Source organism: Yoonia sp. SS1-5 (genome assembly GCF_038443705.2).
Taxonomy (GTDB): Bacteria; Pseudomonadota; Alphaproteobacteria; order Rhodobacterales; family Rhodobacteraceae; genus Yoonia; species Yoonia rhodophyticola.
Map to the genome: position 1 here is coordinate 2462843 of NZ_CP151767.2, position 57671 is coordinate 2520513.

Annotated in this window: 52 protein-coding genes (2 of these 52 running past the window's edge); 25 read left to right on the plus strand and 27 right to left on the minus strand. The window is 58.1% G+C overall.

The annotated features are described in order from the left end of the window. A protein-coding gene (locus AABB31_RS13655; RefSeq protein ID WP_373634875.1) for a YjbH domain-containing protein crosses the window boundary here: on the minus strand, window positions 1–1308 show its 5' portion. The gene continues 873 nt to the left of window position 1, outside the view; 1308 of the gene's 2181 nt are visible here — the first part of the coding sequence; the start codon lies at window positions 1306–1308; its stop codon lies off the left edge, out of view. Window positions 1309–1456: 148 nt separating this feature from the next. Here AABB31_RS13655 and AABB31_RS13660 point away from each other — a divergent pair, with 148 nt between their 5' ends. Beyond that, a complete protein-coding gene (locus tag AABB31_RS13660; RefSeq protein WP_342077609.1) occupies window positions 1457–2224 on the plus strand; it encodes a metallophosphoesterase in 768 nt (255 codons plus the stop codon). On the opposite strand, the gene AABB31_RS13665 is transcribed toward AABB31_RS13660, so the two are convergent. Next, window positions 2221–4074, minus strand: coding sequence for a nucleoside-diphosphate sugar epimerase/dehydratase (locus AABB31_RS13665; RefSeq protein ID WP_342077608.1), 1854 nt, complete (start codon window positions 4072–4074; stop codon window positions 2221–2223). The genes AABB31_RS13660 and AABB31_RS13665 overlap by 4 nt on opposite strands. Window positions 4075–4285: 211 nt before the next feature. Between AABB31_RS13665 and AABB31_RS13670 the strand changes: the two genes are divergently transcribed. Next, window positions 4286–6415, plus strand: a complete 2130-nt coding sequence (locus AABB31_RS13670; RefSeq protein ID WP_342077607.1) for a polysaccharide biosynthesis tyrosine autokinase — start codon at window positions 4286–4288, stop codon at window positions 6413–6415. On the opposite strand, the gene AABB31_RS13675 is transcribed toward AABB31_RS13670, so the two are convergent. Genes AABB31_RS13675 through AABB31_RS13685 form a run of 3 tightly spaced genes read right to left on the minus strand, consistent with a single transcriptional unit; the run spans window position 6412 to window position 9748 of the window. Continuing rightward, entirely contained in the window at window positions 6412–7458 is a 1047-nt protein-coding gene (locus tag AABB31_RS13675; protein ID WP_342077606.1) for a lyase family protein, read from the minus strand. The two genes, AABB31_RS13670 and AABB31_RS13675, sit on opposite strands and share 4 nt — an antisense overlap. Before the next feature lie 29 nt (window positions 7459–7487). Next, a complete protein-coding gene (gene ppsR / locus AABB31_RS13680) occupies window positions 7488–8915 on the minus strand; it encodes a transcriptional regulator PpsR (RefSeq protein ID WP_342077605.1) in 1428 nt (475 codons plus the stop codon). Window positions 8916–8950: 35 nt separating this feature from the next. Continuing rightward, window positions 8951–9748 carry a cobalamin B12-binding domain-containing protein gene (locus AABB31_RS13685; RefSeq protein WP_342077604.1) on the minus strand — a complete coding sequence of 266 codons (798 nt, stop codon included), beginning with the start codon at window positions 9746–9748 and terminating at the stop codon, window positions 8951–8953. Between the two features lie 276 nt (window positions 9749–10024). On the opposite strand from AABB31_RS13685, the gene bchF reads away from it, so the two are divergent. From bchF to AABB31_RS13760, 15 genes are all read left to right on the plus strand, one after another. Further along, window positions 10025–10537, plus strand: coding sequence for a 2-vinyl bacteriochlorophyllide hydratase (bchF, locus tag AABB31_RS13690; RefSeq protein ID WP_342077603.1), 513 nt, complete (start codon window positions 10025–10027; stop codon window positions 10535–10537). Next, a complete protein-coding gene (locus AABB31_RS13695; RefSeq protein ID WP_342077602.1) occupies window positions 10534–11817 on the plus strand; it encodes a ferredoxin:protochlorophyllide reductase (ATP-dependent) subunit N in 1284 nt (427 codons plus the stop codon). The genes bchF and AABB31_RS13695 overlap by 4 nt, the downstream gene beginning before the upstream one ends. Beyond that, the gene (gene bchB, locus AABB31_RS13700) at window positions 11814–13352 is read left to right on the plus strand and encodes a ferredoxin:protochlorophyllide reductase (ATP-dependent) subunit B (RefSeq protein ID WP_342077601.1); all 1539 of its coding nucleotides are present in this window, start codon (window positions 11814–11816) and stop codon (window positions 13350–13352) included. Before AABB31_RS13695 ends, bchB begins: the two co-directional genes overlap by 4 nt. Continuing rightward, window positions 13342–16887, plus strand: a complete 3546-nt coding sequence (locus tag AABB31_RS13705) for a magnesium chelatase subunit H (RefSeq protein ID WP_373634878.1) — start codon at window positions 13342–13344, stop codon at window positions 16885–16887. Before bchB ends, AABB31_RS13705 begins: the two co-directional genes overlap by 11 nt. A gap of 37 nt (window positions 16888–16924) precedes the next feature. After that, window positions 16925–17821 (plus strand): ferredoxin:protochlorophyllide reductase (ATP-dependent) iron-sulfur ATP-binding protein, encoded by an 897-nt coding sequence (gene bchL, locus AABB31_RS13710; protein WP_373634879.1) that lies wholly within the window; start codon window positions 16925–16927, stop codon window positions 17819–17821. Continuing rightward, window positions 17821–18510 carry a magnesium protoporphyrin IX methyltransferase gene (gene bchM, locus AABB31_RS13715; protein ID WP_342077600.1) on the plus strand — a complete coding sequence of 230 codons (690 nt, stop codon included), beginning with the start codon at window positions 17821–17823 and terminating at the stop codon, window positions 18508–18510. Before bchL ends, bchM begins: the two co-directional genes overlap by 1 nt. Further along, entirely contained in the window at window positions 18507–19937 is a 1431-nt protein-coding gene (locus tag AABB31_RS13720; RefSeq protein ID WP_373634880.1) for a PucC family protein, read from the plus strand. The genes bchM and AABB31_RS13720 overlap by 4 nt, the downstream gene beginning before the upstream one ends. A gap of 19 nt (window positions 19938–19956) precedes the next feature. Beyond that, window positions 19957–20739: a photosynthetic reaction center subunit H gene (puhA, locus tag AABB31_RS13725; RefSeq protein ID WP_342077599.1), complete on the plus strand. Its 783-nt coding sequence runs from the start codon at window positions 19957–19959 to the stop codon at window positions 20737–20739. Window positions 20740–20799: 60 nt separating this feature from the next. Continuing rightward, the gene (gene puhB, locus AABB31_RS13730; protein ID WP_342077598.1) at window positions 20800–21438 is read left to right on the plus strand and encodes a photosynthetic complex putative assembly protein PuhB; all 639 of its coding nucleotides are present in this window, start codon (window positions 20800–20802) and stop codon (window positions 21436–21438) included. A 5-nt stretch (window positions 21439–21443) separates the two neighbouring features. Next, on the plus strand, window positions 21444–21902 hold the full coding sequence (gene puhC / locus AABB31_RS13735) for a photosynthetic complex assembly protein PuhC (protein WP_342077597.1): 459 nt from the start codon (window positions 21444–21446) through the stop codon (window positions 21900–21902). A gap of 52 nt (window positions 21903–21954) precedes the next feature. Beyond that, the gene (locus tag AABB31_RS13740; RefSeq protein ID WP_342077596.1) at window positions 21955–22251 is read left to right on the plus strand and encodes a hypothetical protein; all 297 of its coding nucleotides are present in this window, start codon (window positions 21955–21957) and stop codon (window positions 22249–22251) included. Continuing rightward, the gene (gene acsF / locus AABB31_RS13745) at window positions 22248–23366 is read left to right on the plus strand and encodes a magnesium-protoporphyrin IX monomethyl ester (oxidative) cyclase (RefSeq protein ID WP_342077595.1); all 1119 of its coding nucleotides are present in this window, start codon (window positions 22248–22250) and stop codon (window positions 23364–23366) included. The genes AABB31_RS13740 and acsF overlap by 4 nt, the downstream gene beginning before the upstream one ends. Beyond that, window positions 23366–24151 (plus strand): putative photosynthetic complex assembly protein PuhE, encoded by a 786-nt coding sequence (gene puhE, locus AABB31_RS13750; protein WP_342077594.1) that lies wholly within the window; start codon window positions 23366–23368, stop codon window positions 24149–24151. The genes acsF and puhE overlap by 1 nt, the downstream gene beginning before the upstream one ends. A 3-nt stretch (window positions 24152–24154) precedes the next feature. Next, window positions 24155–25369, plus strand: coding sequence for a 5-aminolevulinate synthase (gene hemA, locus AABB31_RS13755; RefSeq protein WP_373634882.1), 1215 nt, complete (start codon window positions 24155–24157; stop codon window positions 25367–25369). Window positions 25370–25483: 114 nt separating this feature from the next. Continuing rightward, complete coding sequence (locus tag AABB31_RS13760) at window positions 25484–25927, plus strand: c-type cytochrome (protein ID WP_342077593.1); 444 nt, start codon at window positions 25484–25486, stop codon at window positions 25925–25927. A gap of 68 nt (window positions 25928–25995) precedes the next feature. On the opposite strand, the gene AABB31_RS13765 is transcribed toward AABB31_RS13760, so the two are convergent. From AABB31_RS13765 to AABB31_RS13775, 3 genes are all read right to left on the minus strand, one after another. Next, entirely contained in the window at window positions 25996–27207 is a 1212-nt protein-coding gene (locus tag AABB31_RS13765; protein WP_342077592.1) for an FAD-binding oxidoreductase, read from the minus strand. 393 nt (window positions 27208–27600) lie between these two features. Continuing rightward, complete coding sequence (locus tag AABB31_RS13770) at window positions 27601–27930, minus strand: hypothetical protein (RefSeq protein WP_342076628.1); 330 nt, start codon at window positions 27928–27930, stop codon at window positions 27601–27603. A gap of 98 nt (window positions 27931–28028) precedes the next feature. Then, the gene (locus tag AABB31_RS13775; RefSeq protein ID WP_342076627.1) at window positions 28029–28358 is read right to left on the minus strand and encodes a hypothetical protein; all 330 of its coding nucleotides are present in this window, start codon (window positions 28356–28358) and stop codon (window positions 28029–28031) included. A 461-nt stretch (window positions 28359–28819) separates the two neighbouring features. Between AABB31_RS13775 and AABB31_RS13780 the strand changes: the two genes are divergently transcribed. Genes AABB31_RS13780 through AABB31_RS13795 form a run of 4 tightly spaced genes read left to right on the plus strand, consistent with a single transcriptional unit; the run spans window position 28820 to window position 32039 of the window. Beyond that, window positions 28820–29464, plus strand: a complete 645-nt coding sequence (locus tag AABB31_RS13780; RefSeq protein WP_342077591.1) for a histidine phosphatase family protein — start codon at window positions 28820–28822, stop codon at window positions 29462–29464. A gap of 9 nt (window positions 29465–29473) precedes the next feature. After that, the gene (locus AABB31_RS13785; RefSeq protein WP_342077590.1) at window positions 29474–30079 is read left to right on the plus strand and encodes a glutathione S-transferase; all 606 of its coding nucleotides are present in this window, start codon (window positions 29474–29476) and stop codon (window positions 30077–30079) included. Beyond that, window positions 30076–31125, plus strand: coding sequence for a saccharopine dehydrogenase (locus AABB31_RS13790; protein ID WP_373634884.1), 1050 nt, complete (start codon window positions 30076–30078; stop codon window positions 31123–31125). The genes AABB31_RS13785 and AABB31_RS13790 overlap by 4 nt, the downstream gene beginning before the upstream one ends. After that, window positions 31125–32039: a glutathione S-transferase C-terminal domain-containing protein gene (locus AABB31_RS13795; RefSeq protein ID WP_342077588.1), complete on the plus strand. Its 915-nt coding sequence runs from the start codon at window positions 31125–31127 to the stop codon at window positions 32037–32039. Before AABB31_RS13790 ends, AABB31_RS13795 begins: the two co-directional genes overlap by 1 nt. A gap of 108 nt (window positions 32040–32147) precedes the next feature. On the opposite strand, the gene AABB31_RS13800 is transcribed toward AABB31_RS13795, so the two are convergent. From AABB31_RS13800 to AABB31_RS13820, 5 genes are read right to left on the minus strand one after another with little or no spacing between them, the layout of a single operon-like run. After that, complete coding sequence (locus AABB31_RS13800; protein ID WP_342077587.1) at window positions 32148–32885, minus strand: SDR family NAD(P)-dependent oxidoreductase; 738 nt, start codon at window positions 32883–32885, stop codon at window positions 32148–32150. Window positions 32886–32887: 2 nt separating this feature from the next. Next, a complete protein-coding gene (locus tag AABB31_RS13805; RefSeq protein WP_342077586.1) occupies window positions 32888–33460 on the minus strand; it encodes a DUF3833 family protein in 573 nt (190 codons plus the stop codon). A 3-nt stretch (window positions 33461–33463) separates the two neighbouring features. After that, the gene (locus AABB31_RS13810; protein ID WP_342077585.1) at window positions 33464–34690 is read right to left on the minus strand and encodes an MFS transporter; all 1227 of its coding nucleotides are present in this window, start codon (window positions 34688–34690) and stop codon (window positions 33464–33466) included. After that, window positions 34687–35445, minus strand: coding sequence for a DUF1365 domain-containing protein (locus AABB31_RS13815; protein WP_342077584.1), 759 nt, complete (start codon window positions 35443–35445; stop codon window positions 34687–34689). Before AABB31_RS13815 ends, AABB31_RS13810 begins: the two co-directional genes overlap by 4 nt. After that, window positions 35442–36740, minus strand: coding sequence for an FAD-dependent oxidoreductase (locus AABB31_RS13820; RefSeq protein WP_342077583.1), 1299 nt, complete (start codon window positions 36738–36740; stop codon window positions 35442–35444). Before AABB31_RS13820 ends, AABB31_RS13815 begins: the two co-directional genes overlap by 4 nt. Window positions 36741–36830: 90 nt before the next feature. Between AABB31_RS13820 and AABB31_RS13825 the strand changes: the two genes are divergently transcribed. The 3 genes from AABB31_RS13825 to AABB31_RS13835 all read left to right on the plus strand — a co-directional run bounded on the left by AABB31_RS13825 (window position 36831) and on the right by AABB31_RS13835 (window position 39503). Continuing rightward, window positions 36831–37523, plus strand: coding sequence for a sigma-70 family RNA polymerase sigma factor (locus AABB31_RS13825; RefSeq protein WP_342077582.1), 693 nt, complete (start codon window positions 36831–36833; stop codon window positions 37521–37523). 8 nt (window positions 37524–37531) lie between these two features. Beyond that, the gene (locus AABB31_RS13830) at window positions 37532–38182 is read left to right on the plus strand and encodes a ChrR family anti-sigma-E factor (protein ID WP_342077581.1); all 651 of its coding nucleotides are present in this window, start codon (window positions 37532–37534) and stop codon (window positions 38180–38182) included. A gap of 982 nt (window positions 38183–39164) precedes the next feature. Then, on the plus strand, window positions 39165–39503 hold the full coding sequence (locus AABB31_RS13835; protein WP_342077580.1) for a hypothetical protein: 339 nt from the start codon (window positions 39165–39167) through the stop codon (window positions 39501–39503). 183 nt (window positions 39504–39686) lie between these two features. Here AABB31_RS13835 and AABB31_RS13840 read toward each other — a convergent pair whose 3' ends face one another. The 3 genes from AABB31_RS13840 to AABB31_RS13850 all read right to left on the minus strand — a co-directional run bounded on the left by AABB31_RS13840 (window position 39687) and on the right by AABB31_RS13850 (window position 41846). After that, a complete protein-coding gene (locus AABB31_RS13840; protein WP_373634885.1) occupies window positions 39687–40244 on the minus strand; it encodes a transposase in 558 nt (185 codons plus the stop codon). A gap of 129 nt (window positions 40245–40373) precedes the next feature. Continuing rightward, a complete protein-coding gene (locus tag AABB31_RS13845) occupies window positions 40374–40823 on the minus strand; it encodes a transposase (RefSeq protein WP_373635808.1) in 450 nt (149 codons plus the stop codon). Window positions 40824–40883: 60 nt separating this feature from the next. Beyond that, on the minus strand, window positions 40884–41846 hold the full coding sequence (locus tag AABB31_RS13850) for an AraC family transcriptional regulator (protein WP_342077579.1): 963 nt from the start codon (window positions 41844–41846) through the stop codon (window positions 40884–40886). Between the two features lie 186 nt (window positions 41847–42032). Between AABB31_RS13850 and AABB31_RS13855 the strand changes: the two genes are divergently transcribed. Then, on the plus strand, window positions 42033–43046 hold the full coding sequence (locus tag AABB31_RS13855) for an alpha/beta hydrolase family protein (protein ID WP_373634886.1): 1014 nt from the start codon (window positions 42033–42035) through the stop codon (window positions 43044–43046). A gap of 641 nt (window positions 43047–43687) precedes the next feature. On the opposite strand, the gene AABB31_RS13860 is transcribed toward AABB31_RS13855, so the two are convergent. The 11 genes from AABB31_RS13860 to AABB31_RS13910 form a co-directional block, all read right to left on the minus strand. Continuing rightward, window positions 43688–44161 carry a hypothetical protein gene (locus AABB31_RS13860; RefSeq protein ID WP_373634887.1) on the minus strand — a complete coding sequence of 158 codons (474 nt, stop codon included), beginning with the start codon at window positions 44159–44161 and terminating at the stop codon, window positions 43688–43690. A 365-nt stretch (window positions 44162–44526) separates the two neighbouring features. Then, complete coding sequence (locus tag AABB31_RS13865; RefSeq protein WP_373634888.1) at window positions 44527–45435, minus strand: hypothetical protein; 909 nt, start codon at window positions 45433–45435, stop codon at window positions 44527–44529. Between the two features lie 115 nt (window positions 45436–45550). Continuing rightward, the gene (locus AABB31_RS13870) at window positions 45551–46936 is read right to left on the minus strand and encodes a DUF3179 domain-containing (seleno)protein (protein ID WP_342077574.1); all 1386 of its coding nucleotides are present in this window, start codon (window positions 46934–46936) and stop codon (window positions 45551–45553) included. A 209-nt stretch (window positions 46937–47145) separates the two neighbouring features. Continuing rightward, window positions 47146–48954 carry an EAL domain-containing protein gene (locus AABB31_RS13875; protein ID WP_342077573.1) on the minus strand — a complete coding sequence of 603 codons (1809 nt, stop codon included), beginning with the start codon at window positions 48952–48954 and terminating at the stop codon, window positions 47146–47148. Window positions 48955–49048: 94 nt separating this feature from the next. Further along, window positions 49049–49891, minus strand: a complete 843-nt coding sequence (locus AABB31_RS13880) for an NAD(P)-dependent oxidoreductase (protein ID WP_342077572.1) — start codon at window positions 49889–49891, stop codon at window positions 49049–49051. Between the two features lie 34 nt (window positions 49892–49925). Beyond that, window positions 49926–50699, minus strand: coding sequence for an HpcH/HpaI aldolase/citrate lyase family protein (locus AABB31_RS13885; protein ID WP_342077571.1), 774 nt, complete (start codon window positions 50697–50699; stop codon window positions 49926–49928). After that, window positions 50699–51910 (minus strand): FAD-binding oxidoreductase, encoded by a 1212-nt coding sequence (locus AABB31_RS13890; RefSeq protein ID WP_342077570.1) that lies wholly within the window; start codon window positions 51908–51910, stop codon window positions 50699–50701. The genes AABB31_RS13885 and AABB31_RS13890 overlap by 1 nt, the downstream gene beginning before the upstream one ends. After that, complete coding sequence (locus AABB31_RS13895) at window positions 51907–53616, minus strand: hydantoinase B/oxoprolinase family protein (protein ID WP_342077569.1); 1710 nt, start codon at window positions 53614–53616, stop codon at window positions 51907–51909. Before AABB31_RS13895 ends, AABB31_RS13890 begins: the two co-directional genes overlap by 4 nt. Window positions 53617–53620: 4 nt before the next feature. Beyond that, complete coding sequence (locus AABB31_RS13900) at window positions 53621–55699, minus strand: hydantoinase/oxoprolinase family protein (protein ID WP_342077568.1); 2079 nt, start codon at window positions 55697–55699, stop codon at window positions 53621–53623. A 114-nt stretch (window positions 55700–55813) separates the two neighbouring features. Next, on the minus strand, window positions 55814–56719 hold the full coding sequence (locus tag AABB31_RS13905) for a LysR family transcriptional regulator (protein ID WP_342077567.1): 906 nt from the start codon (window positions 56717–56719) through the stop codon (window positions 55814–55816). 9 nt (window positions 56720–56728) lie between these two features. Beyond that, a protein-coding gene (locus AABB31_RS13910) for a glycosyltransferase family 4 protein (protein WP_342077566.1) crosses the window boundary here: on the minus strand, window positions 56729–57671 show its 3' portion. It continues 101 nt past the right edge of the window; the window shows 943 of its 1044 coding nt (coding positions 102–1044); its start codon lies beyond the right edge, outside the window; the stop codon is at window positions 56729–56731.

A 57671-nucleotide genomic window follows, 5' to 3' on the forward strand; every position in this document is an offset into this window, starting at 1 on the left:
GCCAATCTGCGAGGCATCAGCAATCCGGGCTCTGTTATATATCTGTCGGCTATTATCCGGCGCGAACTCCAACGCTTCGATATCCGACCGGCGCAAGCTGATCGCAGCTGTGCGTAACCCCCCCTCCATCGGGACGATGGTGAATTGTTCAACCGATGCGGGCATCACGCGGGTCAGAATGCGCGCTGTTCGCCCGACGGCTTCTGCCGGGGCGATATATGTCGTGTTGCGGATCAGAACCGTTGTTGCGGTTGGGTTGATTTCGATTGCTTCAAGCTGCATGCCTTCGAGCTTAAGCAGGCGTTCCATGCTTTCGCGCAGAATGTCCGGCGCATCCGCCTGGGCCCTCCAGCTTAGGTCGGCAGCAGCACCGGGCGCGCGCGGGGCAACGGGTGACGGCCGTTGTCCGGTGCCGCCGTCGACAATGGGCGTCTTGGGATTAATATCAAAGGTGACAGCAACACCGGCTTCGGTGCCGTAGAGATAATAGGCTTGTGCCACTGCCGCGTCAGACAACGCATAGCTCAGGCCCACATTCCAGGGCGACGCGCGATCAAACAGGTCCCTGCCGGCGTCATTCTCGCGCAGATATGTGTCAGATGAGTATTCCGCCTTGAATGTCAGCCTGTCATTGGCCTGCCATGCGACCCCGCCGAACAGGGCCGCATCACCACGGAACCACCGGGCGCGTTCCAGCTGACCACCGCTACCTGCAAAACCGGACGGACGCGTTTCAAGGCTCTCGTCCAGCGCACCAAGCGGATTGGCAAAACTTTGATAAGACCCAAGGCGCCCCCACCCGATCCCGCCAGTGACCTGAACGCTTGGCACAACCTCTTTGGTGGCGACGATATATTCGCCCGAATAGATGCCGGTCCCTACAAAATCCTGCAATCCGACCGCCACCGCAGGCCGATACCGGCCTTCGTCCACAAACCGGTAGCGCAGATCAAAAGACCGATCAAACGTCTCATCGCCGCCGCGCGGTCGGAGGAAATTGTCGATCCGTGAATAGCGGAAGCTACCCATCAGGCGGGGGGTCATCTGAAAACTGAGTGTTGTGCGCGTGCTGCCCCCAAAATGCCCAAAGGTCAGGGCCAGCTCGGCATCTTCGGCGCTTTGGGCTGTTGGCATGTCGATCAGACCCGGCAGTCCATAGAGCGAATAGGTGTAGTCCTGCGCCTGTGCAAAGCCGGACGTCAGCACAGCAAGTGCTGTTGCGACATACCACCGCCCATTGCAGCGCCTCTGCCCACCGTGATCCATGTTGCCCCCAACCTTGACGTGGGGGGACCGTATCTTTGCCATCCGGGCAGTTCAATGCCACGTTACGATTTGGCAAACTTCGGCAAATAGACGTCATGCATCGGCTGTCTGACCTGGTAAGATCATTGATTTATTGTCTTGCCTATGATGAAAGGCACCGACGCGGGGGCGCGAATAGGGATTTGATCGAGTGCGGCAGCTTCTAAAGGCCTTTGGTCGTCCACGGCGTGGAACGAATAGCGCTGAACACCTTGTCAATACGATCCGGCCAGACACGCCATTTACGGCCATTGGCGACATTCATGGCCGGGCTGATCTGCTTGATGACCTGCTGGCGCGTCTGAACGCCCCCTCCGATCAACCTCTGATTTTTGTCGGCGACTATGTCGACCGCGGACCGGAAAGTGCGGCCGTCCTGGCGCGCCTGTTTGAAATGCAGCAAGCCGGCGGTGATCAGGTTGTCTGCCTGATGGGGAACCACGAAAAGATGCTGTGCGAGTTCGTTGACGACCCGCTTGGCAAGGGCGCGCGCTGGTTGGTCAATGGCGGTCTGGATACCCTGCAAAGCTTTGGGGTCAGTGGGCTTTCGCGGCGCCCGGACCCAGATGACGCGATGCGTGCCTGCGAAGCGCTTGAACAGGCGATGCCGGACGGCATGCTGTCATGGCTTCGGAATTTGCCGCTAAGCTGGCAATCGGGGAATGTCTGGTGCGTTCATGCCGCAATGGATGTCGAGAAAGACCCCGAGGCGCAGCGTTCGCGGACCTTGCTGTGGGGGCATGAGAGCTTTCTGGAGCATTCTCGCAATGATGATATTTGCGTGGTGCACGGCCATACGATCGTGGATGCACCATTCAACGGGAACAGCCGCATTTCGATTGATACCGGGGCCTATTTCACCGGAAATTTGACCGCCGCACAGATCAGCGACGGCCAGTGCGTCTTTGTAACCACTTAGGCCCGTATCGTTTCTAGGTCTTGCTGGTGATAGCCATCAACCCGATCCGCAATAACACGGCGCAGCGCCGCACGGTCGCCTGCTGAAATTGCCACTTGGGTGTTTTTCAGCATTGATGCGACTGCAATTTCACTTAATGGCATCTCTTCCGCACGCAGGATTTTCGGATGCGGTGTCTTTGACAGGGTGTCGTCTACCAGCAGTTCTTCATACAGTTTTTCACCCGGACGAAGACCGGTAATTTCGATCTCGATATCGCCCAGACCGCTGTCAGGGTCTTTCACAGTCCGCCCGGAAAGCTGGATCATGCGATGCGCAATATCAATGATGCGCTGCGGCTTGCCCATATCCAGCACAAAGACATCCCCACCCTCGGCATAGGCGCCTGCCAACAGGACCAGCCTTGCTGCCTCGGGGATGGTCATGAAGAACCGGGTGACGTCCGGATGGGTCACCGTGACCGGCCCGCCCTGTTCGATCTGCCGGGCGAAAAGGGGCAAGACGGATCCGGACGACCCCAGCACATTGCCAAAGCGGACCATGGCATATTTCGTGCGCGCCGCCCGGGTCTGGACATCCTGAACGACAAGTTCAGCCATCCGCTTGGTAGCGCCCATAATATTTGTCGGGCGCACGGCCTTGTCCGTAGATACCAGTATGAACCGTTCAATACCTTGGGCATCCGCGACATCAGCAACCGTTTTGGTGCCAATCACATTATTTGTCGCGCCCTCGATCTCGTTTTCTTCAACCAGCGGCACGTGTTTGTAGGCCGCCGCATGAAGAATGATCTCGACACCTTCTTCCACGACAACATCCGTGACCCGTTGCTTGTTGGTCACCGACCCCAGCCGGGGCACGACGCTTATGTTACGCCCTTTGATACGCGGCGTCAGATCCTGATCAATGGCATACAAGGCGTATTCGGACTGTTCGAACAAGACGATCCGCGCCGGACTACAATTGATCAATTGGCGGCAAAGCTCTGACCCGATAGACCCACCCGCACCGGTGACCATCACAACACGGCCCGCATAGGCCTTGGCGATCTCGGGAATTTCCAGATCAACCTTGTCGCGCCCCAAAAGCTCATCCGGTGAGACCGAGCGCAAGCTGGTCTCCAGCCCCCGCCCCGCCATGAGCTCGATGAACGATGGCAGCACCTGAATTTCAACCGGCAAGTCACCGAGTGTTTTGATCACCGCCTCGCGTCGCTTTTCGTCCAGCGACGGAATAGCCAGAAGGACCCGCGCCACATTGTATTTCGGGATCAGGCTGGACAGTTGGGCCGGCGAATAGACATTCAGCCCCGCGATCATCACATTATGCAGGTTGGGGTTGTCATCAACAAACAGCACCGGGCGGGTTTCCACCGATTGCCGCAGGGCAGACGCAAGCTGAATTCCGGCGGCGCCCGCACCATAAATAATCACCGGCAGACGATCTTGCGCCCCATCATTGAACAATTGCAGGACGCGCAGCCCCACAACACGCACCGTAACGGAGGCCACGAAAAACACCGCGCCAAAGATCAACGGCACCGACCGGGGCGTTGGCAAGTCCAGAAGGAACACAACCGCAATCGCGGAAAACGTCAGCAACGCGGCCGCGAGTGCAATCCGCAATACCGCATCGTTTTCAATCGCATGCAGTTTGACCCGCTGAATGCCCAGCGCAGACACGACAAACGGTGCGACAACTGCCATGATCGGAAAAAGCACGCCGAAAGTCGCAAAATACGACAGCGGCATCAGATAGCCAAAGCGCAGGATAACGGCCAGATAGAGGCTGACAAGTACCAGGCAGGTGTCTGTCGCAAGAAATACCAGCCGCTTTCGCGCACGCGGCATTCTGAGCAAAGTCTGTATCAAGCTGATTCCACCCAAGAATTCTTGTTACGCTACAAATGCGCAATTTTATGGTGAATGTAAATACGACCCCCGATGCACCCTATGGTAGTGCGCCCTCATGCCGAAAGGGCGGGCCTTTCTAGGCGTGACATTGCCTTTGGGCCGTGATTATGGGATGCACGACACGCATGAGGGGCTGTGGTAACAGTAAATGAACGATCTGCTTAAAGACTTGTCGCGGCCGCAAAGCGCCGTGTCTGCTCCTGAACGTGACGAGATTGACCTGCGCAATCTGGTGGCTGTGCTGTGGCGCGGAAAGTTCTGGATCATCCTTTGTGCATTCCTGGCGACATGCGTTGGCGGCTACTACGCATTTGCTGTGGCGGTGCCGGTCTATTCGGCCAATGCAACCGTTGTGCTTGAAAACCGGCAGGATCAGGTGATTGATCTTGAAAGCGTGGTCTCGGGATTGCCCGGTGACCAGGTAACAATCAACACCGAGGTCGAGGTGCTGCGATCAAGACGGCTGGTGGAGAAGCTGGTGGTCGGCCTGAACCTGACGGATGACCCTGAATTCAACGCCCGACTGCGTCCGCAATCCAGTTTGTCGATCCAGGGCGTTGTCAGCCTGATCAGGCAGAACATCTTTGGACAGCCCGCCCCAACGACAGCGCCGACACCCCGCGCGGTTCTTGACGCGGTTATTGACGAAGTTCTCAGGAAAATTACCGTCACCAATGTCCGGCAAAGCTATGTGTTCAGGGTCGCTGCCGTTACTGAAAGCCCCGAAAAGTCTGCACTGATCGCCAACCGGCTTGCGCAGCTCTACATCGACGACCAGATCGACGTGAAATTCGAGCGCACCGAAGAGGCAACCGAATGGCTGAGTGCCCGGGTCGGCGACCTGCAGATCGAGCTGGAAAATGCCGAGGCCCAGCTGAAGGATTACAGCAGCAATACCGACCTGATCAGCCCCGAAGGCCTGGTTGCCCTGAACCGACAGCTGAAAGAATTGCGCGACAGGCGTGAAGGGCTGGCGGGCAATGTGACAACCACTGCCGGGCGGTTGGATATTCTACAGCAAGCCAAGGCGACGGGCGACATCACGCAAATGGCGGATGCGGCAAATGATCGTGGATTGGATCAGCTTCTGGCCGGTGCAGAAGGGACAGCATCGGGCGAAGCCTTCCGCCGTAGTTTCGAGCAGATCCTTGCCCGTGCCGAACTGGCCGCCACACGTGCCAGAACGCAACTTGCGGCGATTGATGTGTCAATCGCCGAGATAACACAGCGCATCGCGACGCAATCGGACGAATTGGTCCGGTTGCAGCAACTGCAGCGCGAGGCCGAAGCCAGCGGCCTGATCTATGAATATTTTCTCAGCCGCCTGAAAGAGACATCCGTCCAACAAGGCATCCAACAGGCTGATAGCCGCGTCCTGTCACAGGCCGTGGTCCCGATAAACCCGTCAGCCCCGCGCAAGTCGCTGGTTCTGGCCATGTCGCTTATCCTTGGGACGATGCTGGGGGCAGCTTTGGTGCTGTTGCGGGAATTGTCGCAAAACACCTTCCGGATCGCCGAGGATCTGGAGGCCAGAACAGGTTATCCGGTTATCGGGCAGATTCCGGTCGTCCCGGCCCGCAAGCGCCGCAAGCTACTGCAATACCTGCAGGACAAACCCAATTCTGCCGCCGCCGAGGCTGTTCGCAACTTGCGCACATCCATCCTTCTGGCCAATCTGGACAACCCGCCCAAGGTCATCCTGTCAACATCGTCAGTTCCGGGTGAGGGCAAAACCACACAATCCATCGCTTTGGCACAAAACCTCGCCGGTCTGGGCAAGAAAGTCTTGCTGGTCGAGGGTGATATCCGCCGTCGGGTGTTTCAGGATTATTTCGACATCCCCGAGCGTATCGGGCTGCTGACTGTCCTGCTGGACGAAACCCGACTGGACGAGGCCGTTACCCATCTGCCTGAATTCGGTTTCGACGTGCTTTTGGGCGAGAAATCCAAGACCAATGCGGCCGATCTTTATTCCTCTGACAAGTTTGGCAGGTTCTTGGACACGCTGCGTGCCGAATATGATTATGTCATCATCGACACCCCACCGGTTCTGGCAGTCACCGATGCCCGCATCATCGCGCGCTGGGTGGATGCAACAATCTATACCGTCAAATGGGACAGCACGTCACACCGGCAGGTGTTGGACGGGTTGAAATCGTTCCGGCAGGTCAATGTCCGCGTATCCGGCCTTGTACTGGGTCAGATTTCGCCGAAGGGCATGAAACGCTACGGATATGGTGACAGCTACGGGGCCTACAACTCCTACTACGACACCTAGGGTGCGTCGCCCATCGTGGTAATGTTCGCGACAAGACGTTTTGCGGCAATCAATCCAGCACTGGTCGCCTGCAGCATGTGCGGCAACAGCATCCATTCAAGTGACCATCTGGCACCAGAGCGTTCCTGCTCGGCAAGCATGGCGTGATGCATTCCACCTACTTGTGTTGCGTTGAACATCGCAAGTGTGACCAGTAATTCGGCCCGGATCGGATTTACCTTATGCGGCATCGCTGACGAACCGCCGCCACCCGAAATAACAATATCATCAAGGCCTTGCTGGCTCATCAGGGAAATATCCTGTCCCATCTTGCCAAGACTACCGGTGACACGCGACAGCCAGTCGGCCAGCGCAACCAGATGATCACGCATCACATGTGGGGCCTTTGCAGGTAGTGCCAGGCCCAGATCGGCGGACATGAACGTGCCAATGGGCGCGGGCAGTCCCAGACCAACCGGGCCGCCCAGCGACAATGCGGTCGCATCGTCACCGATCCGCTGCAGGTTTTCCAGATGGGTATCCAAAGGCATCAACCATGTGTTCACCCGGTCAGCCACGGTCATCGGCAGGGCGGCCTGCATGCGGGTACGGCCCATCAGCAGGTTGGTACCATGGGTTTCGCGCAAAGCGGTCAAGCCCAATTGCAAATCCGTCAAGTCATCGCGCAGGATCGGGAGAATGCCCTGCAATGTCAGCGACATAGCACTGTCCAGAACATCCTGCGAGGTCAGGCCGTGATGCAAGCCATCATGAAATTCTGTTGGCAAATCCGCTTTCAGCGCACCAATCAGCGCGGGGATGATCAGCCCGTCGCGTGCTGCACCTTCGCGCAAAACACTATCGTCGATCTTGGCGGTATCCAGACAGGACAGAACGGCGGTTGCGGTGTCATCACTGATCATTGATGCGGCATGAAGCGCGCGGGTATATGACCGCTCGACTGTCAGGATATGTGCCAACTGGCGCGTGGGGGCGAGGGCGGCCGCCACACCGGGCGCCTCGAAAAGCCCTGAAAGCCACGGATGCGCAAAAACATCAGACATGCGCGGCGCTTTTGGCGACTGACACCGGCTTATGTCTCGCTTTCACCGTCACGACTTAGCAGATCGAATTTGCGCAGTTTGACGTAAAGCGACTGGCGCGACAGGCCGAGCATTTCTGCCGCAGCGACACGGTTGTTCATCGTCAGTTCCACCGCCGTTTCGATACACATCTTTTCGACAACATTGGTGGTTTCGGCAACAATATCCTTCAGCGTGGCACTGCCGACAAGTTCCACGACAGACCGCATGCTTTCATCGCTGGTCGGATTGACCGTGCTTCGGCTGACATCCATCTGATTGGCATCACGCAACACAAACGCAAAGACGGCATACGGGCCGGCATGCAGCTTGGTGATCGAGATTTCCACGGATCGGGGGCTGCCATACTCGCCCGCAAGTTTGGTCGCATACATCCGCATCCGCCCCGCGCGACCGGCATTTTCGACCATCACCTTCAGGTCGACGCTGCCGCGTTGCAGATAATCCGAAAGGTTGCGGCCACGCAGATTGATATCATGCGCGACGTCGATGAAATCCAGAAATGCCTCATTCGCCGACAGGATATCACCGCCATCCGAGGCAAAGACGATCGCCTCCGGCCCACTGATATACAGATCATGCAGATTACGCGCCAAATCATCGGCCCGGGGCGCGACATCATCGGCGGGCGCGATCCGGCAGAGCAGGACACGCTCGCCAGAGGCGCGGAACATCGCCGGGACCAACCCAACGGCCTGTCCGGTGCCGCGTATGGCGGTTTCCGTTTTGGTCGTGCGGTCCGATATGGCGCTGGCCGCAAGGCTATCGACCAGATCACCACGTTTTTGACCATCAAAGAGACTGGCAAATGCGGTGCCAATCAGTTCCTCGCGGGGTCTTTCCAACAAGGCCACCGCCGCGGCGCTGACTTCGGAGATTTCACCGCTTTTGATCGAGACAAAGACAATCGGATTGGTGGTGCATTCCATCAAGACCCGAAACCGCGTGTCATATTCGCGCTGGGTCTCGTAATCATGTTCAAGCGCCAGTTGGGCCTTGACCAGCTGTTGCTGCATCTCGGCGATGGGGCGCAGGTCGCGACCCAGCATCAGGATCGCGCCATCCGGTCCGATACGATGGAAGCTGTAGCGCACCGGGAATTCCCAGCGGCCCACATTATCAGCGTGGTTCAGTTCGACCGGCCTGACCGGTTCGCTGCTTTCGACGAAAGCATGCAACCGGGCATCGAATTTCGACACGCTTTCGATTGTCAGCGCACTGCGGATATCCTTGCCTTCCCAATGCTCCAGCTTGCGAAACGCATTATTGGCCGGATTGATCAGGACGGACAGAACAGTGCCGTTATCCGATATGACAACGCCCAGATCGGCAACTTCTGCAATGATGTCCCCAAGGATCTCGGGGGCGATCAGTGGAATTGCCCCGCTATCCCAATATTTCGTGCCGCGCGATGTCATGGCATCCGCGCCAGTTTGGGAGGACGGGCCATCACTCAGACCCCGCGCTTCATCAGCGCGTCGTCGTGCATTCGTTCTATCAGACCGCAAAGTCGAAGGGCCTCATCCGGACATCCTGTGGCGTAGTCGGCGCCAGTGAGGGCCGTTACATTTTCTTTGTCCTCGACGTCCAAGATAGACCCACCAATAACAACCGGTGGCCGACGCGACGCCGCGACCCCTATAACATCGACGATCCTGCGCAACGTTTCAAGCCGTTCGCCACAAGATGCCGAAATGAACACCGCATCAAAGCTGGCCAATTCCACCAGCTTGACCAGTTCGGTGCGCCGCATGCCAAGAACCAGTCTGACCGAAAGGCCTTTGCGCCTTAGCTGCCCGGCCAGAACCATCGCACCAAGCGTATGGTGTGCCTGCTCGGGCACGACAAGCATTATTGCGGGTGCTGCCGGATGCGCGACACTGTCCGCCGACCATGCGGGGCCCAGATCCCGCAACATGGATTGCAGGCGCGACACGCCAATCGTGACCTGCGCAAAGCCAAGTTGATCCTCGCACCAGTCCTGGCCCATGTCCCGCGCAAGGGCGGGGATATACAGGTCGGCCATGTCTTCGGGGCGCAAGCCGCCATGCAGCGCATCTTTCATGACCTCGACGCAGGCCTCGCGGTCCGCGCTTAGTGCCGCCTCGCGCAGTTTGACGAACAATGCCTGATCAACCCCGGCCACCGATGATGGCCCGGTATCACCATCGCGCACGCGCGGCGCCGCCGATAAACGGCGCACCGGTGCATCCAACGGTGCCTGCGCATCTTTATTTCGATGGTCGGCCATCCATCCATCCTTTTGCTCGGCCCACGCATGCGTCAGGCCTTGGCAACGACTTGCCGCATTGTCCTGCGCAGAGTGCCGATTGTCAAAGTAAATTGACACGAACATTCATGCGGGAAAACTCATCTGACACAAAGCACTGATTTATATGTACTATATCGACCTTTGTGCGGACGTGTCAGGAGCAGTCAACAGATATAGCACATGTGTAAGTTAAAGTTGACACTGAGGATGAATGACACCTATCATTTACACAAGGGACTGTCAGGGGCTACTTACATGTCAATCTTTTCGACCGAAACAACGCGCTTGGAGTCACTTGCGCCGCGGCCGTCGAAAGCGCTCTATTCAGACGCAGAACGCGCCCGGCGCGACAGTACCAAGTGGACCCTCGTGCAGGGTGTTCTGGCCCCCTTCCAATTCGTCGTCTTTCTGATCTCGCTTGCCCTGGTGATCCGGTACCTGATGACAGGGGCTGGCTATGATGCCGCAACGGCCTCGATCATCGTCAAAACGGGTGTTTTGCTGCTGATCATGGTGACCGGCGCGATCTGGGAAAAGGTTGTCTTTGGCCAGTACCTGTTTGCACCGGCTTTCTTCTGGGAAGATGTGTTCAGCTTTGCGGTTATCGCATTGCATTTATTGTATGTTTTCGCACTGCTGACGGGTGCGCTTGCGGCCCGTGATCTGATGTTTCTGGCGCTACTGGCCTATGCGGCCTACGTGATCAACGCGGGCCAGTTTGTCTGGAAACTGCGCGTCGCCCGGCGCGATGCGGAGCAGCGCGCATGAACGTCCCTCTGCCCCCCACAAATGGTGGCTGTCGCAGCGCGCCGGTCCTTAAGGAACGCGGCCAGCGCGAGGTGTTTTGCGGGTTGACCGGGATCATCTGGCTGCACCGCAAAATGCAGGACGCCTTCTTCCTTGTTGTCGGGTCGCGCACCTGCGCCCATCTGCTGCAATCCGCAGCCGGTGTCATGATCTTTGCAGAACCGCGATTCGGCACCGCGATTTTGGAAGAATCGGATTTGGCCGGTCTTGCCGACGCGCATGAAGAGCTTGACCGCGAGGTTGCGCGGCTTCTGGCCCGCCGTCCGGATATCCGGCAGCTATTCCTTGTCGGCTCCTGCCCGTCGGAGGTGATCAAGATTGATCTGGCCCGCGCCGCCGAACGACTAAGCCAAGTGCATGCGCCACATGTCCGGGTGCTGAATTATTCCGGCTCGGGTATCGAGACGACCTTTACCCAGGGCGAGGATGCGTGCCTCGCATCCATGGTCCCGGTTTTGAAAAACACCGCCGCGCGCGAGTTGCTCGTGGTCGGCGCGCTGCCCGATGTGGTCGAAGATCAGATGTTAGGGCTGCTGGCCGATCTGGGCATCGGCCCCGTGCGGCTGCTGCCCGCCCGCCGGATTGATGACACAACCGCAATCGGCGAAAACACCGTTTTCGCCCTGACGCAGCCGTTCCTTGGCGATACCCATGCCGCACTTGAACGCCGCGGCGCCCGGCATATCGCGGCCCCCTTCCCCTTTGGTGACGAGGGCACAACCGCGTGGCTGCGTGCCATTGCCGCCGAATTCGGAGTCAGCGAAGAAACATTCGAACGGGTCACTGCAGCCCCCCGCGCCCGCGCCCGCAAGGCTATTGCCCAGGCGTCCGAGGCCCTGCGCGGCAAATCCCTGTTCTTCTTTCCCGACAGCCAGCTGGAAATTCCGCTGGCCCGTTTTCTGACCCGCGAATGCGGCATGACCGCGATTGAGGTTGGCAGCCCCTATATTCACGACGCGCTGCATGGTCCCGATCTCGACCTGCTGCCGGCTGGGCCGCAGATTTCCGAAGGTCAGGACGTGGACAAGCAGTTGGCCCGCGCCCGCGCCGCCCGCCCCGACCTGACGGTCTGCGGTCTGGGCCTTGCCAACCCGCTGGAGGCGGAGGGGCTATCCACCAAGTGGGCCATTGAGCTGGTCTTTACCCCTGTGCATTTCTACGAGCAGGCGGGCGATCTGGCTGGTCTGTTCTCGCGTCCGCTGCGCCGCAAATCTGTGTTGCGGATGGAGGCGGCGGAATGAAGCTGACCGTCTGGACATATGAAGGCCCGCCCCATGTCGGCGCGATGCGCGTCGCGACCGCGATGAAGGGCCTGCACTATGTGCTGCACGCCCCGCAGGGCGATACATATGCTGATCTGCTATTCACCATGATCGAACGCCGCGATCATCGTCCCCCGGTCAGCTACACCACATTTCAGGCCCGTGACCTGGGATCGGACACAGCCACATTGTTCAAGACATCCTGTCAGGACGCAGTCGACCGGTTTGACCCGCAGGCGATTATCGTCGGCGCCTCGTGTACCGCAGAACTGATCCAGGATGACCCGGCAGGTTTGGCCGAAACCATGGGCCTGTCGATCCCGGTTATTCCGCTGGAACTGCCCAGCTATCAGCGCAAGGAAAACTTTGGCGCGGATGAGACGTTCTATCAGATCGTCAAGCATCTGGCCCAACCGCAAGCACGGACGCAACGCATCACCTGCAACATTCTTGGCCCCACCGCTTTGGGGTTCCGCGCCCGCGACGATGTTGAAGAGCTGACCGGCCTTTTGTCCGACATGGGCATCGACGTGAATGTGGTCGCCCCCCTGAATGCCACCCCCGCCGATATTGCGCGCTTGCCTGCCGCTCATTTCAACGTGCTGCTATCCCCTGAAACGGGTGAAGCCGCTGCCCGCTTCCTGGAAAAGAACCACGGCCAACCCTATACAAAAACCGTCCCGATCGGCGTTGGTGCCACCCGCGATTTCATTGCTGAGGTTGCGACCCTGACCGGCCTGTCCGCGCAGGTGGATGAAAGCCGGTTGCGGATGCCCTGGTGGTCCCGGTCTGTGGACAGCACCTATCTGACCGGCAAGCGTGTCTTTATCTTTGGCGACGGCACCCATGTTGCCGCCCATGCCCGCATCGCCCGCGATGAGATGGGGTTCGAGGTTGTCGGTATCGGATGTTACAACCGCGAAATGGCCCGGCCGATCCGCGCGCTGGCCAAGGAATACGGCATCGAGGCGCTGATCACCGACGACTATCTGGAGGTTGAAGCCGCTATCGAACGGCACGCCCCGGAAATGATCCTCGGCACTCAGATGGAGCGCCATATCGGCAAGCGGCTGGGCATTCCCTGCGCGGTCATTTCAGCACCCGTCCATGTGCAGGACTATCCCGCCCGCTATTCCCCCCAGGTGGGTTTTGAGGGCGCCAATGTCATTTTTGATACGCTGATCCACCCGCTGGTCATGGGCCTGGAAGAACATCTGCTGACGATGTTCCGAGATGATTTCGAATTCCATGATGCTGCCGGTCCAAGCCATCACGGCGGGCATTCGCCGTTGCCGGCCGAGGATGCCTCCGGCGGGAGTATTTCGGGCAAGATGATGGATGTGCAGCCTGACAACGTGATCTGGCTGTCAGATGCGGAACGTGAGCTGAAAAAGATCCCGTTCTTTGTGCGTGGCAAGGCCCGCCGCAACACTGAAACCTTTGCGCTGGAAAAAGGGCTGCACGAGATCAGTCTTGATACGCTTTACGAAGCAAAGGCCCACTATGCGCGATGAGGTGATGCATACGCCCTACCGCGTGGTGATCGTCACGCTGGATGCCCATGCCGCAGGCCCCTGCGCCCGCGTGATGTCCCGGTTGGCACCGGATTTCCCGGGGCTGGATGTGCAGGTCCTGTCATCAGCTGAATGGGGCGAATGCCCCAAGGCACTTGCTGCCGCCAAGGCCGCGATTGCCGAGGGTGATATCATCATCGCGAACCTGCTGTTCCTTGAAGAGCATATCAACGCGATCCTGCCCGCGATGCAGGCCCGGCGCGACCACTGCGATGCCATGATCGGCATGATTGCGGACGCGTCTGTCGTCAAGCTGACCCGCATGGGTGATCTGGACATGGCCAAGCCCGCAAGCGGCGCGATGGCCCTGCTCAAGCGGCTGCGCGGGTCCTCCAAGCCGTCGACAGAGAATGGCGCCAAGAAGATGAAGATGCTGCGGCGTCTTCCCAAGATCCTCAAGCTGATCCCGGGCAAGGCACAGGATTTGCGCGCCTGGTTCCTGTCGATGCAATACTGGCTTGGCGGGTCGGACGACAATGTCGAACATCTGATCCGTTTCCTGATTGGCCGGTATGCAGACCGCCCCGACTGGCATGGCGCCAAGGCGGATGCCCCCATCGCATATCCTGATGTTGGCCTCTATCATCCAGACCTGCCCGGACATCACATCGCCACCGATATCGCCGATCTGCCCCAACGCGCCGACCCTGTCGCAACCATTGGCGTGCTGATGTTGCGATCCTATGTTCTGGCATCGGATTGTGCGCATTATGACGCCGTCATCCGGGCATTTGAGGCGGCCGGCATGCGGGTCATTCCTGCCTTTGCCGGTGGGCTTGACGGACAGCCCGCGGTCGATACCTATTTTCAAGGCAATGTGGACGCCCTTGTCTCGCTGACCGGGTTTTCGCTGGTCGGCGGTCCTGCCTATAATGACAGTGACAAGGCCATCGCCCTGCTGGGTCAATTGGATGTTCCCTACATCGCGGCCCAACCGCTGGAGTTCCAGACGCTGGGACAATGGGCCGCCAGTCCGCAAGGGCTTGGGCCGATTGAAACAACGATGCTGGTGGCCCTGCCGGAGCTTGACGGTGCCACGAACCCCACTGTTTTTGCGGGACGGCATGGCACGGATGGCTGCCAGGGATGCGCACAGGCCTGTCAGGGTACATCGACCTGCAAGGCAATGGCCCCCTGCCACGAGCGGATTGCAAATCTGACCGAAAAGACCCGCCGCCTGGCCGTTCTGCGCCGGATGCGCAATGCCGACAAGAAAGTCGGGATCGTCCTGTTTGGATTCCCGCCAAATGCGGGCGCGGTTGGCACAGCGGCCTATCTGAGCGTGTTTGAAAGCCTGCAGAACACCCTGCGCCGGATGCGTACAGAGGGATATACCGTCGAGGTTCCGGAAACCGTTGATGACCTGCGCGCGGCCCTGTTGCAGGGGAACGCAGCGCAATACGGTCAACAGGCCAATGTCGCCGCCCATGTCGATGCTGACACAATTGTGCGCACGGCCAGACATCTGGAAGAGGTCGAGGCGGTCTGGGGCCCGGCGCCGGGCAAAATCCAGTCGGATGGCCGGGGCGTCTATGTCCTTGGTGCGCAATTTGGCAATGTCTTTGTCGGCGTGCAGCCTGCCTTTGGCTACGAGGGCGACCCGATGCGCCTTTTGTTTGAGCGTGGCTTTGCCCCGACCCATGCCTTTGTCACCTTTTATCAGTGGCTGCGCGACAGCTTTGCGGCTGACGTGCTGCTGCATTTCGGCATGCATGGCGCGCTGGAATTCATGCCAGGCAAGCAGGCCGGGCTTGGCGCAAGCGACTGGCCTGACCGCCTGATTGGCGAGATGCCCAATGTCTATCTCTATGCAGCCAACAACCCGTCCGAGGCGACCCTTGCCAAACGCCGCGCAAATGCCGTGACCATCACGCATCTGACCCCGCCGCTGACGACTGCAGGCCTCTACAAGGGGCTGGCAGAGCTGAAAGACAGCCTGATCCGCTGGCGCGAGATGCCCGACGAGGATGACCAGCGCAGTGATCTGGAACAGCTGATCCGCGATCAGGCGAATGCGGTCGATATGAATGCCCGCAATATCGACCAGCTTTGGCTGAAGCTGCTCGAAACCGAAGGGTCGTTGATCACCGAAGGTCTGCATGTGGTGGGCCAACCGCTTTCTGCCGCGGCCCGCGCCGATATGATCAAGCTGATGCCTGAAGGCGAAGCCGCGGACAATGCGGCAGAGTTGCTGCGGGAAGATCACGAATTACCCGCGTTGATGCGCGCCCTGTCGGGGGAATTTATTGCGCCGGTGCCGGGCGGTGATCTGATCCGCGCGCCAGAGATTGTTCCGACGGGCCGTAATATTCATGCATTTGATCCGTTTCGGATGCCGACAGCGTTTGCGATGTCCGAAGGGGTCAAGCAGGCCGATCTGTTGTTGAAAACCCATGCCAGCCTGCCACGCACCGTGGCGCTGGTGCTTTGGGGGTCGGACAACATCAAGACCGATGGTGGCCCGATCGCGCAGGCCCTTGCGCTGATGGGGGCAACCCCCCGGTTCGACAGCTTTGGCCGCTTGTCAGGGGCTGACCTGATCTCGCTTGACCGGCTTGGGCGGCCCCGCATTGATGTGGTGATGACCCTGTCGGGCATTTTCCGCGATCTGCTGCCATTGCAGACCCGGATGCTTGCCGAGGCCGCGTTGAAAGCAGCCCAGGCCGATGAGCCGCTGGAGCAGAATTTCATTCGTGCCCACGCATTGGCCTATGCCGATGAGATGGGCTGCGATCTGGAAGAAGCTGCCTTGCGGGTCTTTTCCAATGCCGAAGGGGCCTATGGGTCCAACGTTAACCAGCTTGTCGACAGTTCCGCCTTTGGGGACGAGGACGAGCTTGCCGATGCCTATGAGGCCAGAAAATCCTTTGCTTACGGCGTCAACGGCAAGGCCGCCCAAAATCCGGCGCTGCTGCAAAAGGCGCTAAAGGACGTCGATCTGGCCTATCAGAACCTTGAATCGGTCGAATTGGGCGTGACCACGGTTGATCACTATTTTGACACGCTTGGCGGCATTTCCCGGGCCGTGAAAAGGGCCAAGGGCGGTCAGGCCGCACCTGTCTATATTGGCGATCAGACCCGGGGGTCCGCCAAGGTGCGCACCCTGCAGGATCAGGTTGCCCTGGAAACCCGCAGCAGATCATTGAACCCGAAGTTTTTTGAGGCCCTGCTGAACCATGGGCATGAAGGTGTTCGCCAGATCGAGGCGCAAGTCACCAATACATTGGGCTGGTCAGCAACCACTGGCGAGGTCGAACCCTGGGTCTATCAGCGGCTTTCAGAGACATTCGTTCTGGATGACGACATGCGCAAACGGCTGGCTGCACTGAACCCGCAAGCCTCAATGCGGATGGCAAACCGCCTGCTGGAAGCATCCGACCGCGACTATTGGGCCCCGGACGAAGCAACGCTCGCCGCGTTGCAGGATGCCGCAGACGCAATCGAAGACACAATGGAAGGGGTGGCCGCAGAATGACCGCTTTACTCCTGAATTCAATGGAAAGGAGGCTCGCATGAGCCCCAGAGATGAAGTCCCGAACCTCAAAGGCCTTGATGGCGAAGGATCTGTTCAGGTGCATCAGCCCGACGATGCAAAGATCGAAGGCGCAAAGGTGTTTTCGGTCTATGGCAAGGGCGGGATCGGGAAATCCACCACCTCTTCAAACCTGTCCGCCGCTTTTTCCATGCTGGGCAAGCGCGTGCTTCAGATCGGCTGTGATCCTAAACATGACAGCACGTTCACCCTGACCGGTTCCCTTGTTCCAACCGTGATCGACATCCTCAAAGAGGTGGATTTTCACTCGGAAGAGCTGCGTCCCGAGGATTTCATTTTTGACGGGTTCAACGGGGTGAAATGCGTCGAGGCGGGCGGCCCGCCCGCAGGGACCGGATGTGGGGGCTATGTGGTCGGCCAGACCGTAAAACTGCTAAAGCAGCACCATCTGTTGGAAGACACGGATGTGGTCATCTTTGACGTGCTGGGCGATGTGGTCTGCGGTGGGTTTGCCGCCCCCCTGCAGCATGCAGACCGGGCGCTGATCGTGACCGCAAATGATTTTGACAGCATCTACGCCATGAACCGGATCATCGCGGCCGTGCAGGCGAAATCGGCCAATTACAAGGTCCGTCTGGCGGGTTGCGTTGCAAATCGCAGCCGCGAGACCGACGAGGTTGACCGCTATTGCGAGACCGTTGGCTTTAACCGCATCGCGCATATGCCCGATCTGGACGCCATCCGCCGCAGCAGGCTGAAGAAAAAGACGCTGTTTGAAATGGATGACGAGGAAGACATCGTTCAGGTCCGCAAGGAATATATCCGCCTTGCGGAAACATTGTGGAACGGGACTGAGCCACTTGCCCCCGCGCCATTGCCCGACCGCGAGATTTTTGAACTGCTTGGGTTTGATTAATGACCGACTACGCCCGCACACGTGACCGGGTCGAAGACTATTTCGACCGCAGCGCCACCAAAGTATGGGAGCGTCTGACCTCTGATGCCCCGGTATCTGGCGTGCGGGCAACGGTGCGCGCGGGTCGTGATCAGATGCGTGATGTGATTTTGCGCCAATTGCCCACCGATCTGCGCGGCGCGCGCATTCTGGATGCAGGCTGTGGCACAGGTGCGTTGGCCGTGGAACTGGCGACAAGAGGCGCCGATGTGGTGGCGGCCGATATTTCGCCCGCCCTGATCGGGATCGCCCAAAGGCGGATGCCTGCCGGACTGGCCGGAAACATCAGTTGGGTCGCCGGCGACATGCTGGATGCGACCACGGGTGGCTTTGATCATGCCGTCGCGATGGACTCGCTGATTTATTACAGCACGCCGGATGTCGCCGCCTTGTTGGGGCGGGCTGCCAAGCGCATTGATGGCAAGTTTGTTTTCACATTGCCCCCGCGCAGCCCATTGCTGATGGCCATGTTCCGGGTGGGTAAGCTGTTTCCGCGCGCTGATCGCAGCCCAACGATGATCCCCCAGACAACCGCGGGGCTGGCACACGCATTGCGTGATGCGGGAATTGCGGGCCATTTGCGCGATATCGAACGGGTGAAATCGGGTTTCTACATCTCGACCGCGCATGTGTTTGAGGGTCGCCGATGATTTTCAAAGCCAACGCCCTGAAGAAAGTGTCGATCAAGCTGCTGCCATTCAGTGACGCAGTCAGTGATGATCTGCCACTGGGGCAGTTGCTGCGCCTTTCACTGTTTCAGGTATCTGTCGGCATGGCCGCAGTGATGCTGCTTGGCACCCTGAACCGGGTGATGATTGTCGAATTGGGCATTGGGGCGATGCTGGTTGCCGCGATGATCGCCATTCCAGTGCTGGTCGCGCCGTTCCGGGCCCTGGTGGGCTTTAAATCCGACAATTACAAATCGGCCATCGGCTGGAAGCGGATACCGTATCTGTGGTTCGGGACCATGTGGCAATTCGGCGGGCTGGCGATCATGCCGATGGCTCTGTTGGTGCTGTCCGGGGATCGCACGATTGACTGGCCCTGGGCTGGCTATGCGGGGGCGGGGCTTGCCTTTCTGCTGACCGGTATCGGGATGCACATGACCCAGACGGCGGGCCTTGCACTTGCCGCTGATCGCGCCACCGAAGAGACACGGCCCAAGGTCGTGGCCCTTCTTTATGTGATGCATCTGGTTGGCATGGCGATCTCTGCCGTTTTGATCGGCGCGTTGCTGCGCGACTATTCGGCCCTGCGCCTGGTGCAGGTCGTACAGGGAACCGCTGTTGTCACGCTGCTTTTGAACCTGATCGCGCTTTGGCGGCAGGAAAAGATGAGCCCGATGACAAAGGCCCAGCGCGCCGCCGCATCGCCCACTTTCAAGGACGCGTGGAAGGATCTGGCCAGTGGCGGGGATGCGGGCAGGCTTTTGGCTGTCGTGTTCCTGGGCACCATGGCGTTCAACATGCAAGATGTGCTGCTGGAACCCTATGGGGGCGAAATTCTGGGGCTATCAGTCTCGGCCACCACACTGCTGACGGCCATGTGGGCGGGTGGTGCGCTTGTGGGCTTTGGATTGGCGGCTCGCTGGCTAAGCAAGGGGGTAACCCCTTACCGGATGGCAACGCGCGGCATTTTGGCCGGGATCGCCGCATTCTGTGCGGTCATCTTTTCCGCGCCAATGGAATCGCCGGTTCTGTTTTATGCAGGGGCCGCATTGATCGGCTTTGGCGGCGGCCTGTTCGGGGTGTCGACCCTGACAGCTGCCATGACAATGCCCACGATCGGGAATGCCGGTCGGGGTCTGGCCCTGGGTGCCTGGGGGGCTGCGCAGGCCACCGGTGCCGGGCTGTCCATCTTTATCGGGGGCACGGTACGTGACCTTGTGAACCACGCCGCTGGGAACGGCACATTGGGAGAGGCGCTCGCCACGCCTGCCACGGGCTATTCGGTCGTATATCACACCGAGATTGGCCTTCTTTTCATCACCTTGATTGTGCTGGGGCCGCTTGTGCGGCTGCGGCCCATGAAAACAGGGGGGTCGGCAAAGCTGGGTTTAGCCGACTTCCCGACCTAACCACCGAAAGGACAATAAAATGGTTGGCGTAGAATTTTTTGGCAACTTCGATCTGGCGAGCGCGGCGATCTGGCTGTTCTGGATATTCTTTGCGGGGCTGGTCTACTACCTGCAGACCGAGAACATGCGCGAAGGTTACCCACTGCGCGGTGACGATGACGAGCCACCCGCAAATGAAAGCCTCTGGCCAATTCCAAAGGAAAAGACATTTCATCTGCGTGACGGGCGCGGTGAGCTGACCGTCCCGTCCCGTGAATATGAGGATAGCAAGATGCGAACCGATCTGGCACTGGCCCAGTCGGCGGCTGCAACAGGCTCACCCTGGATCCCGACGGGTGACCCGATGGTCGACGGTGTCGGCCCCGCATCATGGGCCCCGCGCAAGGATCATCCTGAACTGGACGCGCATGGGCATGTCAAAATTCAACCCATGGCGTCGCTGGATGACTTCAAGGTATCCGCAGGCCGCGATCCGCGCGGGTTGCCCCTTGTCGGCGGCGATGGCGAGGTTGTTGGCCGCGTGACCGACCTTTGGGTCGATGTACCCGAACAGATGGTTCGCTATCTGGCCGTTGATCTGAACCCCGAAGGCAGTGGCAATAGCCGCCTGATCCCCATGACAATGACCAAGATCGGGTCTGACCGGGTCACGGTACGCGCCCTTCACGCCCATAACTGGGAAGGACTTCCCGGCATCAAGAACCCAACCCAGGTCACCCTTCTCGAGGAAGAGAAGATCATGGCCTATGTCGCTGGCGGCACTCTTTATGCCACGCCCGCCCGATCCCAGACGATACTCTAACCCAGCCGTCAGCCCCGGCTCGCCACCGGGACTGGCATCGCACCGCAGAGGGAACCTGCAATGAGCCATGATGACTTCAAATTCGAGCCGATCCGGGGCTTGCCCGAGGCTTTGCCAGAGGGTGAGCATATCCTGTGGCAAGGCGCCCCTGACCCCAAGCGACTGGCACGCGAGGCGTTGGCCCTGCGATGGGTGGCCGGATATTTTGTCCTTCTGACCCTGTGGCGCGTTGGCGTCTCATCCGCGGATTACCCGTTTGCCGAGGCCTTGTTGCATGGCGTGCCCTTTGTTGTCTCGGGTCTTATTGCCTGCGCCATCCTGTATGGGGTGGCCTATGTGCAGGCCCGATCAACCGTCTACACCCTGACAAACAAGCGGGTCGCAATGCGCATCGGGGCCGCCCTGACCATGACGCTGAACCTGCCCTATACGTGGATCGGGACTGCCAAACTTGACCTTAAGCCAACCGGTCACGGAACCCTGGCGTTTGAGCTGATCGGCGAAACCCGGCTGTCTTACATGATGACCTGGCCCCATGTCCGGCCGTGGCAAATGGCGCGCACCCAGCCCGCCCTGCGCTGCATCCCCGACGCCCAGACCGTCGCGGGCATCTTTGCCGAGGCCGCCGAGACACGCATTTCGCAACCACGTGTCACCCGGGTGCAGAACGACGGCGGCTCGACCGTCGCAGCGGAGTAACGGATATGTCCCAGCTTGAACAACAGATGCGCCATCGCGACAAGGAAATGGTCCCCAAGATACTGGTGCAGGGGATGTTTGCGCTGATGGCCTCGACCCTGGCCATCGTGGCCTACGCGCAATGGGCCGACGTGCCGCAACAGGGTGTGCTGATCGAGGCACCCATCGTCAAATCATTGGATATCGTGATCTCGGGCGATCGCAGCGGAACCTACCAGATCCACGACACTGCCGGAACGCTGCTTGCGTCCTCGACCGATGACAAGGCCGGCTTTATCGGGGTCATGGGCCGGGTCGTGGACCGGGAACGTGGCGTGCGCGGCATCGCCCCTGATCTGCCCTTGCAGGTCGTCCGCCGCGACAACGGCAACGTGGCCATCATTGACGCAACAACAGGCTCTGTCACCGAACTGATCGGTTATGGGGCGGATAACGTGGCAGCTTTCGCCAGGCTGCTTGACTGAAACCATGCGCAGGTTCGCCACCTGCAAGCATCAAATGTGAAAGGGAACTCACATGGGACTATTGTTTAGAGAGAAGGAAACCGCACCATGCACGGTGACGATTTCCCATCGTTTCGAAGAACTGTCCGCGCATGTCCGGCTGGACAACGGCGCTGTTATTCATCCCGGCGATACCGTTCAGGTGCAGGGACCGGAAATCATGGCAGCCTTCGGCGAAATGATCGAAGAAAAACGCACAGCCGTCATCACCCGCGCCAGCCGGTTAGAACAGCTTTGGACCCGCGCCACTGGCGATCTGGAGTTCATGGAACTGTGCGAATTTTCATTCAGTGAAGAGGTGATGTCATGAATATGCATTCATCCAACGCCACCACCGCCGAAGAAGCCATCGCCGCCCAAGAGGCCCTGCCCCCGCTGACCAACGAAGAAGCAACGCAGGTCGCGATGTCCAACACCCTGCTGACCCCGCGGTTTTACACGACCGATTTCGACGAAATGGACGCGATTGACGTCACACCGGTTCGCGGCGAATGGGACAAACTGATCGCTGCCATGAAAGCGGACCCGAACAAGGGCCATTTTCGCAAGAACGAAGACTGGGATGATGTCGATTGGGACGGGATGGAACCCGCCCTGAAGGCCGAGTTCATTGATTTCCTGATCTCAAGCTGCACAGCCGAGTTTTCCGGCTGCGTTCTTTACAAGGAAATGAAGCGCCGCGGATCGAACGAAGATATCACCACGCTGTTCCAACTGATGGCACGGGACGAGGCCCGCCATGCAGGGTTCATCAATGATGCCCTGCGCGAGGCTGGCATTGCCGTGAACCTTGGGTTCCTGACACAGGCCAAGAAATACACCTATTTCCGGCCCAAATTCATCTATTACGCCACCTACCTTTCGGAAAAGATCGGTTATGCCCGCTACATCACGATCTACCGGCATTTGGAACAGCATCCCGAGCATCGGTTCCACCCGATTTTCAAATGGTTCCGCGAATGGTGCAATGACGAGTTTTCCCATGGCGAGGCCTTTGCCCTGCTGCTGAAAACCGATCCCCAGCTGACCGAAAGCCGTGTCAACAAGATGTGGATCAAGTTCTTCCTGACGGCGGTCTATTCCACGATGTGGGTGCGTGACCATCAGCGGCCTGAATTCCACAAGGCTTTGGGCGTCGATCCCGAATGGTATGGGCAAGAGGTGTTCCGCAAGACATCGGATATCTCGCGTCAGGTGTTTCCGATGGTTCTGGACATTGATCACCCGCGTTGGAAACCAACGCTGCGCCGCATGGAAGCAGCCAATGTGCAGATTGCCCATGGTCGCAAACAAGGCGGCGTTGGCGGCTGGCTGAAACGGATGGCCGGATCGGCCAAAGCGGGCTTTGCCTTTGTATCCCTTCTGACGATCCCGGCACAAAAGAGCATCGTGCCCGCCTCGCCACGGATGGAGCCTGCATACTGATGGCATCACCCTGGATCGCATCGCTTTTGGCAATTTTCGTCTGGTGGTTTTCCACCGGGGCGATTTTGCTGGCGGTGCGGCGTGCAGACCAGATTGGCGGCCATAGCTGGCTGATCGTCAAGTGGCTACCCCTTCTGGCGTTCGGGGTGGCTGCGGTCACAGTTTCGCTGCCCGATGCATCGGTTTTCGGGGCCTATCTTGGCTTTGCGGGTGCCTTGGCGATCTGGGGGTGGATCGAACTGTCCTTTCTGGCTGGTGTGATCACCGGGCCGGTCAAGGCGCCGTGCCTGCCGGGGCTGTCCGGCCGGGATCGCTTTTTCCGGGCTTTCGGGACGGTGGCATATCATGAGTTGGCGATTGTCATCGGCCTGTGGGGCATCGTGGCTGCTGCCGACGGGGCGGTGAACCGCATGGCGGTTGCCACATATCTGGTTCTGTTTCTGGCGCGGATCTTTGCCAAGCTGAACCTCTATTTCGGCGTACCGCGCATCAACACCGAATTTGTCCCAACGCAGCTACGCCACCTGAAATCATATTTCAGACGTGGCCCTGCAACACTTGCCTTTCCGGCCGCAATCACCGCGCTGACGGCATTGCTGGCGGTCTGTGCCGAACGGCTTTGGACGGCGCAATCAGAGGCCGGGACCGTAGGCTTTGCCCTGCTGACAGCGCTTGCCGCGCTCGCCCTGCTTGAACACTGGCTGATGGTGGTTCCGCTGCCTGATGCAAAACTCTGGCGCTGGATGCTTCCTGCGCCCAAAACAACACTGCCCAACGAGGACTGACAGATGGATTTTGACGCCCTATTCAACGCACAGTTGGACCAGCTGAAAAGCGACGGGAACTACCGCTACTTTGCGGAGCTGGAACGCAAATGCGGCAAGTTCCCCCGCGCCGCAAACCATGATGACAGCGGCGTGCGCGATGTCACGGTCTGGTGCTCGAATGATTATCTGGGGATGGGGCAGCATCCCAAGGTGATCGAAGCGATGTGTGAAGCCGTCGAACGGACAGGCACAGGGGCTGGCGGCACCCGGAATATCTCGGGGACGAACCACGATCACCTTTTGCTGGAACGCGAACTGGCTGATCTGCACGGCAAAGAGGCAGCACTGCTGTTCACATCGGGCTATGTTTCTAACTGGGCTGCGCTGTCGACATTGGGCAGCCGGTTGAAGGATTGCGTGATCCTGTCGGATGCTGGCAACCATGCGTCGATGATCGAGGGCATTCGTCATTCCAAGGCCAGCAAGGTAATCTGGAAGCATAATGACGTGCATGATCTTGAGATGAAGTTGCGCACGTTGCCCAGCGACGTGCCCAAGATCATCGCCTTTGAAAGCGTCTATTCGATGGATGGCGACATCGCCCCGATCCGCGAAATCGTCGAAGTTGCCGAAAAATACGGTGCCATGACCTATATCGACGAGGTCCACGCCGTTGGCATGTACGGCCCCCGAGGGGGTGGCGTCGCCGAACGCGAAGGGCTGATGGACCGTATCACCCTGATCGAGGGCACACTTGGCAAAGCCTACGGCGTTGTTGGCGGCTACATCACCGGATCTGCAGCCCTGTGCGACTTTATCCGCAGCTTTGCGTCGGGTTTCATCTTTACAACGGCGCTGCCGCCGGCGGTGGCTGCTGCGGCACGCACATCAATCGCCTACCTCAAAGACTCCGAAATGGAACGGGCCAAACAACGGCGTCAGGTTGCCCGGTTGCGCGCCGCCCTCGACCGCGAAGGCATTCCGCATATGCAAAATGAAAGCCATATCGTGCCCGTCCTGATCAAAGACCCGGTCAAAACCCGGATGCTGGCCGACTATCTGATGCGCGAATGGGACATTTATGTGCAACCAATCAATTACCCGACCGTTCCAAAGGGGACAGAGCGGCTTCGGTTCACGCCATCTCCGTTGCATACGGACGCGGATATTGACCATCTTGTCAATGCGTTAAGCGTCTTGTGGCGACAATGCGCACTGGCCCATGCGGTGGCATAACGCGGATCACGCAATCTTTTGCATACCGGGGGTGGACCACGCGCACCGATGCATTACATTCAGCCCCGACTGGGGCAAACGGTCACCAAAGCAAGATCGAAAAGGAAGACGATCATGAAAAAGTTTACAATCGCAGCGGCATTTGCCGTGCTCGCCGCACCCGCCTTTGCAGACGGCCACGCATCCACACAGGGTGATGCCGCTGCAGGTGAAGAGCAGTTCAACCGTCAATGTGTCGCGTGCCACGTTGTTGCTGACGCATCCGGCGAAGTACTGGCTGGCCGCAATGCAAAAACCGGTCCGAACCTTTATAACATCGCCGGGCGCACAATCGGCAGCGTCGAAGGCTTCCGCTATGGCGACAGCATTGTCGAAGTGGGCGAAGCAGGCGGCGTCTGGACCGAAGAGACTTTTGTCGGTTACGTCCAGAACCCGACAGACTGGCTGCGTGAAACGCTTGATAACCGTCGCGCCCGCGGCAAGATGGCCTATCAGGTCCGTGAAGAGTCGCAGGCATACGACCTTTACGCATTCCTTTCGACATTCGCTGAAGAGTAATATCAGCGCCAGAATTTCTGATGGCCGCGTCCCCGTGACGCGGCCATTTTCGTTGGGTGCAGATGTGCTCAGATCACGGCTGTCTCTACAAACCGGTGGTTTGTGACAATCCTTTCGAAATGAAAGGGGCGCAGATCAAGACTGCGATATTCACCATAGGTCAGCATTTCCGCTATCCCGCGCCCCATTGCAGGCGATTGCTGTAGGCCATGTCCTGAAAAACCGTTGAGGAAATAGAAGTTTTCCAGATCAGGATGCGGGCCGACAATCGCGTTGTGATCAAAGACATTGTAGGCGTAATGTCCAGCCCATTCCGACTGCACCCTGATCGCCTCGAATTGCGGAATGCGATGGGCCAGCGTGGGCCAGATGTGATCTTCCCAGATGTTGTGATCCATCTCAAAGTCATCATAGGCCACTGCGGTGTCATCTGCAGGATGGCCGCCGGCCTGATATGTTCCGCCACCGTTCTCACGAACATGAACGCCTGATGGGTCAATCGTCAGCGGCAAGTCCCGATCCAGCGGATCCTGCGCCGAAAAAACCCATGAATAGCGTTTCCGTGGCTCGACCGGGATGTCGACGCCAACCATACGGGCGGTCTGGGCCGCCCTTGGGCCAGAGGCATTGACCACCTGCCCGCAATTGATGACCACACCGGATTTCAGCGTCACGCTTTGCACGGATGTACCCGCGCTGTTCCGGGTCATGCCCACGACCTCATTGGTGATGTATTCCACGCCACGCTCGCGGGCGGACCTGCGGAACCAATCAAAAACAGTGGATCCGTCCCAGAACCCCTCGTCGACCGTATTGATCGACCCAAGCACGATGTCGTCCACGTGATAGAACGGATAGGCAGCCTTGATCTGGGCCGGGTCCAGCAACCGCGTCCCGGCGCCTTCGCGCTGCTGCACGCGCAGGTTTTCGCGCAAGGTGGCGGCAAAATCCTCGGTATCTGCCAGATACATATAGCCAAACGACCGAATTGACAGCGCGGGCACACGGTCGTCGCCGCCCATATACTGGCGCAGGTTCTTGACGAAATCCGCAGCGAATTGCGATATGCGCACATTCAGCGCCTCGGAATATTGCTGCCGCATGCAGGAATTGGTGTGGGTGGTCGAGGCGAACTGATAGGTCGGGTCCCTTTCCACCACCAGCACACGGCCATCAAAATCGGCATTATCCGTCAGAAACCACGCAGCCGACGACCCCATGATCGCCCCACCGATAATGATCACGTCGTAACTGTCATATGCAGGCGCTTGCGTATTCATCCGGTCACCTTTCCGCTGCTGGCGCAAATTTGGCAGCAGTGAACGCCGGGACGCAATTTCACGCAAGACCTTGCGTGGACCACGACCGCAATGACCCTTGACCCACGCATCCCCTCATGCGCAGCATATCGACCCCTGGCTGCGGTCGGTTTGTCATCATTATCGTGGACAATTTCTCAAAATAATAAGGCCGGTCGGGGGTACCGACCGGCCTTTGAGTGGATGGAGGTTGGGTAAACTCAGTTCCATCGAAGCGCTTCGTCGCAACAACTGCTCCATCCGGGTCCACCAAAACGGTGCGATCAGCCTAGCGCTTGAGGAACGGCTGATCGCGATGTTTGGCTGTTTGGTCCCCGGATCATGAGGGAGGCATGATCCAGGGACGCATCTGATTTAGTTGACGATGAATTCTTTCTGTGCGGCGACCTGTCCGTCGACCTTGAGAACGGCGATGACGTCGCGCTTGGCGGGCAGCACTGTGTTGACGCGGACGTCTGTGTTTGCGCCTGCATTCACCATTTCAGCGCCCAGCAATGCGCCCTGCTCACCAGTGTGGAAGTCGTAGATTTCAACAACACCGTTGTTGTCTGCGGTCACCAGGCCCAGCTCCAGCACGGTGCCGGCATCCAATGTGCGGCCCTTCTGGAAATAGCTGTCAGCAGCGCCAGCAGTGGCAGTCACAGCAACAGCAGCGGCGGCGAGTACGATTGATTTGATAGACATGAGAGAGTTCCTTTTGAGAGATTTTTAAGATGTGAGAGATATTGAGAGAGGGATTGGGGGCCCGGACCGGCCCTTTGGACCAGCCCGGACAGGGGGGATTAGTTCACGACGAAGTCTTTTGCCGCTTTTTCCTGACCGTCGACACTGATCACGGCGATCACGTCACGCTTGGTCGGCAGGCCGGTGTTGACGCGGACATCTGTGTTGGCGCCAGCGCTCAGCTGCTCGGTGCCCAGCAGGGCGCCGCGCTCACCGCGGTGGTAGTCATAGATGGCGACCACGCCGTTACCTTCGGCTGTGATCAGGCCCAGATCCAGGGTGCTGCCTGCGTCCAGCGTGCGGCCCTTCTGGAAGTATGTGTCTGCAACACTTGCGCTTGCTGTGATGGAAGCGGCGGCTGCGGCGAGGATGAGTGTCTTGATTGTCATTGTCTTGGTCCTTTTTAAAGTTTGGTTTGTTGCGGTGCAGAGCGTGTCTGCTTGCGTTTCGATGAGGCTAAGATTGTCGCTGTTGGTGTGTTTTGGTAGGGCGTGGCCGATCACGAAAAAGGTGATGATTGTGAGGTGTTTTGGTGCTTGACACGCGTGATGCGGGCTCTACTCGCGCTTCATGTGCGTTTACGCACAAAACTGACATTGCATCTGTGCGCAAGCTGCCCTTGGGTTAAGCGCGGGCGTGGGCGAAAGGCTTCATCTGTTCACAGGTTACAGGGTTACCCAAAGGCGTGAGCGGCCAATATTTCCACCCGGTGCCGGGTCTGTGAGCGATCTGAAACCATTGAGGGGCCGTTTCGGCACATTCCCACAGGGAATCAGACCCGCCGCGCAGGACACAAGGCATTGCCAAGACAGAATCGCCCCCTTACCCCTGTCGGTTCAGGAGATGCGACATGGGCGAAATCATTCTTGTCCGCCACGGGCAGGCAAATAGCGGCGCACAGGATGAAGAAAGCTATGACAAGCTTTCTGATCTTGGCCACCAGCAGGCAAAATGGCTTGGCGCCTACTTTGCAAAACGCGAAAACAGTTTTGACCGTGTCATCAGCGGCAATCTGCGCCGGCATCGCGAGACCGCTGCGGGGCTTGGATATGCCGATCCGGGCATTGATCCACGCCTGAACGAGATGGACTACTTCAATCTGGGCCGCGCACTGGAAGAGGTCCATGGGGTGCCATTCCCCGGCCCAGATGAATTTGCCGACCATGTTCCGCAAGTGATGGAAGCCTGGCATCGCGCCGAGATCATGGGCGTCGAGACATTCCAGTCATTCGAAGATCGGGTCATTGGTGTGCTGCAAGAGGCCGCAGCACCGGGTGTGCGCGTGCTCTGCGTCACATCGGGTGGTGTCATTGGCATGATCATCAGACATCTATTGGCACTAGACCCGACCCGCATGGCCCATATCCTGCTGCCTATCATGAACACGTCGGTGCATCGGGTTCACGTCACCCCGCGCGGCCCCATCCTGGCGGGCTATAACGCGATACCGCATCTTGACCACGCAGATCGCGCCCATGCGGTCACACATTACTAAGGAAGACCCATGTTCAGGCTTCACTATGCCCCCGGTACGATCTCTGTCGCAGTGGCGATCGCACTGGAACGGACCGGCACCGCGTATGCGCCCGTGTTGGTCGATTTCGCCCAAGCGGCCCAAACCACGGCCACTTATCATCAGGTCAATCCAAAGGGCCGCGTTCCCGCACTTGAAACCCCGCAGGGCATTTTGACAGAAACCGGCGCCCTGTTGGAATTTGTGGCCCCGGACCTTGTTCCGACGGATCCGTTCGCGGCCGCCCGGATGCGCGAGCTGATGTGCTACCTCAATGGCACGATGCATCCCAACCATGCCCATGGCGCCCGCGGCAACCGCTGGGCAGATGATCCGCAATCGCTGGCCGACATGAAACGCAAGGTGCCGCAGACAATGGCGGCGTCCTGTGCGTATCTGGATCAGATGCTGCCTGATTTGCCATTCGGTACCGGGGCGTTTGACGTGGTGTCCGATGCCTATCTGTTTGTTGTCCTGACATGGCTGAACGCTGACGGTGTGGATATCGCCACATATCCCACCCTTGCGGCATTCCAACGCCAGATGGACGCGCACCCGGCCGTCAAGGCCGTGCGTGCCAAGGGAATGCTGGCATGATCCATCTGTGGGTGCGGGCCGAAGCGCGATCACATGAGCAGCGCGTGGGGATCACACCCGAAGGTGCCGCGACGATGCGCAAGGCCGGTTACGAGGTCACGGTTGAACAAAGTACCCAAAGGGCGATCCCGATTGAGGATTACCGGCAAACCGGCTGTAACATCGCCCCGGAATTCAGCTGGGTCGATGCACCGGATGACGCCATCATTTTTGGCCTGAAGGAGCTCCCCGATGATGGGGCCGCGCTGCGCCACCGGCACATCATGTTTGGTCACGCCTACAAGGGGCAGCCATCCGGGCAGATCCTGTTGGACAGGTTCAAGGCTGGTGGCGGGATGCTGTATGATCTGGAATACCTGACCGATGATGATGGTCGGCGGGTTGCCGCATTCGGTTATTGGGCGGGCTATGCGGGCGCGGCCGTTGCCTTGATGTGTTGGATCGCCCAACAATCCGGGGCGCAGGTCCCGGCGGTTCACGCATATCCCAGCGCCACCCATCTTCTGGCTGATTTGCAGGCCGATCTTGCCAAAACCGGGTCGATGCGGCCAAACGCCTTGATCATCGGGGCGTTGGGGCGCGTGGGGACGGGTGCGGCCGACCTTTGTCAGGTCATGGGGGTGCCAACGACAAAATGGGACATGGCCGAGACGGCGGATGGTGGGCCGTTTGATGCCGTTCTGCAGCATGAGATATTCCTGAACTGCATTCTTGCACGCCCCGGCACCCCGGTTTTTGTTCCAGCCGCGGCCAAGACTGCAGCTCGGCGCCTGTCGGTGATTGGCGATATTGCCTGCGATCCCGACAGTGATTTTTCGCCCATCAAAGTCTATGATCAGACCACAAGCTGGGATCATCCGGCCCGACGCGTTCATGACACCCCGGTTCTGGATGTCACGGCGATTGATAATCTGCCCTCTCTCCTGCCTGCCGAAAGCAGTGCGGATTTTGCAGCGCAATTGCTGCCACATCTTCTGACGCTTGACCGGATCGATCAGGGGGTCTGGCGCCGGGCCCGCAACTGGTTCGAAAGGGCTGTACACTGATGGGGTATATGGTCGATGGGCAGTATCATCTGGGTGACGATGTCACAAAAACCCTAAGCGGCGGCGCGTGGGAACGCGCCAAAAGCACCGTGCGTCATTGGATCGGAACAGATGCATTCCCCGCCGACGCCAGCCGATATCATTTATTTGTCGCCTGGAACTGCCCCTGGGCGCATCGCGCGCTTTTGACCCGCGCGATAAAGGGGCTGACTGATATCACCGTATCCTATGCACGGCCCAACCGCACCGATCAGGGCTGGGTGTTTGATGCAGACGGGCCTTTCGCAGACAATATGCTGGGTATCCGCGCGATACATGAGGTCTATAGTGCGGATCCCATGCGCTATACCGGCCGCCTGACTGTTCCGGTTTTGTGGGACAAGGTTGCCGGGCGCATGGTCAGCAATGAATCCGCCGATATTGTCCGGATGCTGAATACGCATTTCGGCGGCGTCGACCTTTACCCCGCAGCGCTGCGCGACCAGATCGACACATGGAACGAGACCATCTATCGCGATGTGAATAATGGCGTCTACCGCGCCGGATTTGCCAGTACGCAAGAGGCATATGCCAAAGCGGCCCAAGATGTCTTTGACTGCCTTGACAAGATTGACGCCCATTTGGCAGACCACCCCTATCTTTGCGGGGCTCAATTCACCGAGGCCGATCTGCGTCTGTTTCCGACACTGGCCCGCTTTGACGTGGCCTATCACTATGCGTTTCGCTGCAATCTGCGCAAGATTTCCGACTATCCGAATTTGTGGCCCTACGCCAAAGCCATTTTCGCGATGCCGGGCGTCGCGGATACCGTCAGGTTCGACATCTACAAACAGGGCTATTTCAGCCCAAGCGAAAAGCGAAATCCATTGGGGATCATACCTATCGGACCGGTTGTTGACTGGTCTCAGTCATGAACCTTGGCAAGGGTGGATTGAAATCCATCCTACGCCGTCATGCCTGCCAATACGGCCAGATGCACCTGCATGGTCTTGTCTGGATGACAGTCCGCGACTGAGAGCCCGCTACTTGGCACCGAACAATCGGTAGTACATCCAATCGGGCATCAATTGCGACAGTCGGAAGACCCACGAAAACACCATCGGGAAGCTTTTCTTGAAGTCGTCGGTATTCATATGTTCGAACACCTCCCTGGCGGCGTCTTCGGCCGACATGATGAAGGGCATGTTGAAATCGTTCTTGTCCGTCAGACGTGTCTTGATGAAACCGGGATTGACCAATTGCACCGCTATTGGCGAATTGCGCAAGTCGGCTTGCATGGATTCCGCCAGGGCCATCATACCGGCCTTGGACGACGCATAGCCAATCGCGCCGGGCAGCCCCCGAAAGCCGGATAGTGAACCGGTCAGGACGATGTGACCGGACCCGCGTGCGATCATATCCTTGATCACCGCGCCAACCACACGGGATGCACCGAGATAGTTGATCTCGCCCATCAAGTCGGCTTTCTCGTTATCCCATTCGCCTGACTTCATTGGCCAGTAGACACCGGCCAGATAGACAACCCCGTCAATCTGGCCAATCTGTGCGGCGGCATCTTCGACAGCCGCCCTGTCGGCCACGTCAACGGTGACATATGAGGCCTTGCCGGGAAGTTCATCAACCAGCGACTTCAGCCGGTCCTCTGACCGGGCAGAGACGATGACCTCGGCACCCGCACGCGACATGCAAAACGCCACCTCGCGACCCAATCCTTCGCTTGCGCCGACAAGCCAGTACCGTTTTCCCTGCCAGTCTTTCAATGCTATTCCCCTGCGTAAGCGTCGTTGCGTGGGCGCATCGTGGCGACCATCTCGGCCACTTTGATACCAAACTTGCGGAATTGGCTGCGGTTCATGATCGACCCATTGGACATCAGATACATCCAGTCGGTGACATCCAGCGCGTGACCGCCGGCCTCTTCGGTCAGTTTGATCTTGTAGTTCAGCAAGACGGCTGATCCTTCCTGCCGCCCGTGACCGGCACCCACAACATCCGGCGCTTCGGCCCGGATGCTTCCATCGTTGGACAAGGTCAGGGTCCAGACGCGATCCTGCACATTGCCGCTGTCGTAATAGAATTTTTCGACCATCGTGCCGACATTGCCGTTCCACGTGGCTTCGAAATCCGCGACAAATCGCGACGTCACCCGGCCGGTTGGGCCGTAGATGACACCTTCACAGACGATCGGGCCCTGAAACCGTTCCCGGATATCAAAGATAGGGCCGTCGGCGTAGTCCGCCGACTTTTGCGCCCAGAAGGAAACGTAGCGCTCTTTGCAGAAGACCGCGATGGCCATCAGCACAGCACCGAGCAGAAGATAGGTCATAAACGACATCGTTTATTCCTCAAGTTTGGTAGCAACCAGAAGGCCGATTGCCACAAGTTTCAAAAGTGACGGCACCAGGGCGTAAAGCACCGTCAGCATAGTCAGGGCCTCGCCGGGCAGATCTTGTGCGCCAGCTTCGAACCCGGATCGTTCCAGTAGCGGCAAAAGAACCACCGCGGCGAAGGCAAGCGTGAACTTGTTCACCAAATTCCAAAGGCCGAACCCTTGCCCCCCGTTGGGCGAGATCACGGCCATGCGTTTTGCAAACATCGCGGGGAGTAAAGTCAGGTCCGCCCCGATCGTTGCACCACTTAATACGCACACGACGGCAAAAGGGATCACATCGCCTGTATTTAAAGTCAGCGTGTAGCCAAATGACGCGACCGCCAGAACCATCGCGATCAACAGGATCGGCTTTTCACCAAAGCGCCGCGCGAGAGCCGACCAGAAGGGCGAAGATATCGCTGCTGCAAGGAAAAACAGCACCAATAGTGCCCCTTCCCACCCTGTCGCCCCCAATCTGCTTTCGACATAAAAGAGGAAAAGTGTGCTGGAAACGGCCAGGGGCGTTGCGTTGATCAGGGCCAAAATCAGCAGTTTTCGCGCGGTTCGGTCCGCGACAATTTGACCGATCTTTGTCGGCGCCTGACTGACCCGCCCTTTCCATTCAGGCCACATGAACAGCGTGGCGATGAGTGTCAGAACCGCAAACCCATAGGCAAATGCCGCAAACGGATCGGCGACAACCCCGATCAGGGCAGTCGGGATGACCGCCGCGATACAGACCCCCAGCAATGCACCGCTTTCGCGCCAGGCCGCCACGCGCACATGCCCATCGGCAGACGGCCCCGCCTTGCTGATCCCTTGCGCGTAAAAGTTGATGCTTAGAAAACTGAATGCGGTGAACAGCCCCGTCACGGTCAGACCGAACCACCAGATTGGCGCAATCGGTGGCGCAACAGCAAACAGCCCGATCATCGAGAGCGCCAACACACAAGCCACCAGCGTCACGATCAGCTTTTTGATGTCTGTCAGCCTTTCGCTGATCCAGCCAAGCACAGGGTCCTGCACCACATCAAACAACCGCAGACCAAAAAGGACCGCCCCAAGTGCCGTCAGGCTGACCCCGTATGTATCGGCATAGTATTTCGGGGCATAGATATAGATGGGCAAACCGGCCCCGGATAAAACAGCAGCAAATCCGGTATATGCAGGCAGCCGCTCAGCGAGCGCTTTCATCCGCTGACCTCTTTGGTGGGCGGTTTGGGTTGCGACCGGAATGTTGCCCCCTTCAGCCAGAGTTTCAGCGCCTGCCAGTGGATCAGCGTCAGCACCCTGCGCGACCCAAAGGGCCGCCGCAACAGCGCCTTCAGGATCGTCCCGTTGGTGATCGGGCGCCGCGCACCGGTGAGGGTTGCGATGACACCGCCATTCCCGCGGCTGTAGTCGATCCAGATCCCAATCTGATCCTGCTGAATGTCGAACCGAAAGACATAACCGCCCGAGACAGGCTGAAAGGGCGACACATGCATCAACTTATCCGCTGCGATGGTCTCTTCTTTGGTAATGGCGCGTCCGTCGGGATGGCGGCACAGATAGGAATGGCGGTCCCCAAATGTATTGGTAACCTCGGCGATGATCGTTGTCAGGGTATCATCGCCATCGTAGCACAGCCAGAACGATACCGGGTTGAATACATGTCCCAGCACGCGGGGCTGGGCCAGAAGTTCAATACGGGCCGGTTCCTTGATATCATGTGCGCGCAGCACGTTCCGAACCCATGCAGCCCCGATGCCCCACTTTGGCGGCCCGCCATGATCACGATCATGCAGCGCCATCAGATTTCCCGCATTTCGGGAAAACAGGCCGGGGGTCTGCAATGCGGCATCAGCATCCAGCAAGACATAGTCGATCGAATACCGAAAGGCATTTTTCGTGCCGCCGCGCCGACCATGATAGGTCTCACCCGCGATATGATCGACGGTGCGGATCACTCTGCCGCGACTTCCAGATGTTCAGCCGCATTCAGCGCGTGAACGACATCGAGCGCGCTTGATAAGCCGTCTTCGTGGAAACCATTCTTCATCCACGCGCCGCAAAACCATGTCCGGTTTGATCCGTTGATGGCAGCAGCCGTTTTTTGCGCGGCCAGCGCCTCGAGATCGTAAACCGGGTGGCGGAGGGTGACCTCATCCCAAATCAGATCTTCGCGGATAGGCCGTTTGGTATTCAACGTGACCATGAACTCATCATTCTTCAGCCAGGGCTGCAGTGAATTCATCCAATAGGTCAGGTCAATCTCGCCCCCTTGATGATCGGCATCCTCCGAATAAATCCACGAGGCCCAGACCTGTTTACGCTTGGGCATGATGGATGTGTCGGAATGCAAAACCACGGCATTGGGCTGATAGCGGATCGCGCCAAGCACCGTTTTCTCGACCGCTGTGGCGTCAGACAGCAGTCGCAGGGTGTCGTCAGAATGGGTCGCAAACACGACCTCATCAAACATTTCCCACTCTCCCCCGCTTGCCTTCACCTCTACCCCAAGCGGACCACGCCGCACACCGTCGATGGGTGCGCCCAGCCGCATATCAACGCCGCGGCGGAACATGTCTGCGCCAAGGCGGGTTACATATTGATCAGAGCCGCCATCAACCGTGTACCATTGATGCTGGCCGGTCGCGCCAAGCAACGCGTGATTGTCAAAGAATTTCAGCAGCGCATAGGCCGGGAAGTCGAGAATTTTTTCCTTGGGCGTTGACCATATCGCGCCTGAAAAGGGCAACAGGTAATGATCGCGGAAATAATCCGACAGTTTCAGCTTTTCCAACAGTTGGCCGATCGTCAGGCTTTCGTCGCGGCTGGCCTCAAGCCCCTCGGCGTTGAACTTGAAAATATCGCGCACCATACGCAGGAATTTGGGATTCAGCGCATTGCGCCGCTGGGCGAACAGGGCATCAAGGCTTGTCAGCGCATATTCAAGCTTGCCACCGCCAAACGATGTGCCAAAGCTCATATTGCTTTTGACGACCGGTACGTCCAGATGATCGAACAAGGCTGCCAGATTGGGATAGTTGGCATAGTTGAACACGATAAAACCGGTATCAACGGGCTGATCGCGGTTCGGGCCCGCCATCCGGGTGCGGGCGTGACCACCCAATCGCTTTTCCGCTTCGAACAGGACAACCCGGTGGTCTTTGGCCAAGGCATGCGCAGCACCCATGCCCGAAATGCCCGCCCCAATTACCGCTACTTTTCTGGGTACGGTCGTCCCCGTTTCAAATGGCATAAAAAGTTTTGCTCCGCTGCCCAGATCGTTGTTACAATAAGTCTTACGATCCAAAGAGATAGATGGATCACATGAAAAAATCGTATGGTGGTGATCCAATCACTGATCCGGTGCGTAATAAACTGCATGAGCGTGGAGACCGATCTTCCTGTAATAGCGGATGCGCCGTCTGGCGTGCTTGCTTATAGTGCCGAGCGGAAGCCGACATTGAGTAGGACTGGGAAGCCAAAGGTGGACACCTCTGAGACGTCAAAACGAATGGCTTGGGTCGTTCAGGTGGTTGCAGTGCGCGATAGCAAGGATCGCGCCGCCTTTGCCGAATTGTTCGCCCATTTCGCGCCACGCGTGAAGTCGTTTCTGATGAAATCGGGGGCCAGCCCGGATCTGGCAGAAGAATGCACACAGGAGGTCATGGCGACCCTTTGGAACAAGGCACATATGTTCGACCCGGCCAAGGCAAGTGTATCCACGTGGATTTTCACAATTGCCCGAAACCGCAAGATCGACCTGCTGCGCAAACAGCGCCGGCCTGAGCCAGAAGAATTGCCATGGGGTCCCGAGCCAGAGCCTGACCAGGCGGATGCTGTGGGACTGCAACAAGAAACGGAACAATTGGGCCAGGCGCTTGCCGCTTTGCCTGAAGAACAAAGGAAATTGATCGAAAAGGCCTATTACGGCGAATTGTCGCATAGCGAGATTGCAGCCGAAACCGGGCTACCATTGGGAACGATCAAATCAAGGATAAGGTTGGCGCTGGAACGCTTGCGTCACGCAATGAAATGATGAGTGAGATGAAACAGATAAAACACCACCTGACAGAGCCACTGTTGATGGGTTACGCGGCAGGCACCCTGCCCGAGGCTTTCAACCTGGTTGTGGCAACGCATATTTCCATGTGCGACGATTGCCGGGCTGCACTTGCGGAATATGAGGCCGTGGGCGGCGAAGTCATGATGGATGCAGAGCCGGTGGATATCGCCGAGGACGCACTTGCCGCCACAATGGCCCTGATCGAAACAGGTAAAGTGTTGGATACGCCAGCGTCGGCCCGCCGGCCCGACAGCCCGTTCCCAGGCCCGCTGCAGGATTACGTCCCGGGCAATCTGGAAGATGTGAAGTGGCGCAAGGTCGGCGGTGGCGTCAGTCAGATGATACTGCCCACCTCAAAAGATGCCAGTGTGCGCCTTTTGAAAATTCCGGCCGGGACTGCCGTGCCTGATCACGGGCACCGGGGCACTGAACTGACATTGGTGCTGCAAGGTGCATTTGTGGATGAAACCGATCGGTTTGGCGCGGGCGACGTCGAGGTCGCGAACGAAGATCTGCATCACACACCGGTCGCCGAAGAAGGGGTAGATTGCATCTGCCTTGCTGCGACGGACGCGCCCTTGCGCTTTAACGGATTGCTACCGCGTATCGCCCAACGTTTCGTACGGATCTAAATATTCCCAAGGCCACTCAGCCAGACCCCGCCATCCGGCGGGGTCTTTTTTGTGTGGACTACTGTCAAGTGCACTTCTCGATACCTGTCCATTCGCTGCACAGGACGATTGGCCGAAGATGCCATTGAATCCTCTATTGGCTGGTGGGGGAGAGTTGCGCCAATGCCTTGGCCGGTTATCGACAACTGAATTCCACCAGTCCTGATCGCATGTTAAGTAACTCAGCCTTTACAACGAGAGGTTCGTCCAACACGGGCACATCATCAAAATGCAGCGTACCTCTGTTGGTGCCGGAGCAGAAGTCAATCTACCAAACTGATTTAGCGAAAGCTGATTCTGAGCAGCAAGAGAGCGCAAATTTGCGTAGTGGGAAATCTCTGTCCTAGAAACTACGACAAACTTGCCGTTAGTAAAGCTTTCGGTGAAATCCTCAAACCGTAGCGACAACTCGTTTTCGCTAAAGAAACGGATAGCTTTGCCGGGATCACAACTTGCAAGATTTACTACCTGCCTCTCATCCAACGTGAGGTCAGAACTGGGTTGCACCTGAACCCCACGGCAAGCGAGGCTAACTTTTTGGTCTGCGGACGGTGGCATGGTGCCGGGAAAAGGCCACCTCAGGCTCAACAGCAGCGACCGTCCCGGCGTGTGTATGATTAGTTCAAATCGGTCGTCACGCTTTTGAGAGAGGGATATCGGTCGGTCTAATCGGCAGTCAGAGAAGTCTATGCCCTGTAAAAATTCAGCTTCGAACCGCCACTCTGACAGACTGCGGGACTGATCTGTCAAAGTCATCCAACACTCAGTAGAACCAACCCTGTACGACAACCATATTGCGCCACCATCCTGCTCAGAAAACATATACAACTCTGCGGAAGCGCTCCCAGCAGCATTGGACCCTTGGAAGAAATTCGGTTTATTGCCAACCATCAGCCCGAGGATTTGATCTTGGGTTTGAGCAAGGCTGGTTTGGCAAGAAAATATGAGCAGCAAGCTCACAACAAACGACTTTAACACTGGGTCTTATCCTCAATTATTAGAACTGAACTGGCGGGATATTCATCCTGCCATACGCTCGGGCGCTGGACAAAGGACAAACCACGCCAAAAGGTTTTTCTGGGCAACGAAATGTTTCTTTGATCTCCGTAGTGGCAGCGACAAAAATGTTGAGAAACTCGAAGATCGGAAACATCATGCTTGCAACGGCCAATCCTTAGAAAAGCGACCTTCGCTGGATCGGTTGCCCATCCGGAGCGCAATCCGGTGGGTTCGTCAAACCAAAAGCGAGCGGACCACCACCCGTGATTACGCATTCGACTGATGGCGGTCATGAGAACGAAAGTAATCGGCTCCTTCACCTTTTGATGAAGGACTCTTTGGCGTCAGAGTTGTTACCCGGTCTGCGTAAGCCTTTTCTTATTCGTGCCTGTCAGGATGCAGGATCACCAAGTACCGTTTTCGGTACGCGCCGGTTGATGAGGGTGCCGCCCTTTTTTGTTGTCGGTTATCCCGACCAGGCCCCGCGCGCGACACCCTCGACTGGCGAAGGCGGCGTTTCCACCGTCATGCGCCAGAGCTTGATCGCGAGCTTGCGGGCGACGGCGACAATGGCCTTCTGCCCGATCCCATGCTTCGCGAAATGATGATTGTAGATGGCCTTAGCTTCTGGATCGCGCCAGGTCCATTGCCACGCGGCCTCGACAAGAATGCCGCGCAAGCGTTTTTGTCCAACCGGGCGCAGCTTTGCCCGCGCTTTGCTGTTGCCGCTTTGGCTGACCACTGGTGCGAGCCCAAGATATGAGGTGACTTCTTCCGCCCGGTTGAAGCGCTCTGGTGAAAACAGTTCAGCGAGAAAATGCGACGCCGCAGTCTCCCCCACCCCAATGATGGACGTCAGCCGTTTGAAACGGTCAGGATGCATCCGCATCGTTGCTGTCCTGATCTCAGCACGCAGCAGCTTGTCCTCGGAAAGTAGGAAAAGATACTCGCGGACCATCGAGGCAAGTGCCATACGGTGCTGGGGTGGGATCGGCAGTGCTGACAGGTCGTCGGACGCCGCCAATGACCACTTCTGTAGGCTTGGAGGTTCGTCGATACCGGAGGCCAGAAGAAAGCCTTTGATCTTCTGTTCGATCTTGCCTCGACTTTCCGCGATCCGCTTCCGCCGCCGAACAAGGGCGCGATAGCCTTCCTACTCGACGGTGGGAATGGCAATCGGGCGCAGCAAACCCCGCGCGAAATAGTTCGCCAGCTTCACTGCATCAATACGGTCAGTCTTGGCCGCCGCTGCGTAACCGCGTGGAATGCGAGAAGCAGCAATCACGGAGACTGCGAAACCTGCCCGCTCCAAGGCACGCGACAAGGCGAACCCCGTCGGACCCGATTCATACACGACATGCGCGATCTGACATCCAAGCCCTGACAGTTGATCGGCCAGCGCCTCTTGGCCGGATGGACAAGTATAGGTCTCTACGATCCCGTCTTCTGGATCGAACAGCGCAACTGAATAAGTCTTCTTGTGGACATCAAGACCGACATAGATCGGACGATCTTCGACGGCTGCTAGAAACCGCGAAATACGTGTTGCTTTCTTGACGATGCTGGAAACTCCTTGGTTGGGAATGTTCCGGCATCGCAGCAGTCAGCCGCGCCGCCGTCCAGCATGGTATTTTTTGTGCGGACAGGTGTTGGGGTCAGGACCCTAAGGTTGGTTTTCGGGCGCCATCTCATTTGCCAACCACTTGCTTGGGCTACTGCCCGCAATCCGCAGGAACTCACGGTTAAAATTGGATTTTGTGTTAAAGCCACAAGACAGCATTGCAGATGTAACACTTTCGCCGTCTATCAACGCCTTTTGGGCCGCGGCAATCCGTGCGTCGTTGACATAGCGCGATACGTTTTCGCCGGTTTCTTGGTTGATTATCGTGGAAAGGGTTTTTGCAGGCACGCCAAGTTTGCGTGACAGGCGCAAGAGCGTGAGGTCAGGATCAAGGTAGGGGCGATGATCCTCCATATATGTCTGAACACGCTTCCATACCTGTTGCTCGGCTTCGGTGCTGCTCGTGCGTCGTGGCTCTTCCTGGTTCGTCTCTTCCGCTCGCAAATGGTCCGACAGGCTGATGATCCCGATCAGTAGCAGATTCCCAATCGAAAAAAGACTGATGATCCAAGGCCGCAGATGTTCAAAGCCCCCGGCGATTGCGGCAACAATCAAAACATCGCTGAACGCAGAAACAATCAAGGCTGCGCCAATCACTTGCCAGATGCGCGAGGGCAGATTGCCGTCCACCAGAAAGCTGCGCGGTTGTGCGTCTGGACCCTTGCGGGACAGAAACAGGATGGCACAACCATAGACGGCAAATGTACCCGGCACGAAGATATCCAGAAAGCGCGGGGCGGTGATGAGGGCTGCAACTGCAGTTAGTGGCCCCAGCAGGTGAAGCAGGTCCGAACGATTGGCAGGCCGTACAGCCGTCCACTGAAAAGCGCACCACGCTATGGGCGGAACCAGCGTTGCTGTGATCGGCTGAACAAACCGCATGCCGGGTACGTGATAATGCTGCGCAAGTGCCAGGATTGCTGTTTGCAATGCACAGGCTGCGAGCAGGATCGCAATCGGGCTGAGCGTTCCGCGCGTGACCCAAAGGCGGATAAACAGGAACATCAAGACAGCTGATGCAAATACGGGGATGGGCAAGCTTGGCATGAGACACCGACGTTGTAATCAGTTCGGATGTGTTAGTCCTAAAACCGGATCGTGACGACCTAAATCCGGTTTTAGGACGCCAGCCCGTCGTCGCGTCCTGCATCACTCGTGTCAGAAACGATGACTTGGTTGGAGTGAGACCCTATGAAAAATATTGCAGTGACTATGGCACTACTGGGCGCTGCGTCCAGTGTGATGGCCGACCCTGCGGGCTTGAGGATGATGGAAATCGACATGCCGCATCACGGCAGTCAGGCGGGTATATCGATCTGGTATCCCACCGGTGGTGGCGGTGATGTAAAGGTTGTTGCCGAAAACCCGGTTTTCTACGGGGTTGATGCGGCAATCGACGCAGACGTAAAGAACGGCACCCATCCCATTGTGATGTTCAGCCATGGCATGGGTGGCACGACACGGGCGCAGGCCTGGCTTGCATCCGGTCTTGCCGCGCGGGGGGCGATTGTGGTGTCCGTAAATCATCCAAATTCAACATGGGGTGACTTCGACATGTCCAAGGGGGTGAACCACTGGACACGGGTTGCGGATCTGTCTGTCGCACTGGATCGGTTGTTGGCTGATCCGGCTTTCGAGACCCATGTTGATAGGTCGCGGATCATGGCCGCCGGGTTTTCATATGGCGGTTGGACCGCGCTTTCGATGGGGGGCATCACAGGCAACCACGCGGGGATTGTGGCGACATGCACGGCCCATTTGGATGAAATGGCGGCTTGTGACACCCTCTTGTGTGAAGGTGTTAACATGCAAGGGATCGACGCAAATGTCTGGAATGCCAGCTATGCAGACGCGCGGATCACACATGTAACGGCGATTGATCCGGGGTTCGTTTGGGGGCTGACAGCGCCCGATGTGGCCGGACTTGTGCCGAACCTGCATATGATCGGCTTTGGCGGTCCTCTCGACCGGATGAGCGCCACAAATTTTGATGACAGTGGCCTGACAGCTCTTTTGCCGAACGCAAAGGTGACGCGCTTTGACCCTGCCTTTCACTTCACTGCAATGCCGTTGTGCAAACCCGCCGCCGCAAAAATCCTCGAGGAGGAAGACGACGACCCGGTGTGTACAGACCCTGCCGGAACTGATCGGGCGGCAGTGCATTCCGAAATCATCAGCATTATCGCGGAAGAGCTTGATCTGTGAATACAGCTGCCGTTCAGCGCATTAAGTTAGACGGCAGGTTTGTCCTTAGGTTGGGTGGAAACGATCAGTGTTTCGGCGATTGCCTTGGTGTTGGGTCGCTTGGTCCGTATTTGGTAAACCCATTGACTGTGGCGCACGGGATTTGGTCCGAGGATTGTTCCGACGGCATTCGGACGCTTTTTAGGCAGTGGCCGGGCGAGGCGACTGCCTTTCAACCCCTCATCGCAGCGACCAAGGCGGGAACCCCGAAAACCTTCGGAACGCCGGTCATTTTGCAGGCAAGGCCGTCTCGGTGGCGAGGTTTTTCAATTTTCGCAATTTGAACGGCGTCGCACCCATCGAGGACTTGATCATGCCGCAGACAATCAGTGGGGGGCGGTCCAACCGCTGCTGTGCCCTCGCAAAAACATCCTTATGTTCCCATCAGCGCGTGTGGCGCTGCTTGGTGATTGTGCATTTGTCTTTGACGACACAGTCAGCACCGGGGCTCGACCAGTAAATCCTGACGGCGTTGCCGTGCTTTAGGGCCGTGGACCGATGGATCGGTTTCTCGTCCGCCCGGCAGATGTCGACGTCAGCTTACGCATCATGGGCAAAACTGACCGAACCATTCGGACGCCGTGGACGAGCTGGCCCTGACCTTAGAACTCGTAAGATACCCCAAACGCCAGGTAGGGGGCTATCGCGACATCTGCGGCATCTTGCTGTGCTTGTTGGTAGTCGGGGTCATTTTCAATTTCTGCCTGAGCGGTCGTATTGCTTGATGTTGCGGTCAAGGTGATGCCGTCGATAAAAACCGCGCCGATCTCGGAATTGAACGACCAGCCATTGCCAAACCGCCAATCGTAGCCCGTTGTGATCATCGGTGCGATTTCGTTATTGAAAACGGCGGCGATTTCCAGCGTCTCACCGGGGTAGACAGTGCCATTCACCTCGATATCGCCTTCGACAAGGGCGTTTGCCTCACCGGTCGCAAACATCAACCCGCCTGAGATGCGCCAGCCTGATTGGGTCGGGAAATAGTCACCCAACAGGGCAAACCCGCCAAGTTCCACTTCGGTCGTCGTCGTTTCGTCGCCGTTGGTGTCCCGCTCTTCAAATGACAGGCCCCCCATAAACGCCCCGCGCAGCCGCAATTGTCCGTTTATTGAATATGCTGTTTCGACATTTGCGCCGAATGTCGAAAGGCCAAACCCGATAGAGCCCTAGGGCAACTCTTGCCCAAGGCTGGCCGTCCCCAGACAAATGGCCAGTAAGGCGAGGAAAGTTGTCTTCACGTCAAACTCCTAATCCGTGCATGTAAGCCGGTGACTACCTGCATGCCCTTTACAAAGGGTTTAGACCAACGGGGGCTGCAAAAGTTTGCGATGAGTTGACGGTCGAGGACATCAGTGACTGCGATGCCTTGCCCGACCCGGCGTCCGGTGTTGCCGCTATCCGGCATTAAGGCCGGTACATATCTGATCGTGAATGGGCTGCCTTATCGGTCTGAGAAGGTGCCGTCCGAACTGATCACTAACGGAAAGCCGCGGCGCGCCCGAAGTGTGACGGGCAACGCGTCGGTCCCTGGGATCGGTGCGGCCTCAACATTTACAACCAGCGAAAGATCGCCCGAACGCATCGGATCAAGGTGCTGTGGCCCGGCGGCAAGTTCTGCCGAGATGGGTTTGAGGTTGTAACCGCCTCTTCTGAAATGCAGCCGGATGTCTGGTACACCGTGCTGATTTGAATTTGTTTCTGTGTCCACGCCAAATGCACCTTCGAACACTGCTGTTTGACCCCCGATCGCGAGTGTGGCGGTCCATACACTGTCCAGTATTCCGATGCCGGTCAGCGACTGGCAGATTGACGCAGTGGCCGCGACATCAAGACGGATTTCCGCGTCGCGCACCAATCTGTTCAGCGAATTCGGTGACTCGTCGGCCCCGCAGGCAACCTCTGTCGTTATCCGTTCAAGCCCGCGTCGGGTCGTGATATAGCATTGAGGTGCGTCGTGCGTATTCACTTGATGTGACGCATCCGGATTGTACGTTTCAGCATCACAGATATTTTCGGTCTCGGGATAGAACGGCACTCTTTCGTAGCCGATGATGCAAGCCTCCCCTTCGCGCGCCTCACCCCGCAAACTTGATTGTTCAACATAACCATCCCAATCTTCGCCGGAAATTCTAAGATCCAGATTGTCGCCGTCGATCGCGGCGGTGAACGCGACGTGACCCGGCCCATTGCATATTGGATGATTGTCCAGAATTTTCACTGGCGCGGTGTATGTGCGCGCTTGTGTTCTCGGTCGGTCTTCGAGATGCGACGCCTGAGCCGATCCGGCATGTGGCAGGCCAATCACGCCGAATGTGAAAAGAAGTGCCGTCAGGTTATGCTTTATCGTCAAATGGACCTCCCATCGTTGTTTCAATGGGTTACATATAGGTCAGCAATACTGCCATTTCAATATTCGTGCGTGGTTTTGAGTTGCCAACGGACCCACCAGAAGCGGACCAGTGGTGCTATTCGCCCCACAACGCTGTGTTCGGGTGGAACTGTGACCACGCAAACCAGAACGCCTGATGACTGCCCAGATCTGACCCATCCGCATCAACGGCCCGAATGCCGCCTGCATCAAGCGCGAGCCGCACATTTTCGACCATGATATCCTGACCGTTCTGCAACGCCACGAACGCCTTGCTGCGCTGGAAGGCGACTGGCTGACCGGATGCGGTGACCACGCCGATCACGTCTTCATGTACGGGCAGCCGTGGGTCCACATCACCGATTGGAAAGATCGGGCCGTTTGCATCGCGTCCGTTGCGGAAATCGGGATCACGGCCAAGGGCGAGGCGCTGAACCAATACCGTGGTTTCCGGATGTGCGGCCTTCCAAGTCCCCCAATCGGTGGTGACAACGGCAGCCTGTTCCAGCTGCAGATTGCGGGCGGCCAGCGGGCCTGTCACGGCCTTGCCCAGAAAGGTATCAAATACCGAATAAGTGTTCAGGTCATACATGACCTTGTTTGACCGGATCAGCAGCCCGGATGTCCGCAGGATCGGCCGTTCGATGCCATCGGGCAGCCCATCTGTGAAATAAGCCTGCGCGGCGCCACACAAGGTGCAGTAAGGGATGCCAAGGTCCCGGCCGCCCAACGTGTCATTTACCATCTCGCGGACTTCCATGATCTGGCGCGGATAGGCCCGGTATTTGCCATTCACCGCGATGCCAAAGACGATATCGTCATCTTGCAGCCAGGTCGCCTCGGCCGCTGTGCTGACCGCGGGGTTGTCTGCCGCCGGGATGCAGTTGCACGGCTCGTCAGTTGTGTCATAGGCCCGGGCGTCAATCAGCACACCGCCCCATGAGACATGCCGCCAGTCAATGTCGCCCTCGACAAAAATCCTGTCCCATCCGGGGACCGTATTGGTGAAGATCGCGCGCTTTGTCTGCAGGTAGTCGGGTGGCGCAGGGATGTCCCAAGCGATCAGGTGGTCGGTGACCGTGCCCCAGCTGTTGCGTTCCCGTATGCCTTTGCCCAACAGGTCTGATGCGGCCTCGGTCAGGATCGCGTTCAGGGCTGATCCTGACACAAAACGCATGATATCGCTGATGATCCAGACAAGGCGCGGGTCGTTCGAGGCCGTGATGGTGGACAGGGCCGCGGTCTGATCCCGGCCCCAACCGGCCTGTGTGACGCTGTCGACAAAGGCGACCTGAACTGCTGCCTGCAGCTCGTCCGACAACGGACCGGTCGGGACTGCAGGTGGCGTTCCATATTGGTCGATCACGTAATCGGGCAGGTCGGTCGCCTGTTGTGCCCGCAGCGTGCCGGCTGACAAGAGTGATAGTGCAGCAAGTACCAAGATGCAGATGATACGAGACGGCGCGTTGATCAAAGGTGCCATTCAGAAGCCTTTCAAACCCAAAGGTGGTGGGGTCGGACAGGGGATATATTCGGGGACATTTTTTTGGAAAAATACCAAATCAAAATGCCATGTCCTTACCCGCGAGATATGGCAGCGTAACCATCAAAGTCTGATCCGGCCAATCACAGCTGCATCAAGCATTGGTGAGCATCTGCGCCAGACACGATATTTCGCAGGGTGCGCCGGACTTAGGCAATTTGCGACAAATCCTCTGACCCGTCAGGATTTGGCCCCTGCCTGTCGGGGGCGGCAATCGGGACCGTGCTCAGATAGGCAAGCAGGTCTTCTTCGCTTTGCGGGTAGCTGATTGCGTAGCCCTGAAACTTGCAGCAGCCCAGCGCGGTGATGGCATCAATGTCAGCTTGCGTTTCAACGCCCTCGGCCAGGCAATCAATATCAAGCGCATTTGCCATCTCGACAATGGCTTTGACCAGACTGCGTTTTTGGCTGGAATGCACCACCTCTTGCACCAGGCTCTTGTCGATCTTCAGCCTGTCGGGCGCGATCTTGAGCAGACCGGTCATTGATGCCCGTCCGGTGCCGAAATCATCGGTTTCAATCCGAACCCCCAGTTCCTTGAGTTGGGACAGGTTCTGGCTGAACTGATTATTTTCGCTGGCTTCATCAAAATAGATGGTCTCCAGCAATTCGATGGAAAGCAGGCAATCGCGATCAATCCACAGGGTGTCGATCTGCCGGGGCAGCAGCGGGTCGATCAGACGCGCCTCACTGACATTGACCGAGAGTGACGGCAGCGGATAACCGGCCTCGCGCAGCCGCAATGATACCTGCATCGCCGCGACAAGCATGTGATGATCAATGCGGTCGATCAGCCCCAGTTCAACGGCCGACTGCAGAAATTGCCCCGGCGGCAGCATGCCGCGGTCCGGGTGTTGCCACCGCACCAGCGTCTCGGCGCCGATGATCCTGCCAGTCTGCACGTCGATTTGCGGCTGAAAGAAGGGGACAAACTCGCCCCGCTCGATGGCGCGCGGAATGTCAGAGGCCAGGCTGCGCCTGTCGTCAATCTGTCGTTGCAGCGCCGGCGTGACCTGGCAGACCATGTTGCGCCCGCCATTCTTCGCCTCATACAGCGCCGCATCCGCACGGCTGATCAGCAAACGGGCCCTGGTTTCGCCGGCCAATCCAGTTGCGACGCCCACGCTGGCCCCGATGGTGACGCGTTGCTTTGAAATCGCAATGGGCTTTGCCATCGCCTCAATGATCCGGTCGCCCAGCCAGATCGGCAGATCATCGGTTGCCAGCTGTCGCAGAATGACCATGAATTCATCGCCACCCACCCGATAAGGGCGGCCCGCATCGCCAAGGGCCAGTTGAATCCGCTTGGATGCCGTCCTGAGAACACTGTCGCCCGCCGCATGCCCAAACGTGTCATTGACCCATTTGAACCGATCAAGATCGACATGCAGAAGGGCCACAACCTGATCTGTCTGCTGCAGTGCGTGCGCGATGTCCCGTTCGAAGGCGCGGCGGTTAAACAACCCGGTCAGCGCATCCTCGTTTGCGGATCTCTCAAGATGCCGCCGGGCTTCATTCAGTTCGGCGTTGCGTTCTGCCAATGCCGCGTTCGATTCCTCAAGCCGTTGCATGGCCAGTTTTTCATCGGTGATGTCATGACCAACGCCACGATAGCCCACAAAGGTCCCATCGGCGTCAAATTGGGGTTCGCCCGCAATCCGTATCCAAAGCAATGTCCCATCATGCGGGCGGTGCATCTTGTATTCGAAATTCCGAAACGGCCGATGCGCAGCAAGATCGGCCTTGTGGGCGATCCATTTGGGGTCAGACATCTTTTCCGCCGGGATGATATCCCGCTTTTTGCCAAGCAAGGCGCCAATGTCGAATTTGGTCACTTCGGCCATGCGACGGGAAAAATAGCAAAACCGATGCTCTGAATCGGTTTCCCAGAACCAATCAGATGCCATCCCGGAAAAATCATCCAGGATTCTGATAACCTTGTCGTCTTCGATGGTCATACCGGCACGGTATCAGAACTTCCCAAACGAATGTGTTAACAGGACCGGACAATGTCGGTCGCGTTGCGCATGTGGCACGCAACCGCGCATCGCGCTAGTCGTTTTTGGCCGTATCGTCGGGGTTAAGGTTCAGATGCGCCACGCCGCTTTCCCCCAGCGGGATAGACGAGAACGGCCCCCCGTGATGGGTATTGGCCGGATCATGCGGGTCAAGTGGCTCATTTTGCGCATAAATCTCGCTAGCAAATTGCTCGGCATTGTCTTTGGGGCGGTATCCCAGATGTTGGGCCTTGCTGTTATCAACGGGCGCGCGGTCATTGTTCGAGACCCCGTATACAACAGAAAAGCCGGTGATTGGTGTATCAATCGACCGTTGAACCAGCTGGATCAGATCGTCATAGGACAGCCAGGTCCCGACAGCGCGCGGGTTTGAGACCTGCGCGCAGGACAGGATTCGCATACAGACCGATTCCAGCCCGCGCTTGTCCCAGTACATGCTGGCCAGATCCTCGGCAAAGCACTTGGCCAGCCCATAGAATGTATCCGGCCGGTGCGGGGCGTCGATACCGATGAAATCAGTCTTTTTGTGCATCCCCACAGCATGGATCGACGAGGCATAAACCACCCGCCGCAACTTGTTGCGATATGCCGCCTCCCAGATGTTGTAGGCCCCTACGAAATTCGGGCCAAGCAGGGTCTCAAACGGGGCCTCATCCCCGACCGCGCCAAAATGCACGACCATATCGGCGCCATTCAACAGATCAACCATCGCATCCAGATCGGCCAGATCGGCCTTTACGTAGGTTTCGTTTTCAAACAGCGTCTTTGGGCCGTCGGTGATGTCGGTCGACACGAAGGTGTCGCACATCTTTGACAGCGGTTCGCGCAGGTAGGAACCAAGGCGGCCGGCGGCACCGGTCAGAACGAGCTTTTTCATGGTTTGGGCCTTTCTTTTGAGTGTGGACGCATGATCATGCCAAGCCGTCCTTTACATGTGTCAGCACCGCATCCGAAGCCCTTGCAAGCAGCGATGCATCGGTTGCGCAGGCCACGAAGGTGAAACCATCATTCAGCAACTCGGTGGCAAAGGCCGGGTCCATCACAAGGGTGCCAACCGGCACGCCCTGGGCGATAAGCTTTTGCGCGGCGGGTCTGACAAGCGCCCAGACGGCGGGGTCCATCGGCTGGCCAAGCTTGCCGATATCGGCGGCGATGTCTGCGGGACCAAAGAAGATGCCGCTGACACCGTCAACCGCGCCAATCGCCTCGGCCTGTGCAATGGCAGCGCGGGTTTCAAGCTGCAACAGTACCGGAAGCTCATCGTTGATCCGGTCCAGATAGTCGGTGATCCGCCCGTATTTGTTGGCGCGGGTCGCACCGCTGAACCCGCGCACCCCGTGCGGCGGATAGCGGGTGGCAGCGACCGCTTTTTCGGCTTCGTCGACGGAACCGATCATTGGAAATAAAAGCCCCTGCGCACCGATATCCAGCAGGCGCTTGACGGCAACCGTGTCGTTCCATTCCACGCGGACGATGGCGGTGGTGCTGGTCCCTTCAAAGGCCTGCAACTGACTAAGGACGCTGAGGTAATCATTGGCCGTGTGTTCCATATCGACCAGCGCCCAGTCGTAACCGGCGGGCGCTATGACATCAGCAGCAACGTTGCTGCACATGCTCATCCAGATGCCGATTTGCTTTTCTTTGGCGGCAAGGGCTGCAGCAAAGCTGTTAGATGGCATTTTCATCAGATCACGGCCTTTTCGACGATTTTGCGACCCGCCGGGATACGGGCAAAGTGAAACGGGGTCATGTCCAGCGTCTTGTACTGGCCATGTACCAGCATTTCTGCCGTGCCGCGCCCCATGGCAGGGGATTGTTGCAGCCCGTGCCCGGAAAACCCGTTGAGGAAATAGAAGTTCTCCACCTCCGTATGTGGACCCATGATCGCGTTGTGGTCAAACGTGTTATAGGCGTAGTGCCCTGCCCATTCTGCCTGCACCTTGATCGCCTCGAACTGGGGGATGCGAGTCGCAAGGATGGGCCAGACATGATTTTCCCATAGCGTGAAATCCATCGTGAAATCATCGTAGTCGGCCGCAGGGTCAATATCGGAATGACCGCCGCATTGATATGTCCCGCCGCCATTTTCGCGGACATGCACACCAGAGGGATCAATCGTCAGCGGCAGGTCCTGATCAAGCGGCCTTTCTGCCGCAAAAATCCATGAATAGCGCTTTCGCGGTTCGACCGGGATGTTGATACCGGCCATCTGGCTGGTGCGCACCGCGCGCGGGCCGGATGCGTTCAGCACCTTGCCGCATGAAATCACTTCGCCCGACTTCAGGGTCACGCTTTCAACCTTGGTGCCTGCCGCGTTCCTTGTGATCGCCACAACCTCGTTTTCAACATATTCGACCCCGCGTTCGCGGGCAGACCGGCGCCACCAGTCAAACACGGCGGTTGCATCCCAAAGCCCCTCATCCACCAGATTGATTGATCCCAGAACGATGTCATCGACGTTGTAGAACGGGTAGGCGGCCTGAATCTGATCTGCGGTCAGCAATTGGGTTGCGGCGCCCGCCGCCAACTGCACCTTTTGATTTTCGCGCAGCACGTCGGCAAAATCGGCATTATCCGCAAGATACATATAACCGAAGGACCGGATCGACAGGTCGGGGATCCGGCTATCGCCGCCCATATAGGTGCGGATATTCTTGACGAAGTCTGCCGCGAACTGGCTGATCCGGACATTCAGTTCACCGGAAAACTGCTGGCGCATGCACGAATTGGTGTGCATCGTCGATGTGTTTTCATAGGTCAGATCGCGGTCAACGACCAGGACACGCCCGTCAAAATCCTTGTCATCCGACAAAAACCAGGCGGCGGATGCGCCCATAATGGCACCGCCGATAATGATGATATCATAGCTTTGATATGCGTGGGATTGCGTGCTCATACCGGATCGCCCTTTTTCACTGACTGTTCGACCTGGGCAATGTCGCTGGCTGACAACCCGTAATCCCGGGCTGCAGTTTCGGCCGAGATATAGCCGCGCGCAAGGTCTCGTTTAACAAGATGCTTAGGCCGTTCTGCGGGGTCGCCGTAACCGGCCCCGCCGGGAAAGGCCATGACCACCTTGCGCCCATGCGGGACGAATTGCTTGCCCTTGACCCGCATCTTGGTGCCGTCATCCTGCGCAATCGTCGTGGCGGCACCGGCCTGTCCGCCGCGCCGGCCGCGCGCGGGGTGGTCAGCGCGGTCAAACATCGCTTGAATGTCAAACTCGTGCCCCTCTTGCGCGCCGACTTCCATGTATTGACCAAGGCCGCCACGGGTCCGACCGGCCCCGCCTGAACCCGGGCGCAACTCCTTACGCCAGATGATGACCGGGCCCGCATGTTCGGTTGCTTCAATCGGCATTGTCATCACGCCCGAGGGGAAGGCGGTGGCATTCAGCCCGTCATGGTCAGGCCGGGCGCCGGAGCCCCCTGAATTGAAGGTCAGCACCTCGGATCGGCGCGCACCTTCGGGCGCGGGCGCATCGGTGCGCGGCCGCAGACTGACCTGAAAGTTGCACAGACAACCCGCGCCCTCTGCCGGGACCAGCCCCGGCACGATCTTGTCAAAGGCATCGTAAACCGCGTCGGGGACGAAATGCCCCACGATATGGCGCAAAGCCACCGGTGCGGGGTGCAATGCATTCACGATTGAATTCTCAGGCGCCCTGATCTGGAACGGGGCAAGGCTGGCCGCATTGTTGGGGATTTCCGGGGCGATTGCCACTTTCAGCGCGTAACAGGCATAGGCCTTTGCATAGACAAGCGGGCAATTGATGCCCTTTTTGTCCACGCCGGATGACCCGGCAAAATCCGACACGATCCTGTCGCCTTCGACGCTGATCTTGACCTTCAGGGTAATCGGGCGATCAAACCCATCCATCGTCATTTCGCCCGTCGCCGTCTGTTGTGGCAGGGCGGCAATCCGTTCAATTGTGGCCCGGCGCGAGTTTTCGAGGATGAATTCGGCGATGCCATCCAGATGATCCAGGCGGAATTCGTCCATCATGTCGATCAGGCGCCGATGCCCGATTTCGTTACATGTCGTCAGCGCATAGATATCACCGATCAGTTGATCAGGTTCGCGGACATTGCCGCGGATGATGCTGACCAGCGTCTGATCAACATCGCCTTGATTGGCAAATTTCATGATCGGGATGTACAGGCCCTCTTCATAGACCGATTGCGCGTCAGCCCCGAAACCACGCCCGCCAATATCCACGATATGTGCAGTGCAGGCAAAAAATCCCACAAGGACACCGTTGTAAAAGGACGGGGTCACCATGGTGATATCATGCAGATGGCCTGTCCCCTCCCACGGGTCATTGGTGATGTAGACATCGCCTTCCATGATGTTCTGACGTCCGATACGGCGAATGAAGTGGGCCACTGCATCGGCCATCGCATTGACATGGCCGGGGGTGCCCGTAACCGCCTGGGCCAGCATGTTGCCATGTGTGTCATAAACTCCCGCTGACAAATCGCCGGCTTCACGGACAGAGGTGGAAAAAGCAGTGCGTACAAGGGCCTGTGCCTGTTCTTCGACGACGGAAATAAGCCTGTTCCACATGACCTGATAGGCAACGTTCGAGTGCTCTTGCGTCATGTCCCTATCCTTTCAAAATGATGTCGATGCAGCCATCAGGCTGGCAGATCGCATCCCGGCTTGCCGGAATAATGATTGTGGTTTCATCCTCGACCACGGCTGCCGGGCCGTGCGCCAGCGCGCCCACATCCATATCAAAACGGTCGATGATGGCGGCGTCCTGATATGCGCCGACTGCGGCATCAAAAATCTGGCGCTGCCCGGTTGGCGTCGCATCGGTCGCACCTTCGGTTTCAGAGACGCGCGCAACCGGTGCAGACGGGGTCGTGGCATTGACCGACCAGACGGTGATTTCGATATCCATTCCGGCAACGGGGCGTCCGAAAAGCTTGGTGTAGTCTTCCGCAAATCGGGCCTCGAATGTCGCCATATCAGTGTTCATGGCCTGATTTTCGGTCAATATGATCGGGATTTCCCAGCCCTGACCGCTATAGCGCATATAGACCTTGAATTCGGCCTGTATCGGACTGCGCGCATCGCAGGTGCGGACAAAACCTGTCGCCTCGGTCTTAAGGTCGGTCAAGAGGGTCTTGATCCGCTGTGGGTCAAAATCCGACAGCTTCATGTAGACCGACCGGTTTGCCTCGAAACTATACGGGGCGCGCAAAAAACCGATGGCCGATCCGACACCTGCGCCGGGTGGGACCAGCAATCGCGTCACCCCAAGTTTTTCGCATAGCCGCCCGGCATGCAGCGGCGCAGCACCACCAAAGGCAATCATCGTGTATTCCGACAGATCTTCGCCATTTTCCACCGCATGCACCCGGGCCGCGTTGGCCATGTTCTCGTCGACAACCTCGGCCACGCCAAAGGCGGATTCGACCGGATCCATATCCAGGGTATCACCAACATGGCCCGTCAGCGCCGATTTGGACGCCGCGGGATGCAGTTGGATCGAACCGCCCGCGAAATTATCCGGATCAAGCTTACCCAGAACCAGGTCTGCATCCGTCACCGCAGGGCGGGCGCCGCCACGGCCATAGCAGGCTGGCCCCGGCTCGGACCCGGCACTTTCCGGTCCGACCCGGATCTGCCGCATGGTGTCCACATGCGCCAATGACCCACCACCCGCGCCGATTTCCACCATATCGATGACCGGGATCGAGATCGGCATGCCCGACCCTTTCTTGAACCGATAGGTCCGGGCCACTTCAAACACGCGCGAGGTTTTCGGGGTCTGGTTCTTGATCAGGCAAATCTTGGCAGTGGTCCCGCCCATGTCGAATGACAGGACCTTGTCCAGACCATAGCGGGCGGCGATATGCGCGGCAAAGACGGCGCCACCTGCCGGACCGGATTCAACCAGACGCACCGGAAATTCCGCAGCACTTTCGATTGAGATGATACCGCCGCCGGAATGCATCAGGAAAATCCGGCATTTGACGCCTTCGTTGCGCAAACGGTCCTCAAGACGGCCCAGATAGGACGCCATCAGCGGCTTGATATAGGCATTGGCCACAACGGTATTGAAACGTTCATATTCCCGCATCTGCGGACTGACATCCGATGAAATCGACACCGCCACGTCGGGCAGTTTTGCATGGATGATGTCACGGATCATCTGTTCATGCGTGGCATTCAGGTATGAGTGGATCAAACCCACCGCGACCGATTGGAACCCTGCCGCCGCGATCTGATCAACCACTGCCGCAACCTCTGTCGTGTCGAGATCAATCAAAACATTGCCGTTCGCATCAACACGCTCGTTCACGGTAAAGCGCATCTGCCGGGGCAGAAGCGGCTCTGGCAGGTTGAGGTTCAGGTCATATTGCTCAAACCGGCTTTCCGTGCGCATTTCGATGACGTCCCGGAACCCTTGCGTTGTGATCAATGCGGTCTTGGCGCCGCGCCGTTCGATCAGGGCGTTGGTGGCGAGGGTTGTGCCATGGATGATCTGTTCGATATCGGCTGGCGAGATACCTGCATCGGCGCAAACCTGATGCATGCCATCAATGATCGCGGTCTCGGGTGCGGCGTAGGTTGTCAGCACCTTGGTTGAAAAGGATTGCCCCTCCTTTTCCAAGACGACATCCGTGAACGTCCCGCCAATATCAACGCCCAACCGTACCGACGAGGATGCCATAGATGTTGTCCTTATATGCAGCCGGTCGCGTCAGCGCGCCTACCCTGATCCTGAATTACATCAAAAACAACAGCCCCGAAAATCTATTGTTTTTATTGGCGCGATAAAGATTTTCTATTCTCTGGCTGATTGGGCGGCCTGCATCGCGAGGTCAGCAGCCTTTTCAATATAAAGGGTGGATCTGTCCTTGTGGAAGCAGGATGAGAAATCCAACGGCGCTGCGACCCAGGAGCAATCAACCTCGTACAAGCGCCCCGCGGCCAGATCTGCCGTGTAGAGCTGCCGCGGCAACAACGCGACCCCCATCCCGTCTGCGGCCATATGACGAAGGGCCGTCAGGCTGCTGGAATGCACAACCTCATCAGGGCTGAGCCTCTCATCCAAAAGATGGCGTCGCAAGCTGCGCGATGCCAGTGTGTGCTTGCCATGTGACATCAGCCCATGCGCAAAAACGCGCGCAAAATCAGGCCGGGGCCCAAGAGAATTTGAAATGGTCTCCGACGCCACCCAGCCATAGCGATAGCTGCCAAGCGAAACGCTGGCGAAAGCACTGTTTCGCGTGGGGCCGGTCAGGATGGCGAGGTCAATCTGGCCCGCCGACAGGTGCTTTTCAATCTCGACCGACAAATCCACTATCAATTCGACGCGCAAGGCAGGATATGTCTGCCTTAACATCCGCAAATAACTGTGCAGCCACGTGGAGGCCACAAGTTCCGTCACACCCAGCCGCAGCTTTTCGTCGATAAGGTCGCGCCGGTCTGCGACCTCCAGCAAGGCCTCGGTTGAACGCAGCACGGTCCGGGCTGCTGCCACGACCGCGCGCCCTTTGTCGGTCAATTGAACCGAACCCGCATCACGGTGCATCAGGACCGTTTTCAACGTATCCTCCAGCGCCGCAATCCGCACCGATACATTCGGCTGGGTGGTGCCCAAGGCGGTTGCGGCCTTTCGGAACGTCCCAAGGTCGGCGACAAACACAAGGGCCTCGATCTGTTTCAGCGTGACTTTGTTTCTGATCATAGGGGTACGCTATGATAAATTTTTAGTATCCACCATGGTTGGAAAAGTGTCCTGACGTTCCGGCAGGACGTGATGCTGTGCAAGCAGCCATTGCCAGTCCTGTCTGTTCTCTGATCCACGTATTGCGCCGACATCACGGGTCGCAACCTGCCCGGTGTCACGCGCCAGATTCGCGATTTTCTGCGCCCAGTCCGTGACATCGGCGCCGTTCAAAAGGTCCGCGCCAATGGCGCGGTGATCCTGCAAACCGTCGATATTGCTGGCGACAAGTCGGCGCCCCGCTGCCAATGCCTCGATGGCGACCAGACCGTAGGCTTCCCAGCGCGAGGGCATCAGAACTGCATCGACCTTGGCATAGGGTGCCGTTGGGGTTGCCGCAAAACCTTCAAAGATGATCCGGGGGTCGCCGTCCGCCAAGGCGCGTAAGTTGGCACTCTCGGGCCCGTCGCCAAAGATGGAGAGGCGCAGATCAAGACCTTTGACCTGCCGAAATGCCGTGATCAGCGTATCGAAACCCTTTTGCCGGTCCAGTCGCCCAATGGCCCCGAAATGGGTGATCGGGCCGATGCGCGGCGGCAGGCCCGCAAATGGGGACAGATCAACATAGGATCGAATAACCGACAGCTTATCGGGGCTGACAAGCTGCTGACCTGTCAGCCAGTCGGCCTGTCCCTTGCTGACCGCAACAACCGTGTCGAATAGTCGGAACGCGCAGCGCAACAGGCAGAAAAACCGCCGCTGATGCGTCACATTATGTTGAACAAACCCGGCCGTGTAGCTGTGTTCGACATGAATGATCCGGGAAAACGGATGGCGCGCGCGGAGTGCGGCAAGCGCAGGCAATGTCCGCCAACTGATCGACAGATGAGACACGATGACGTCTGCCGTGATGCGCCGGGCCGAGACCTGCCCGCGCTTGACCTGCATTATCCGGTGGTCCGCGTCCTGGGCC

Excerpts from the sequence above, each read along its gene's own strand:
- AABB31_RS13665 (WP_342077608.1), bottom strand. The coding sequence starts at position 4,074 with ATGCCGCGTGCGCGAAAGCGGCTGGTATTTCTTGCGACAGACACCTGC.
- AABB31_RS13705 (WP_373634878.1), top strand. The coding sequence starts at position 13,342 with ATGCGCGATGAGGTGATGCATACGCCCTACCGCGTGGTGATCGTCACG.
- AABB31_RS13765 (WP_342077592.1), bottom strand. The coding sequence starts at position 27,207 with ATGAATACGCAAGCGCCTGCATATGACAGTTACGACGTGATCATTATC.
- AABB31_RS13860 (WP_373634887.1), bottom strand. The coding sequence starts at position 44,161 with ATGGGGGGCCTGTCATTTGAAGAGCGGGACACCAACGGCGACGAAACG.
- AABB31_RS13780 (WP_342077591.1), top strand. The coding sequence starts at position 28,820 with ATGGGCGAAATCATTCTTGTCCGCCACGGGCAGGCAAATAGCGGCGCA.
- AABB31_RS13770 (WP_342076628.1), bottom strand. The coding sequence starts at position 27,930 with ATGTCTATCAAATCAATCGTACTCGCCGCCGCTGCTGTTGCTGTGACT.
- AABB31_RS13885 (WP_342077571.1), bottom strand. The coding sequence starts at position 50,699 with ATGAAAATGCCATCTAACAGCTTTGCTGCAGCCCTTGCCGCCAAAGAA.
- AABB31_RS13670 (WP_342077607.1), top strand. The coding sequence starts at position 4,286 with ATGAACGATCTGCTTAAAGACTTGTCGCGGCCGCAAAGCGCCGTGTCT.
- AABB31_RS13830 (WP_342077581.1), top strand. The coding sequence starts at position 37,532 with ATGAAACAGATAAAACACCACCTGACAGAGCCACTGTTGATGGGTTAC.
- AABB31_RS13675 (WP_342077606.1), bottom strand. The coding sequence starts at position 7,458 with ATGTCTGATGTTTTTGCGCATCCGTGGCTTTCAGGGCTTTTCGAGGCG.
- AABB31_RS13820 (WP_342077583.1), bottom strand. The coding sequence starts at position 36,740 with ATGCCATTTGAAACGGGGACGACCGTACCCAGAAAAGTAGCGGTAATT.
- acsF (WP_342077595.1), top strand. The coding sequence starts at position 22,248 with ATGAATATGCATTCATCCAACGCCACCACCGCCGAAGAAGCCATCGCC.
- AABB31_RS13785 (WP_342077590.1), top strand. The coding sequence starts at position 29,474 with ATGTTCAGGCTTCACTATGCCCCCGGTACGATCTCTGTCGCAGTGGCG.
- AABB31_RS13795 (WP_342077588.1), top strand. The coding sequence starts at position 31,125 with ATGGGGTATATGGTCGATGGGCAGTATCATCTGGGTGACGATGTCACA.
- AABB31_RS13685 (WP_342077604.1), bottom strand. The coding sequence starts at position 9,748 with ATGGCCGACCATCGAAATAAAGATGCGCAGGCACCGTTGGATGCACCG.
- puhC (WP_342077597.1), top strand. The coding sequence starts at position 21,444 with ATGTCCCAGCTTGAACAACAGATGCGCCATCGCGACAAGGAAATGGTC.
- AABB31_RS13875 (WP_342077573.1), bottom strand. The coding sequence starts at position 48,954 with ATGACCATCGAAGACGACAAGGTTATCAGAATCCTGGATGATTTTTCC.
- AABB31_RS13760 (WP_342077593.1), top strand. The coding sequence starts at position 25,484 with ATGAAAAAGTTTACAATCGCAGCGGCATTTGCCGTGCTCGCCGCACCC.
- puhB (WP_342077598.1), top strand. The coding sequence starts at position 20,800 with ATGAGCCATGATGACTTCAAATTCGAGCCGATCCGGGGCTTGCCCGAG.
- puhE (WP_342077594.1), top strand. The coding sequence starts at position 23,366 with ATGGCATCACCCTGGATCGCATCGCTTTTGGCAATTTTCGTCTGGTGG.
- bchF (WP_342077603.1), top strand. The coding sequence starts at position 10,025 with ATGTCAATCTTTTCGACCGAAACAACGCGCTTGGAGTCACTTGCGCCG.
- puhA (WP_342077599.1), top strand. The coding sequence starts at position 19,957 with ATGGTTGGCGTAGAATTTTTTGGCAACTTCGATCTGGCGAGCGCGGCG.
- hemA (WP_373634882.1), top strand. The coding sequence starts at position 24,155 with ATGGATTTTGACGCCCTATTCAACGCACAGTTGGACCAGCTGAAAAGC.
- AABB31_RS13850 (WP_342077579.1), bottom strand. The coding sequence starts at position 41,846 with ATGTTCCTGTTTATCCGCCTTTGGGTCACGCGCGGAACGCTCAGCCCG.
- bchM (WP_342077600.1), top strand. The coding sequence starts at position 17,821 with ATGACCGACTACGCCCGCACACGTGACCGGGTCGAAGACTATTTCGAC.
- AABB31_RS13775 (WP_342076627.1), bottom strand. The coding sequence starts at position 28,358 with ATGACAATCAAGACACTCATCCTCGCCGCAGCCGCCGCTTCCATCACA.
- ppsR (WP_342077605.1), bottom strand. The coding sequence starts at position 8,915 with ATGACATCGCGCGGCACGAAATATTGGGATAGCGGGGCAATTCCACTG.
- AABB31_RS13895 (WP_342077569.1), bottom strand. The coding sequence starts at position 53,616 with ATGACGCAAGAGCACTCGAACGTTGCCTATCAGGTCATGTGGAACAGG.
- AABB31_RS13805 (WP_342077586.1), bottom strand. The coding sequence starts at position 33,460 with ATGTCGTTTATGACCTATCTTCTGCTCGGTGCTGTGCTGATGGCCATC.
- AABB31_RS13855 (WP_373634886.1), top strand. The coding sequence starts at position 42,033 with ATGAAAAATATTGCAGTGACTATGGCACTACTGGGCGCTGCGTCCAGT.
- AABB31_RS13740 (WP_342077596.1), top strand. The coding sequence starts at position 21,955 with ATGGGACTATTGTTTAGAGAGAAGGAAACCGCACCATGCACGGTGACG.
- AABB31_RS13720 (WP_373634880.1), top strand. The coding sequence starts at position 18,507 with ATGATTTTCAAAGCCAACGCCCTGAAGAAAGTGTCGATCAAGCTGCTG.
- AABB31_RS13900 (WP_342077568.1), bottom strand. The coding sequence starts at position 55,699 with ATGGCATCCTCGTCGGTACGGTTGGGCGTTGATATTGGCGGGACGTTC.
- bchL (WP_373634879.1), top strand. The coding sequence starts at position 16,925 with ATGAGCCCCAGAGATGAAGTCCCGAACCTCAAAGGCCTTGATGGCGAA.
- AABB31_RS13880 (WP_342077572.1), bottom strand. The coding sequence starts at position 49,891 with ATGAAAAAGCTCGTTCTGACCGGTGCCGCCGGCCGCCTTGGTTCCTAC.
- AABB31_RS13905 (WP_342077567.1), bottom strand. The coding sequence starts at position 56,719 with ATGATCAGAAACAAAGTCACGCTGAAACAGATCGAGGCCCTTGTGTTT.
- AABB31_RS13810 (WP_342077585.1), bottom strand. The coding sequence starts at position 34,690 with ATGAAAGCGCTCGCTGAGCGGCTGCCTGCATATACCGGATTTGCTGCT.
- bchB (WP_342077601.1), top strand. The coding sequence starts at position 11,814 with ATGAAGCTGACCGTCTGGACATATGAAGGCCCGCCCCATGTCGGCGCG.
- AABB31_RS13890 (WP_342077570.1), bottom strand. The coding sequence starts at position 51,910 with ATGAGCACGCAATCCCACGCATATCAAAGCTATGATATCATCATTATC.
- AABB31_RS13835 (WP_342077580.1), top strand. The coding sequence starts at position 39,165 with ATGAGCAGCAAGCTCACAACAAACGACTTTAACACTGGGTCTTATCCT.
- AABB31_RS13870 (WP_342077574.1), bottom strand. The coding sequence starts at position 46,936 with ATGGCACCTTTGATCAACGCGCCGTCTCGTATCATCTGCATCTTGGTA.
- AABB31_RS13790 (WP_373634884.1), top strand. The coding sequence starts at position 30,076 with ATGATCCATCTGTGGGTGCGGGCCGAAGCGCGATCACATGAGCAGCGC.
- AABB31_RS13695 (WP_342077602.1), top strand. The coding sequence starts at position 10,534 with ATGAACGTCCCTCTGCCCCCCACAAATGGTGGCTGTCGCAGCGCGCCG.